This window comes from Pedobacter sp. GW821-FHT01D05, assembly GCF_059422505.1.
This window is the reverse complement of sequence record NZ_JBWKXA010000005.1, coordinates 460,586-518,256: the sequence shown is the minus strand read 5'-3', so window position 1 is coordinate 518,256 and position 57,671 is coordinate 460,586. Positions and strand designations below refer to the sequence as shown.

Below are 57,671 nucleotides of genomic sequence, written 5' to 3'. Positions count from 1 at the left end.
CCCGGTTACCACTTTATTACGTGCTATCGGTTACGATTCTGATAAAGATATCTTAGAACTTTTTGATCTTGCTGACGAAGTAAAAGTTAGTAAATCAGGTTTAAAGAAATACATCGGTCGTAAACTGGCTGCAAGGGTATTAAAAAAATGGGTTGAAGATTTTGTTGATGAAGATACTGGTGAGGTAGTTTCTATCGACCGTAATGAAGTGATTCTTGAAAGAGAAACCGTTTTAGAAGACGAACACATTGATATGGTTATCGAGGCTGGCGTAAAAAGCATCATCTTATCTAAAGAAGATGGCGCAAGTCAGGCAGATTATACCATTATATATAATACATTACAGAAAGATACATCAAACTCAGAAAAAGAAGCTGTAGAAAACATCTATCGTGCTTTGCGTAATGCAGAACCACCTGATGAGGAAACAGCCCGTGGTATCATTGATCGTTTATTCTTTTCAGATAAACGTTACGATTTAGGAGATGTTGGTCGTTACCGCATCAACCGTAAATTAAAAATGAATACCCCTGATGAGGTTAAAGTATTAACAAAAGCAGATATTATTGCAATTGTGAAATACCTGATCAAATTGATCAATTCAAAAGAAGAGGTAGATGATATCGATCACTTGTCTAACCGTCGTGTACGTACGGTAGGTGAGCAATTGTACGCACAATTTGGTGTTGGTTTAGCCCGTATGGCCAGAACAATCCGTGAGCGTATGAATATTCGCGATAATGAGGTGTTTACACCAACTGATTTGATCAACGCCCGTACGTTATCATCAGTGATCAACTCTTTCTTTGGTACTAACCAGTTATCTCAGTTCATGGATCAAACAAATCCATTGGCAGAGATCACGCACAAACGCCGTTTATCGGCTTTAGGTCCAGGTGGTTTATCACGTGAGCGTGCCGGTTTCGAGGTACGTGACGTTCACTATACTCACTATGGTCGTTTATGTACGATTGAAACGCCAGAGGGACCAAACATTGGTTTGATTTCATCACTTTGTGTGCATGCGAAAATCAATAATTTAGGTTTCATTGAAACACCATACAAACGTGTTGAAGATGGTAAAGTAGTTGTAGATTCAGACGTTATTTATTTATCTGCTGAGGATGAAGATGGTAAAACCATCGCTCAGGCCAATGCAGAGTATGATGATAAAGGTAATTTTACCACACCACGTGTTAAAGCGCGTTATGAGGGTGACTTCCCGATTATTGAGCCTGAGAAATTAGACTTAATGGACGTTGCGCCTAACCAGATTACTTCAATCGCTGCTTCGTTAATTCCGTTCTTAGAACATGATGATGCGAACAGGGCTTTGATGGGATCGAACATGCAACGCCAGGCCGTACCATTGTTACGTCCTGAAGCACCAATTGTAGGTACAGGTTTGGAAGGTCGCGTTGCACGTGACTCAAGAACTTTGATCAACGCAGAAGGTGACGGTGTTGTAGAGTATGTTGATGCTAACGAAATCACCATTAAATATGAGCGTAACGAAGATGATCGTTTAGTTTCATTTGAGGGTGATAGCAAAACTTACCGTTTAATTAAATTCAAAAAAACCAACCAGAATACTTGTATCAACTTAAAACCAATCGTTAAGAAAGGTCAGAAGGTTACTAAAGGACAAGTACTTTGCGAAGGTTATGCAACTGAAAATGGTGAATTGGCATTAGGTAGAAACTTGAAAGTGGCATTTATGCCTTGGCAAGGTTTCAACTTTGAGGATGCGATTGTAATTAACGAACGTATTGTTCGTGATGACGTTTTCACTTCATTGCATATTGAAGAGTTTGAATTAGAAGTACGTGATACTAAACGTGGAGAAGAGGAATTAACACCAGATATCCCGAACGTTTCTGAAGAGGCTACTAAAGACCTTGATGAAAACGGTATTATCCGTATTGGTGCTGATGTAAAAGAAGGTGATATTTTAATTGGTAAGATTACGCCAAAAGGAGAATCTGATCCTTCACCGGAAGAGAAATTACTACGTGCAATTTTTGGTGATAAAGCAGGTGATGTTAAAGATGCGTCTTTAAAAACTCCTCCTTCAATCCAGGGTGTGGTAATTGATACCAAATTATTCAGCCGTGCTAAGAAAACGACAAAAGCTGAGGAAAAATCGGCAATTGAGAAATTAGACAAAGGATATAACAATATCACTGAGAAATTAAAAGCAGAATTAGTTGACAAATTATTCACCATCGTAAACGGAAAAACATCTCAGGGTGTATTTAACATTTACAAAGAATTATTGGTTGCTAAAGGCGCTAAATTTACTCAGAAAATTTTAGCTGAGCTTGATTATAATCACATTAGCCCTAACAAATGGACTACTGATGATGATAAAAACGAGATGATTAAAATGTTGCTTCACAACTACGGTATCCGTGTTAACGAAGAACTTGGTGCTTACAAACGCGATAAATTCGCAATCAGTGTAGGTGATGAGCTTCCTTCAGGAATCGTACAGATGGCAAAAGTTTATGTAGCTAAAAAACGTAAATTAAAAGTAGGTGATAAAATGGCGGGTCGCCACGGTAACAAAGGTATTGTTGCACGTATTGTACGTGATGAAGATATGCCTTTCTTAGCTGATGGTAGCCCAGTTGATATCGTGTTGAACCCACTGGGTGTACCTTCACGTATGAACCTTGGTCAGATCTACGAAACCGTATTGGCATGGGCCGGTAAAGAATTGGGTGTTAAATTTGCAACGCCGATTTTTGATGGTGCTACGCACGATGAGGTGGAAGAATGGATCGCTAAAGCGGGAGTTCCTGCTTCAGGAAAAACCTACTTATACAATGGTTTAACAGGTGAGCGTTTCGATCAGACTACAACTGTAGGTATTATCTACATGTTGAAATTAGGTCACATGGTTGATGATAAGATGCACGCCCGTTCAATCGGACCATACTCATTAATTACACAACAACCATTGGGTGGTAAAGCCCAGTTCGGTGGTCAGCGTTTTGGTGAGATGGAGGTTTGGGCATTAGAGGCATTCGGTGCAGCTAATATTCTTCAGGAGATCTTAACCGTTAAATCGGATGATGTAATCGGAAGAGCCAAAACTTACGAAGCCATTGTTAAAGGTGAGAACCTACCAACACCAGGTGTACCAGAATCGTTCAACGTATTGGTACATGAGTTACGTGGATTAGGTTTAGATATTACGTTAGACTAAGTATTGAGTATTAATGTATCGAGTATCAAGATTGGATTATCCGTCTTGATACTCGGTACCAAGTACTTGCTACTAAAAACAAAAAGATATGTCTTACAAAAAGGATAATAAATTAAAAAGCAATTTCACATCAATCACGATTAGCTTATCGTCTCCAGAAATTATTTTGGAACGTTCAAGCGGTGAGGTGTTGAAACCAGAAACCATTAACTACCGTACTTACAAACCTGAGCGTGATGGTTTGTTCTGTGAGCGTATTTTTGGTCCGGTAAAAGATTACGAATGTCACTGCGGTAAATACAAACGTATCCGTTATAAAGGTATAGTTTGCGATCGTTGTGGTGTTGAAGTAACGGAGAAAAAGGTACGTCGTGAGCGTATGGGACACATTGCTTTAGTGGTTCCTGTTGCACACATCTGGTACTTCCGCTCTTTACCAAACAAAATCGGTTATTTATTAGGTTTACCTACTAAAAAATTAGATTTAATTATCTATTACGAGCGTTACGTAGTTATTCAATCAGGCTTAATGGCTGAAGAGGGTATCAACTATATGGACTTCTTAACGGAAGAAGAATATTTAGATATCTTAGATAAATTACCTAAAGAAAACCAATATCTGGATGATAAAGATCCTAATAAATTCATCGCCAAAATGGGTGCTGAAGCATTAGAAGATTTATTAAAACGTATTGATTTAGATACTTTATCTTATGATTTACGTCACCAGGCTGCTAACGAAACTTCTCAACAACGTAAAAATGAGGCTTTAAAACGTCTTCAGGTTGTTGAAGCTTTCCGTGGTGCTAATACACGTATTGAGAATCGCCCTGAGTGGATGATTGTTAAAATCGTTCCGGTTATTCCACCAGAATTACGTCCGTTAGTACCACTAGAAGGTGGCCGTTTCGCTACTTCCGATTTAAATGATTTATACCGTCGTGTAATTATCCGTAACAACCGTTTAAAACGTTTGATCGAGATTAAAGCACCAGAGGTAATTTTACGTAACGAGAAACGTATGTTGCAGGAAGCTGTAGATTCGTTGTTCGATAACTCACGTAAAGTTAACGCGGTAAAAACTGAAGGTAACCGTGCCTTGAAATCACTTTCAGACATCCTGAAAGGTAAACAAGGTCGTTTCCGTCAGAATTTATTAGGTAAACGTGTGGATTATTCAGCGCGTTCGGTAATTGTTGTAGGGCCTAGCCTTAAATTACACGAGTGCGGTATTCCTAAAGATATGGCTGCTGAGCTTTACAAACCGTTCATTATCCGTAAGATGATTGAGCGTGGTGTAGTAAAAACAGTTAAATCTGCCAAGAAAATTGTTGATAGAAAAGATCCATTAGTTTGGGATATCTTAGAAAATGTATTAAAAGGTCACCCGGTATTATTAAACCGTGCACCTACGCTACACAGACTAGGTATCCAGGCTTTCCAGCCAAAATTAATTGAAGGAAAAGCAATCCAGTTACACCCATTAGTTTGTACTGCATTCAACGCCGATTTTGATGGTGACCAGATGGCTGTCCACTTACCTTTAGGTAACGCAGCAATTTTGGAAGCCCAGGTATTAATGTTGGCTGCACACAACATCTTAAACCCTGCAAACGGTACACCAATTACAGTACCTTCTCAGGATATGGTTTTGGGTCTTTATTATATTACTAAAGGCCGTAGAACAGATGAAACCAGAGTTGTAAAAGGACAGGATTCGAATTTCTATTCTCCGGAAGAAGTGATTATTGCTTACAACGAGAAAGAATTAGACTTGCACGCATTTATCAAAGTAAGGGTAAATGTTAAACAAGCCGATGGTTCTATTGTTAATAAATTAACTGAAACTACTGTAGGAAGAGTATTGTTCAACCAAATGGTTCCTGAAGAAGTTGGTTATATCAATGAATTATTAACCAAAAAATCTTTAAGAGATATTATTGGTGAAGTAGTAAAAATGACTGGTATGGCCCGTGCTTCTCAGTTCTTAGATGATATCAAAGAATTAGGTTTCAAAATGGCATTCCAGGGAGGTTTATCATTCAACTTACAAGACGTAAACATTCCGGTAGAAAAACATACTTTATTAGAACAGGCAGCAGCTGAAGTTGAAGAGGTAAGAAACAACTATAACATGGGTTTCATTACCAACAACGAACGTTACAACCAGATTATCGATATCTGGACCCGTATCAACAACAGGTTAACTACTTTCGTTATGACTCAGTTATCTTCAGATAACCAAGGTTTTAACTCGGTTTACATGATGCTTGATTCAGGTGCACGTGGATCTAAAGAGCAGATTCGTCAGCTTTGCGGAATGCGTGGTTTGATGGCGAAACCTCAAAAATCAGGTTCAGGTGGCGATATCATCGAAAACCCGATCTTATCAAACTTTAAAGAAGGTTTATCGGTATTAGAGTACTTTATCTCTACTCACGGTGCGCGTAAAGGTTTGGCAGATACGGCGTTAAAAACGGCGGATGCGGGTTACTTAACCCGTCGTTTACATGATGTAGCGCAGGATATGATTGTTAACGACAACGATTGTGGTACTTTAAGAGGTATGTATACAACCGCTTTAAAAGATCAGGAAGATATCGTTGAGCCATTATACGACAGGATTTTAGGCCGTACTTCACTACATGATGTGTACAATCCATTGGATAACACTTTATTGGTAGGTGCCGGCGAAGATATTAACGAAGATGTTGCTAAATTGATCGAAGAATCTCCACTAGAAGGTATCGAGATCCGTTCAGTACTAACTTGTGAATCAAAACGTGGTGTTTGTGCATTATGTTATGGCCGTAACTTAGCATCTGGTAAACGCGTTCAAAGAGGTGAGGCAGTTGGTGTAATTGCAGCACAGTCAATCGGTGAGCCGGGTACACAGTTAACACTTCGTACTTTCCACGTGGGTGGTACTGCATCAAACATTGCTGCAGAATCTAACATTGTAGCTAAGTTTGATGGTGTGATCGAATTCGAAAATATCCGTACTGTTGATACACAAACAGAAGAAGGAACCGTTCAGGTGGTATTGGGTCGTTCAGGTGAGTTCAAAATTGTTGAGCCAGGAACCGGACGTATCATTGTTACCAACAACATTCCTTATGGTGCATTCTTGTTCGTAAAAGAAGGTGATAAACTTTCTAAAGGTGATAAAATCTGTTCGTGGGATCCGTACAACGCGGTTATTCTATCAGAATTTGCCGGTAAAGCACAATTTGATGCCATTATTGAAGGTGTAACCTTCCGTGAAGAATCAGATGAGCAAACTGGTCACCGTGAAAAAGTAATTATCGATACACGTGATAAAACTAAAAACCCTTCAGTTCAGATCGTTGATAAGAAAGGTGAATTCATCAAAGGTTATAACATTCCGGTAGGTGCCCACGTTTCAGTTGATGAAGGTGAAACCATCCAAACTGGTCAGATTATCGCTAAGATTCCTCGTGCAACTGGTAAAACCCGAGATATTACAGGTGGTTTACCTCGTGTAACGGAATTATTTGAAGCACGTAACCCATCTAACCCAGCTGTAGTAACTGAGATTGATGGTGTGGTAACTTTAGGTGGCGTTAAACGTGGTAACCGTGAAATCACTATCGAATCGAAAGATGGTGAAGTTAAAAAATACCTGGTTCCATTGTCGAAACACATCCTTGTTCAGGATAACGACTTTGTAAAAGCAGGTATGCCTTTATCAGATGGTTCAATTTCTCCTGCCGATATCTTATCAATTAAAGGCCCTGCAGCGGTTCAAGAATACCTGGTAAATGGTATTCAAGAGGTTTACCGTTTACAAGGTGTGAAAATTAACGATAAGCACTTCGAGGTAATTGTTCACCAGATGATGCAGAAAGTTCACATTGAAGATCCAGGAGATACTATTTTCTTAGAAAACAATGCTGTTGACCGTTGGGATTTTGCTGACGAGAATGATGCGATGTACGACAAGAAAGTGGTTGAAGATGCAGGTGATTCTACAGATTTCAAACCAGGTCAGATTGTTTCATTACGTAGATTAAGAGACGAAAATTCTCAATTGAAACGTAAAGATTTAAAACAGATCACGGTTAGAGATGCAAGACCAGCAACTGCAAGTTCTATCTTACAAGGTATTACACGTGCATCATTAGGTACTAAATCGTTCATTTCTGCGGCTTCGTTCCAGGAAACGACGAAAGTATTAAATGAGGCAGCTATTGCAGGTAAACGCGATAATATGTTAGGCTTGAAAGAAAACGTGATCGTTGGTCACTTAATCCCTTCAGGTACTGGTGTACGTGGTTACGAAAGAATCATCGTTGGTTCGCAAGAAGAATACGATAAATTATTAGCTTCGAAACAAGAAGAAGTAGAAGCTTAGGTTTTAATCTAACAATAATTTTAAGCCCCCGATGTAAAATCGGGGGCTTTTTTGTTAATGAAATAATCTATCTATTTTGTTACAGTCTCTCAAACGTTTGCGTAGAGGCACCTTCTTAATCACTTAATCTTATTCTGATAGGTTTGATTAACTTAGGTTTATGAAGTTTTTATCAATGATATTAATCATGGGCTTGGGTTTAACAAGCGCAGCGCAGGATGTTAGTTTGGCCTTACAAAAAGCAAAATTGTCAGATAGCGAAATTCTAAATAAGGAGTGGAATAATGCCGCTGAAGGATTAAATATTAGTTTTGCTAATAGTAACCTCAGGTTTGCAAAAGAGGTACCTCCAGCCGTTTCAATTCAAAATACATGGAATACTGCTGCCTGGAAAGGAGAAAAAGTACATACCCAGCTGTTACTTTGGACAAAAGCTAAGCATACCAACATCAGTATACAGGTTTCTGATCTGAAAGATCAACAAGGCAATAGCATAAAAAAAGAAAACATTACTTCAGGCATAATTAAATATGTAATTACCGACGAGTTTAGAGATGGCTGTGGCTACCGTAAAGCTGCAGATTTTGATTCATCGTATGTAGCAGACCTGATCGATACCAAACTTAATACAATCGGCATTAATGCTAAAAATACACAACCAGTTTGGTTAAGTATAAAAGTTCCTGTTAATGTAAAAGCCGGAAATTACTCAGGAACGGTCAAAATAAAAGGCAAAAAAGAATACGATTTACGCATTAAAATCCAGGTACTCGATAAAACTTTACCACCTCCAAATGAGTGGAAATACGATTTAGATTTATGGCAGCATCCTGCTGCTATTGCCCGGGCGCATAACGTAAAATTATGGAGCGACGAACATTTTGTATTAATGAAACCATATTACACCATGTTGGCCAATGCCGGGCAGAAAACAATTACAGCAAGTATTGTAAACGAACCCTGGGGGCATCAAACCTATGATGATTATCCAAGTTTAATCAAATGGATAAAGAAAAAAGATGGCAGTTGGCTTTACGATTATAGCCTATTTGACAAATACATTGCTTTTGTGATGACCATCGGCATAAATCAACGCATTAACTGCTACAGTATGGTGCCATGGAAAATTGCTTTTACCTATTGGGATGAAAGTACAGAGCAAGAAGCTGTTTTTACCGAGGCCATTGGTACTCCTGGTTACAATGCCTTTTGGAAGAACATGCTTACTGATTTTACCAAACATTTAAAAGTTAAGAACTGGTTCGAGAAGACATATATCGCTATGGATGAACGCCCAATGAAAGCTATGCAGGCTGTAATCAAACTATTAAAAAGTGTTGATCCGAAATGGAAACTCGCTTTAGCTGGCGAATACCATCAGGAAATCGAAAAAGATATCGATAATTATTGCATTGCTTCAAAATGGGAATTTCCTGCTGATGTGTTGCAAAAACGTAATGCGCAAGGTAAAACCAGCACCTGGTATACTTGCTGTACCGAACCTTACCCAAATGCATTCAGTTTCTCTTCGCCCGCAGAACAGGTATGGATGGGTTGGTACACTGCCAATAAAAATATGGACGGTTATTTGCGTTGGGCCTATAACAGCTGGACCAAAAATCCTTTAACCGATACGCGTTTTACAGCTTGGCCTGCTGGCGATACCTACCAGGTTTATCCTGGCCCGTTAACATCGGTGAGGTTTGAGAAATTGATTGAAGGCGGACAGGATTTCGAGAAAATTAAACAGCTACAGGCACTTTATACCAAAAATAAAAATACAGCAGCACTTGAGGAATTGAATAAAGCATTAGAAAATTTCAACTTAAAATCTTTATCAACTGTTACTGCAGATGAAACTTTGAAACGCGTAAAACCGCTACTAAACAAATAATAGATGAAACCATTTTTTAGGGTTGATGATCTGCCCGGTGTATTGGAATTGACTTATGGCTGAGGAGCTTTCAATAGGAATCTTCAATGGTAGCCTAATCGAAGGATAATCTTTTTCATTTACTTAACAAAAGATCCACCGACCAGGCCAAAATATTTAATTAACTGATATTTTATTTATAAAAACACTTAGTTTTGTTATTATGGAAGAACAACAAAACGAGAATCAGTTAAATATAGAGTTATCAGAAGAAATTGCAGAAGGAATTTTTTCTAACTTAGCTATTATTACCCATTCTAATACCGAATTCGTATTAGATTTTATCCGTGTAATGCCGGGAATTCCGAAGGCTAAGGTGAAATCAAGAATTATCTTAACCCCAGAACACGCAAAGCGTTTATTAGCAGCATTAGAAGATAATATTCAGAAATTCGAAGCCGTAAACGGACGCATCAAGACTCAAGAGGAGCCACCTTTTCCTATGGGCTTCGGCGGACCAACCGCTCAAGCATAAGACTATTCAAAATCTTACAAACAAATGTTTGTTTGCTATGTTAGCATAATATATATTTGTTATTTAACCATATATAGATGAGAAAAATTTTATTGAGCGCATTACTTTCTGCCCCACTTTGGGTTTTGGGGCAGGGTTTCCAGGTTAATTTACAAGGACAGAAACAAATTGGTATGGCAGGTGCAGGTTCTGCATTAGCTTTAGATGAGGCTTCCGTATTTTACAATCCAGGTGCAGTAACTTTCTTAGAGAAAAACTCAGTTTCAGCAGGTGTAAACCCATTGTTATTTAAATCAGCTTTCAGGCAAACCGGTTCGAATGTTACAGAAGATGTGAAGAACAAAATTGCTCCACCTTTCGAGTTTTATGCGGTTTGGGGTCCAAAATCAAATAAATGGAAGTTAGGTTTGGGTGTGTATACTCCTTTCGGAGGGTTGGTAGATTGGGGCGATAATTGGTCTGGTAAATATGCTTTAACCTCATTAAATTTAAAAGCAATCTATTTTCAACCAACATTAAGTATAAAAATTACCGATCGTATTGGTATAGGTGCAGGCTTTGTTTATAACCATGGCGATGTAAATCTTCAAAGAGCTATTCCTGTAAATTTTCCTGACGGCCGTTCAGGAAAAGCAACTTTAGACGGTACCGGAACAGGTTATGGATGGAATGCGGGTTTATATATCAAAACATTAAGCAATATCTCTTTTGCACTCGTACACAAATCGAAGGTAATTACAAAACTTGATGGTGGCTCAGCAGAATTTGAAGTTCCAAAGTCGTTAGAAGGATCTTTTCCCGCTGGAAATACCTTTAACGCTGAATTACCTTTGCCAGCTACCACAAGTTTAGGCGTAGGTATTCCATTGTCAAAAAGCACAGTTTTAGCTTTTGATGCAAGTTGGGTACAATGGCATATTTATCAGGATTTATCTTTTGATTATGCGACCAATACACCTGCGCTTGTTGATACAAAATCAGCGCGCAATTATCGTGATGGTTCTTCGTTTAAATTAGGTATTAACCACCAGGCATCAGAGAAATTAGCATTAAGAGCAGGTGTTGGTTATGCCTTTTCTCCAGTGCAGGATGGGTATGTAACTCCTGAGGCTCCTGATGCGGACCGTTATATTTTAAGTGCAGGTTTAGGCTATACGCCAACCCGCCATTTCGAAGTTAATGCATCGTTCTTTTTTGAAGATGTTAAATCGCGTAAACAAAAGAATATCGAAACGGGCCTGGATGGTACCTTTAAAACTTTGGTTTATGCACCAGGTATTTCGTTAACTTATAAATGGTAGGAGAAATTTAAATGAAAAAATATATATTAAATAGTTTCGTTGCTGCTATCATCCTTTTTGCAGCAGCTTGTAAACCCGAAATAGAAACGCCTGCAGGTACAACCGCCGGACAAGCTAATTTTAGTAAATACATTGCAGTAGGTAACTCCTTAACTTCAGGATATGCTGATGGCGGTTTATATTTGGAAGGACAGAAAGTTGCGTATCCAAACTTAATTGCAGCCAAAATGGCTACGGTAGGTGGTGGGGCATTTACCTCTCCTTTTTTTACTGAAGAACATTCAAATGGCTCAGGTTATATTTCTTTAACAGCACTGGTTAATGGTACCCCAACTTTAACTCCTGTAACTGATAAACTGGCTATAAGAGATGCATCGAAGCATTTAGACAAATACACTAGCGAAATCCAAAACTTAGGTATTCCCGGCATGCGTGTTGATCTGGCTTTTGCAACGGCATTTAGTGCTGCAAATCCATTCTTTGAACGTTTATTAACCGATGCCCAAGTGGGTACTACAAGTTATTTTCAATATGTTCAAACCAAGAACCATACTTTCTTTTCATTGTGGCTTGGAAATAATGATGTATTGGGTTATGCTTTAAATGGAGCGGTAACTGTATCTACTGATCCAACTACCACTTTAACTGATAAGGTTACCTTCTCTTCTTTGTATGCTAATTTTTTAAATGCCTTAACTGCCGGAGGCCAAAAAGGTATAGTTGGTACTATTCCTGATGTAACTGCTGTTCCTTATTTTAATACGGTTACCGTAGCCGCTTTATTAAATGCGGCTAAAGCAATTAATCCTGCAGCAGCAGCTATTTATATCCAAACAGGAACAGGTGCGGTAAGGCCTGCAACTGCTGAAGATTTAATCCGTTTGCCGTTTCAATCAGAAGGCATATTTGGAAAACCAAATGGTTCTGGCATTCCTTATGGCTTGCACCCCTTAAATCCGATTGAAAATAAGTGGGTATTGGATAAGGATGAAGTAATTAAAGTGAAAGATTATGTAAATAGCTATAATAGCAGCATTAAATCTTTAGCCACAAGCAAAGGTTTAGCTATTGCAGACACTTACGCTTATTTTAATCAGGTTAAAACTGGTATTAATGTTCAGGGTGTTGGTATCAATGCTTCATTTATTACTGGTGGCGCATTCTCTTTAGATGGTATTCACTTAACGCCGCGTGGAAATGCAGTAATTGCCAATGTATTTATAGATGCCATTAATGCTAAATACGGTTCTACTGTACCAAACATTGATATTACGCAATATAGAGGCGTTAAATTCCCGGATAAATAATTAGACTTTTAATGGTATAAGAAGAGGCTGTATCATAAATATAGATTGTCATCCTGAGCCTGTCGAAGGACCTGTTAAATACGTTTTAAGGTGTTTCGACAAGCTCTCCGTAGGAGTCCTTTGGACAACATGACAGGATCTAAAGTGAAATTGCATTTATGATACAACCTCTTTTTATTTCGCCGTTACTTTATCTTCTATAAAGTTTATAATTTTTGCGCTTTGATTGGGTTCAAACCAATTGATCTCTTCATCTCTTCTAAACCAGGTGAGCTGGCGTTTGGCAAAGCGACGCGTATTTTGTTTAATTGCTGAAACGGCATCCTCAAGCGATAATTTCCCGTCTAGGTAGTCGAAAAGTTCACTGTAGCCTACCGTGTTTAAAGCATTGTATTTTTTAAATGGTATTAGCGATCTTACTTCTTCTATTAAACCATCAGCTATCATTTGATCAACTCTTCTGTTAATCCGGTCGTAAAGGATAGCACGATCGGTATTGAGACCAATTTTGATGATATTAAATGGTCTTTCTTTTTTTGTTGCAGAAAGCATTGACGAAAGTTTTTGACCTGTTGACAAAAATACCTCTAAACCTCTGATCATTCTTTGTGGATTTTGTTGATCTACCTTTGCGAAATATTCAGGGTCTAATATTGCCAGCTGTTTTTGGATACTTGGTAATCCTTCTTCTTCAAACTGTTTATTCAGCCTTTCACGTATGGTTAAATCAATATCTGGCATTTCATCCAAGCCATTAATTAAGGCATTAACATATAAACCCGAGCCTCCAACCATAATGGCAAGATTGTGGTTTTTGAAAATTTGATCGAGGGTATTTAGACCTTCTATTTCAAAATCGCCAGTACTAAATAGTTGTGAAACCGAATGTGAATCAATAAAGTGATGTTTTGCCGCTGCTAACTCTCCAGCATCAGGTTTGGCCGTTCCTATGGCCATTTCCTTAAAAAACTGACGGGAATCGGCAGAAATGATTTCTGTATCAAAATGTTGCGCCAATTGTATCGCCAAAGCCGTCTTTCCTATAGCGGTGGGGCCAACAATAGAAACTAAGGTTTTTGGTTTTTTAATAGTTTGATCTGCAGTAAGCATAACATTTTAAAAGAAAAAGTCAGATGTATACATCTGACTTTGTATGGATAATAATTCGTTCATTTAATGCTGTTCCCGAAGGTTCGGGTCAGCATGACGATATGGTAATTAATAGTCGTCTTTGTGGCTATCATCTTCGAAGTTATCACTATCAGAAAACTCGTCGCCGAATTCGTCTTCTTCGCTTTCTTCATCTTCATCTCGCTCTTCGGCGTTGATACCCATTTCACCCATGGCTTCCAATTCGTCGGTATCTTCTGGCACAAAGTTCATTTCATTTAAGAAATCAAATTCACTTGCGGCCGCCGCTGCACCTCTCGGATCAACAGCCTGTGGACTATTTTGCTCCATTATTTTTGGCGCCTCACCACTGCTTTTAGCTAAAAATGGGTATTCGATATTTGGATCGGCATCTAGGATTATTTTTACCAGCTCTACATGAAAATCATAAGGGCGATCGAAATTGTAGATATAGTAAAACTTTTGATGCGGATCTTCAATAAAGCCACTTAGTTTAGAATTCTCCATTAAAACTACACGGTCTTTTTTACGTTCGCTTGGTAAATAAGCAATTTCATCACCTTTTAACCAATTATCGGTGCTTACGTAAAAAGAGGAAGATTTTTCGGCATTATAACCTGTAGATCTGTGAATAGCCTTATGCAGGTCTTCAAATGTTTGGTTTGATTTAATGTCGATCTCTCTCACAACATCATCAAAATCTTCGAAAGTAATTCTAAATTTATAAATAGCCATTATAGTGTTTTGGAACCGTAAAAATAAAGTTAATTTATAATTACCACAAATATCAGGTGGCATAAAAGACAGCCTAATTGTAGTGTTTTAGCAATTAAATTATTTATTAACAGGATTTAATCCCATTTGTTTTGCCTGATTTAGCATAAAATTAAATGCTTCTTGATAGTCGTTTGTAATCTCGCCCTCTAATATGGCTTCACGGATGGCATTTTTGATTAAGCCAACCTCTTTTCCTGCATCGAGACCGAAAGTTTCCATGATATCGTTTCCTGAAATAGGGGGCTGCCAGTTTCTAATTTTATCGCGTTCTTCTACATCCTTGAGCTTTTGCTTAACCAGCTCAAAGTTGTTTCGGTATTTTGTTTTTTTGTATTCGTTTTTAGTCGTTACATCGGCATTGCAAAGCAGCATTAAACTTTCAATTTCTTCGCCGGCATCAAAAAGTAATCGCCTAACTGCCGAATCTGTAACGGTTTCCTGCGCCAGAACAATCGGGCGTAAATGAAGCTGTACCAATTTTTGCACGTACTTCATCTTTTCGTTTAAAGGCAGTTTTAACTGTGCAAATATTTTCGGAACCATTCTGGCTCCTCTATCTTCATGCCCATGGAATGTCCAGCCGTGCCCTTCTTCAAAACGTTTAGTGGCTGGTTTGGCAATATCGTGTAAAATAGCCGCCCAACGCAACCATAAATCATCCGTGTCTGCACAGATGTTATCCAATACTTCAAGTGTATGGTAAAAATTGTCTTTATGTCCTTTTCCTTTAATAATCTCTACCCCGTAAAGCTGTGCCATTTGAGGGAAAATGAGCTGCAATAAGCCTGTATCAAAAAGATGTTTAAAGCCCACAGAAGGTTTTTTAGAGAGGATGATTTTATTCATCTCATCGGTAATCCGTTCTTTTGATACAATAGTAATACGCTGTTTTTGCGTTTTTATGGCATTTAGGGCAGCTGGATCGATGTTAAAATTAAGCTGCGAAGCGAAGCGGATTGCCCTCATCATGCGCAAAGGATCGTCAGAAAAAGTAATTTCGGGGTCGAGTGGGGTACGGATGAGTTTATTTTCTAAATCTTTAATCCCGTCAAAGGGATCTAACAATTCACCAAAATGATCAGTATTTAAATTAATGGCTAAAGCATTGATGGTAAAATCTCTGCGCAGCTGGTCATCTTCTAAGGTGCCATCTTCAACAATTGGTTTACGTGAGTCAGAACGGTAAGATTCTTTTCTGGCACCTACAAATTCGACCTCTAAATCCTGATATTTAATATTTGCTGTGCCAAAATTTTTAAAAACAGCAACTTTGGTATTCAGTTTTCTACCTACTGCTTCAGCATATTCTATTCCACTGCCCACAACAACCACATCAATATCTTTTGAAGGGCGATCTAAAAATAAATCGCGTACAAAGCCTCCGATTACATATGCTTCGGTATGGTTCTTATCGGCAATTGTGGATAAGGTTTTAAATATTGGGTTTTGTAGGTGAACCCCTAAATCCCCTGAAGGGGACTTGGAGTTCCCTTCATTTAATTCAGACTGCATATATAAGGGTAATTCATTTGTTCAAAATTAAGCAAAACATTTGGTCGGTAAAGACAGTCAGCGATTCAAAGCCCCTTAGGGGTTGGGGTTTACTTCCTAATAAACTCAAATTGTCCGCCGGGAGAAAGTTTCATAATCGTTGAAGGCTTTCTGTTGGTCCGGTTTTCCTGCTCAAAGTCTACCACGTAATCAACAGCATCAATAATTTCAGGAGCGATGTCGTCAAAGAATTTTGGCGAAGGCTGTCCGCTTAAATTTGCAGAGGTAGAAACGATAGGTTTCCTAAAGCGTTGGATTAATGGTGTGCAAAAATCGTGTTTAACAATCCTGATCCCTACACTTCCATCTGCATTGATTACATTTTGGGCTAAGTTTTTTGCCCCAGAGAAAATAATGGTTAATGGATTCTCAGCATATTCAATTAAATCATATGCCACATCAGGTATTTCGGCCACATAACTTTGCAGTTTGCTGTCTACATCCAATAGTACGATTAAACTCTTTTCTGCAGGGCGGTTTTTTATCTTCAGTAATTTATCTACTGCCTCAGGGTTACTTGCATCACAGCCTAAGCCCCAAATGGTATCCGTTGGATATAGAATAACTCCTCCTGATTTTAATACTTCAAAAGCCTTATTAATTTCGTCTCTTAACATGTTGCAAAGTTAATTTATTTAAGAAGTTTATAAGGAATGTGTTGTAGGAAACTTTGTTGATTTTTGGAGTGCAATTTTACTTAAGATTTAAGTCCCTGTGATACATTTTTTAATCGAATTGTAAAATATTTAGTTAGGATATAGCGCGTCAAAACATAATTAATTAAGGGGTGTTTTTAAACATAACAATCTGATTGTAAAAAATATAAATGATTTTCCTTTTTGATTGTCAAAATCGTTATATTTAATTCAGGTTATTTAAAGAACAACGCACAAAATGAGAACAGCACAAAAATTATTAATGCTTTTTACAGTGGTATTGGCATTAGCAGGATGTACATCACTCCGCACCGCATCAGATTATGATAAAAATGTTGATTTAAGCGGTTACAAAACCTACAATTTTTACGATAAAGGCATAGCAAGAGTTAAGCTTAATAATCTGGATAAACGCAGATTAATGGCCGCGGTTGAATCTGAAATGAACGCCAAAGGATTTACCAAATCAGACAGACCTGATTTATTGGTGAATCTGGTAGTGGTAGCCCGTGAAAAAACCGATGTATATGGTCCAGGATACTATGGTGGCTGGGGTTGGGGCTGGCGTGGCGGCTGGGGAAATCCTTTCTGGGGCGGCGGCGGAACCTATGTAAACCAATATATTGAAGGTACAATCATTATCGATTTCTTAGATCCAGCTAAAAAGATTTTATTCTGGCACGGACAGGGATCTGGTTTTAACCTGGATAGCTTTAACAAAAGAGAAGAACGTTTATATACAGGCGTAAAAGAAATATTGGCACAATACCCACCTAATGTTACAGTTGCTAAATAAAATTTAGCTGTTAAGTTAAAAGATCTGAATAGAATTTATTAATAACAAGGGCTGTTGAATTTTTAAATAAATTCCAGCCCTTTTTCTTTTTTTAGAGACATGGGATTTATTGGCTTGTAAAAAAAGAAACTGTCGATTTGCAGAAATTGAGTTTTTTATATTTGAAAAGCAGGGGTAGTGCTACTATTAACCGTTAGTCCTGCCAATGCTGCAAGTCCTCATCCGATAGAAGGATCGGATTGTGGGCTTTTCGCGAATGTCAGGTTTAGATTGAGCTGGATTGTGGTAATAAATTGATAAACTCCTCTTTGGTAGTAAATAAGGGAGAGTATAAATGATTGTCATCCTGAGCGTAGTTGAAGGATAGTTAAAGCGTTAAATAACAATCCATTAATTGCTGCGTAACCACAGGACTATTGAATTTTTGAACAAATTCCAGCCCTTTTTCTTTCATCTCTTTTTGGAGCTGCGGTCTTTCAAGAATTTGATTAATGGCTTTTGTAAGTCCGTTAGCGTCATCAGGCGAAATGTATAAACTATCTGGTCCGCCAGCTTCTTCCAGGCATGACCCTGTTGCCGCAATAACCGGAACGCCAGAGTATAGCGCTTCGATAATCGGAATGCCAAAACCTTCGTAAAATGAAGGATAAACAAAAACACTAGCCATTTGATATATACCAGGCAGATCGGAAAAAGGGATGTTTTTTAAGAATAGAATTCTGTTTTTAAGGCCAAGTTTCTCTATTTCTTGCTCAACCGTTTTAAAATAAGCCGTTTGTTTGCCTATCACCACCAGTTTATAATCTTCGCTGACCGCTTTTAAGGCCTGCACAACCAATTTTAGATTTTTACGTTCTTCAATGGTGCCAACGTTAAGAATATAGTTTTCAGGTAGTTTATAGGTTGCGCTAATCCTGCTTAATGTTTCTTTCGGGAAAGGTGTTTTAAAACTATCATCACAGCTTTGGTAAATTACATCAATCTTCTCTGGACTAATCCCGTAAAGTTCGATGATATCTGCCTTTGTTTTTTCGCTGATGGCGATAATTTTATTGGCCCGTTTACAAGCAGATTTGCTTTTCCACTCGTATAATTTCCGGTCGATAAATTTGTAATATTGAGGGAAACGAAGGAAAATTAAATCATGAATGGTAACAATTGATTTAATCCTCGTATGTTGTATGGCTAATGGAATTTCATGGCTCAAACCATGAAAAATCTGACAGTCATCCTGGGTTAAATCTTTCAGGATATTTAAAGTCCTCCATAAAAATGGCCCGTTTTTAGGAAGTTTAAGCTCAATGTTATCATTTTCGAAAAACGCATCGATCTGTTTGGCCGCTTTTACTTTGGGAGAATAAACCAGGTATTGATGTTGAGGAAACTGATGTGCCAAATGCTCAATTAAAGATCGGCTGTAATTCCCTAATCCTGTTAAGTTATTAGCCGCACGCTTGCCATCGTATCCAATTTTCATAGAGGTGTAAGGTTTAAGGTAAAAGGTTTAAGGCTTTGGGTGTTACCTTACACCTTAAGCCCTATACCTTAAGCCATTTATACTGCTACATTATTTTCTCTCAACGCATCGTTAAGTGAAGTTTTCTTATCTGTACTTTCTTTACGTTTGCCAATAATTAAAGCACAAGGTACCTGAAATTCGCCAGCAGGGAATTTTTTAGTATAACTTCCTGGTATTACAACCGAACGTGCAGGAACAATTCCTTTATATTCTACTGGCGTAGGACCGGTAACATCGATAATCTTAGTTGATGCTGTTAATACTACGTTAGCACCTAAAACAGCTTCTCTCTCAACTTTAACACCTTCAACAACAATCGCTCTAGAGCCTAGAAATGCATCATCTTCGATAATAACCGGAGCAGCTTGTACTGGCTCTAAAACACCACCAATACCCACGCCACCACTTAAGTGAACGCGTTTACCAATTTGTGCACAAGAACCAACAGTAGCCCAGGTATCAACCATCGTACCTTCATCAACATAAGCGCCGATGTTTACGTATGATGGCATCATGATTACACCTTTTGCTAAAAACGCACCGTAACGTGCACTTGCCATAGGCACAACACGTACACCAGTTGTTTTATAATCGGTTTTTAAATCCATTTTATCGTGGTAAACAAAAGGACCGCTTTTAATTTCTTTCATCTCGCGAATCGGGAAATATAAAATTACCGCTTTCTTTACCCACTCATTAATGCCCCAAGAGTTTAAAACTGGCTCAGCAACGCGGATTTCGCCCTTATCAAGCCCCATAATAACGGCTTCAATGGCTTCGCAATAGTTGCTGTATTTTAAAAGGGTTCTATCCTCCCAAGCGGCTTCAATTAATTTCTTTAAATCTGAATACATGATGTTTTTAAATTTTACGCAAAATAAATCAATTTTTGCTTATTAAATGGTTAATTGTTTAAATTGTTTTGTTGGTAGGTTAATTGTTTAAATCGTTTAAACTGGTTAATGGTGGGTAAGCACATGATATAACAGTTAACCAATTAACCAGTTTCTACAATTAACCAACATAGGAATTAACCTAATTATGTATTTTTGAATTTTATGACAGAGACGGAAAAACTTAGGATAGATAAATATTTATGGGCGATCAGGTTGTTTAAAACGCGGAGCCTGGCCACTGATGCCTGTAAAGCAGGAAGAGTGAAACTCAAAGGTCAGAATATTAAGCCTTCGGCCATTGTAAAAGTTGGTGAGGTTTATCAGGTATCAAAAGGGATCGAAAAGAAAATTATTGAAGTGGTAGAACTGTCGTACAATAGAACAGATTCGCCAACAGCCTTAACAAAATACAAAGATTTAACGCCTGTTGAAGAAACGCATGCTTTTAAATCGATGTTTCATGCACCAAACCTAAAACGCGATAGAGGTACCGGCCGCCCGACTAAAAAAGACCGACGGGAGACAGATGACCTCATTGGAGGAATGTTTGAAGAGGAGGATTAGTTAGTTCCCAGTTTCTAGTTTGCGGTTTTCAGTTTGTGTACTGATCACTGCATACTGTAAATTGAAATACCGCATCCGGTAGCTCATCATTGCTGTTTTGCCCAGTTTTTCGATCAGTTTATAATTGGCAACCGCACCAACCGCTGCACCCACAAATGGAAGCATCTGCGCAAGTTTGGCTAAATCAATATAATCGCGGTATTGCTGTTGGAAGGTAAGCCAGTCAAATTCATCAATATTGGTTGGTAATTGATGGGCTTTATCATCCCAATCCTGCATTTTCGTAAATATATTCTGGCTTTCTTCTTTGCTTGAAAAAGCCAGCTGGAAGATGTGTAAAATATATAAACGTTCGCGGTAATCTTTAACATCATATCCGTAAACTGCGGCAATATCAAAAAGCATTTTCATCTTTATACCCAGCAACAGCGGAAAATCTGCCAGGCTCATTAAAAAACCTCCTGCACCTGTAATTCCGCCTTCAGCAGCACCTGTTTTTTTGTAGTTTTCTATCTTTTGCTTAATTAATGCCTCGCGGTGCATTAGGGTTAAATCGGTAATCGGCTTCGATGTGGTAAATGTTGAACCAAAAAGCACAGCCTTAACCATCTGTTTAATCGCAGTAGTTATGGCATTGTGAACCTTATCGGGAATATAGCTGTTTATTTTTTTCTGCACTTTATTCGTCACTTTATTCAAAAGCGAAGGTTTTTGCAAAGTTTTAAACTTCCAGAAACTTAGTTCACCACTTATTTTTTGTTCATAGGTCATGCTTAATTACTACAATAATTATTCCTTAAAATTTAACATAAAATAACTTTGAAGAATAAAGAATAAACTATATATTTAGTTACCTAATAAATAACTTAATCCTTTCATTATGAAAACTTTAAAATTGTTATGCTTGCTCATGTTTGCTGCTGGAGTAGCAAATGCACAAGGCGTGAAATTTTCTGCTGATAAACCTGCAGCAGGAAGTACAGTTAAATTTACATACGACCCAAAGGGAACCAATCTCGAAAATCTGGCAGATGTAAAATGTACTGGTTATACTTTTTTTTCAAAATCCAGTCCCAAAAGCGCTAAAATTGAACTCACTAAAGACGGAACAGTTTATAAGGGAGAAATTTCTACCCCGGATAGTGTTACCGTGATTGGGCTTGCTTTTTCGGTAGGTGATCAAAAAGATGAAGCGCCTGCCGGTTATGTTTTAGCATTCACTAAAGCAGGTAAAGTGCCAGCTGAAGCTTATCTTAACGAAGCTTTCTTGTATGGATTAGCAGGAAATTACTATTTGGGGCTTACTATCGATCCAGAAAAGGCCATTTCACTGTATAAACAAGCTTTTGCTTTAAAACCCGAGTTGAAAAAGAAAAATCTAAATCAATATCTGTCGCTTGAGTACAAAGCAGATAAAGACAATGGTACAAAGTTGATTAATGAAAATATTTCGACCCTATCAAAACTGAAAGAACCAAAAGAAGAGGACTTGGGTACTGTTATTAGCCTTTACACCCTGTTAAAGAAAAAAGCTCAAGCAGATTCTATTAAAGCCATCATCATTAAAAAGTACCCTACAGGAAATTACGCCTGGAATGATGGGATGAATTCACTTTATAGCACAAAAGATTTTGCCGCACAAATACAAAAGGCCGATGAAATGATTAGCAGATTTAACCTTGATCAAACCAAAAAATTAGATGCCGGTAAGTTGAATTCCATTTATAGTATGTTAGCCAATAGTGCTGTAAAAGCTAAAGATCTGGAGAAATTTAAGGATTATGCCAAAAAGGTCACCGATAAAATGACCAGGGCAAGTTTGTATAACAATAGTTTTGCCTGGCCTTCTGCTGAGAAAAAAGAGAATATCGAGCTTGCTGCCCAGCTTTCAAAACAGTCGCTCGAACTGATAGAAGCATCGAGAAATGATGAGGTGCCAAAATATTACAACACTAAAGAAGAATACCTCAAATATTTAGACGGCGCTTATGGTATGTATGCTGATACTTATGGACTGTTGTTATATCATCAGGGAAAATTTAAAGAGGCTTTGGCTATGCAAGAGAAGGCCATTCCTTTATATGCAACAGTTCCGCCCGATGTATTGTCACGTTATGTAACTTATTTAATTAAAGATGGCCAGGATGATAAAGCATATACTGAGGCCGAAAAATTAATTAAAGAGGGTAAAGGCAATGATTCGCTAAAGAACGAATTTAAAATGCTTTATACTAAACTGAAGAAGGATGGGACTTATGAAACTTACCTGGCCAATTTAGAAAAAGCAGCATTGGAAAAAGAGCGGGCAGAATGGACAAAAAAAATGATTAATATTCCAGCCCCTGCGTTCTCGTTAACTAACCTTAAAGGTGAAACCGTAAGCCTGGCCAGTTTGAAAGGAAAGATTGTAATTTTAGATTATTGGGCAACCTGGTGCGGACCATGCGTGTCTTCTTTCCCAGGTATGCAAAAAGCCTTAAACAAATACGCCAGTAATCCAAATGTGGTATTCCTGTTTGTAAATACCTGGCAAACAGAAGAGAATAGAGAAAAATTGGTAACTGATTTTATTACGGCAAAAAAATACAATTTTAATGTGCTGTACGATACCAAAAACGTAAAAGACCCTTCCAAATTTGATGTGGTAAGTGCCTATAAAGTTGATGGAATCCCAACCAAATTTGTGATTGATGGGGATGGTAATATCAGGTTTAAAGCTGTAGGTTTCTCTGGCTCTGACGATGGTGTGGTGAAAGAAATAGATTCGATGATCGGCTTGCTTGCCGGAAAAGAATCGAGCAAATAAACAATGATTTTAATGAGGGAGAAGTTGTATCATAATATAGATTTGTCATCTGAGCTTATCGAAGGACCTGCTTAAATCCGCTTTAAGGTGTTTCGACAGGCTCAACATGACAGCCTGTCGAAACACCTTTATGATACAACCTCTTTTTATTTAGTATTCTATCCTCATTGGTGAGGTTTCCCATAGTTTAAAGGCTGCTAAAGCTTCATCGCGCATCAGTTGAATAACCGGCAGGCTCCTGTTTTCCATCGGCTTGTCTAGTTCTTCATATATAAATTTATCACTAAAACCAATGTGCTCCGCATCAGCCTTGGTATTTGCATAATAAATCGTGCCAATTCTTGCCCAATAAATGGCACCTAAACACATAGGGCAAGGCTCACAGCTGGTGTAAATTACGCAGCCACTTAAATCGAAAGTATTTAATTCGGTACAGGCCAGTCTAATGGCAGAAACTTCCGCATGTGCAGTTGGATCGTTGGTAGAGGTTACTTTATTTGCCGATTTGGCAATCAACTTCCCATCTTTTACCACTACAGCTCCAAAAGGCCCACCAATGCTTTCGCTTACATTTTGAACAGATAACTCGATTGCCATCTGCATATATTCCTGATGTTGATTGTCCATATTAATTTGATCTTTTATAAAAAACAGCACAAAAAAAATGCCCCGATTTATACGAGGCATTTATATTTTAATCGCTATCCGCTTATTTTTTGCTGTATTCTGCGTTTAAGCCTTTAATTACTTCTGAAGTAACATCTAAACTTTCGTCGGCAAATAAAATAGCGCTGTTACCTTTTGAGTAAGTCAAAACCATTTTATAACCTTTTTCTTTAGCATAACCTTTTAGGTAATCTGCCACTTTATCATAAAGTTTTTCATTTTCAGCAGCTTGCTCGTTCTGTAAAGCACCACCAGCATTTTGTTGGTAAGTTTGTAGTTCTTGTTGTTTACGTGCTAAACGCTCTTCGGTGCTTTTGCGTTGATCGGCCGATAAAGTTTGTGCCGATTGCTGGTATTGTGCCACTTCTCTTTGAAAAGCCTGACCTTTAGCCTGCATGTCTGCCTGAGCATTTTTGGTCTTACCTTCAAATTTCACTTTAAGATCTTTAAAGTATTCATATTTTGTGAGTAACGAGTCGGAGTTTACATACACAATTTTCTCAGCTGGAGAAACCGCTGCAGTAGTACCCTCTGTTTTTTTAGTTTCAGTAGTTTTAGTGTCTTTGTTCTGGCATGCAGAGAAAGCAGTTATCAAAGTTGCTGTTGCAAGTAAACCAAAGGTTTTAAAGGTTCTTCTTTCCATTCTTGTTTAATAAATTTTAGCAAACTTATATAAATTAGTTTTTATATCCAATTTAAAGAAAGGCCTATTGCAATACAAGAGTGCTTTTGCGTTTGGCGTAGCGGGTAAAGCGTTTAATTTACTCAAAGCTAAGCCTCTAACGCTAATCGCGAAAATCTGATAGTGGTGATTTGAAAAGCAAAGCCTGTATTTCAAACTGTTGTTCCTCCCGCTGTCCGCTTTATTTCATGCCAGCTTCCATCGGGTTTAGGTGGCACAGCTGGTATTGCTATTTGGGGTTGCAGGGTGGCCATAGTAAATTTCATAACACCAAACGTTCCTACGGAACGAAAAAAATGTTTCATTTTTTTTCTACCCATGAGGCGTTCCTCTGGAACGGTTTGCGATTTGGAAATCTTAATCCTTAACGTCCCCTTAGGGACGTTTCGTGGGTAGCCAATTGAATAATTGGCGTTTTCGTTCCGTCGGAACGTTTGGTGGGTGCGATAATCCTATAATATTTGCAGGTTGTGACCACCTAAACCCGATTGGAATGGAAAGCTCCCGCTTCTTCTGCGGGACTTATAATGGAAAGCGGGAGGAGACATGGATTGGAATGCCGGTTTTGCTTTCTAAAACCTGATTTAAACCTGTTTTAATCGCTTTAACTGTAATCTCTTAACAGCTCAAAATTTATCCACATATTAGTTTAAATGCCAAAATTTCCGTATTTTTGATACTTATTGTTTTTAATTAAAATATGAGCGAAGAACAGGATTTAAAGTCAAATTATTCGGCAGATAATATACAGGTTTTAGAAGGTTTAGAAGCGGTGCGTAAGCGCCCTTCAATGTATATAGGTGATACTGGTGTAAAAGGTTTACACCATTTGGTTTACGAGGTTGTAGATAACTCAATTGATGAGGCTTTAGCCGGTCATGCAGATACAATCGATGTTAGGATTTTAGAAGGTAACTCCATCAGAGTTGAAGATAACGGTCGGGGTATTCCAACCGGAATTAATACAAAAGAGAATAAATCGGCGCTTGAAATCGTAATGACGGTTTTACACGCGGGTGGTAAATTTGATAAAGATACCTACAAAGTATCAGGCGGTTTGCACGGTGTGGGGGTAAGTTGCGTTAACGCCTTATCTACACATTTAAAAGCCGAAGTTCACCGTGAAGGTAAAATATGGATGCAGGAATATAACATCGGTAAACCTTTATACGATGTTAAAGAAGTGGGTGAAACCGATAAACGCGGTACGATTGTAACTTTTAGTCCGGATGCTACGATTTTTACACAAACTACTGAATATAAATACGATACTTTAGCAGGTCGTTTACGTGAGTTGGCTTTCCTGAATAAAGGAATCACACTAACTTTAACAGATGAGCGCGAAGTTTTAGAAGATGGTAAATTCTTATCAGAAGTATTCCATTCAGAAGGCGGCTTGAAAGAATTTGTTGCCTTTTTAGATGGAACAAGAGCATCTTTCTTGCCTGAACCAATTTATATCGAGGGTATCAAAAATGGTATTCCCGTTGAATTGGCTTTTCAGTACAACGATAGTTATTCAGAAAATGTTCACTCTTATGTGAATAATATTAATACACACGAGGGGGGAACGCATATTGCAGGTTTCCGTAGGGGTTTAACCCGTACTTTAAAAGCTTATGCTGATAAATCGGGTTTGTTGAAAAATCTTAAAATGGAAATTACGGGTGATGACTTTAGAGAAGGTTTAACCGCGGTAGTTTCGGTAAAGGTACAGGAACCTCAGTTTGAAGGGCAAACCAAAACCAAACTGGGTAACAGTGAGGTAATGGGAGCAGTAGATGTTGCTGTTGGTGAAGCGTTAGGTTACTATTTGGAAGAAAATCCGAAAGAAGCTAAAATGATCATCAACAAGGTAATTTTAGCGGCTACTGCACGTGCTGCGGCGCGTAAGGCCCGCGAAATGGTGCAGCGTAAGAGTGTGATGGGCGGATCTGGTTTACCAGGTAAATTAGCCGATTGCTCAGATAGTGATCCGGAAAGATGTGAAATTTATCTGGTAGAGGGTGATTCGGCGGGTGGTACCGCTAAACAAGGTCGCGATCGAAACATTCAGGCTATTTTACCATTAAAAGGTAAAATCTTGAACGTAGAAAAAGCGATGGAGCACAAAATCTATGAGAATGATGAGATCAAAAACATGTTTACCGCTATCGGTGTAAGTATTGGTACACCAGAAGATGATAAAGCATTAAACCTAACTAAATTACGTTACCACAAGATCGTAATTATGACGGATGCTGATATTGATGGTTCTCACATTACCACATTGATCTTAACATTCTTCTATCGTTATATGAGGGCCTTAATCGAAGCGGGTTATGTTTACATTGCATCGCCACCGCTTTACCAGGTTAAAAAAGGTAAAGATTTCGAATATTGCTGGAATGATGTACAACGCGATGCAGCTGTACAACGTATTAAAGGGAATGGTAAAGAAGATAGCGTGCACATTCAGCGTTACAAAGGTTTGGGTGAGATGAACGCAGAACAACTCTGGGATACCACGTTGAATCCTGCTACACGTACTTTATTACAGGCTACAATCGAAAGTGCTGCAGAATGTGATCATACTTTCTCTATGTTAATGGGCGATGAAGTTGCTCCACGTAGAGAGTTTATTGAACGTAATGCAAAATACGCGAAAATTGATGCTTAATTGAGCTGAAAGCTCAAAGAAAAAGCTGATAGCGAAATAAATGAAACCTCTCCAAGTTAAATCTTGGAGAGGTTTTTTTTTGATTGTGGTGTAAGATGTTACCATCTTACACCACATTGAATTTTTCTGTTTTGGATGAGTTTAATTGTCATAAGTCAGATGGTAACATCTGACTGCACCTGGATCGTGGTGTAAGATGTTGCCATCTTACACGGCATTAAATTTTTCTTTTTTGTAAATTGAGTTTTTATAAGTCAGATGGTAACATCTGACTACACAAGAAAAACCAAAGCCATTCCGTTTACGAATGGCTTTGGTTCACTATAAACCTTTCAAAATGATTGTGCTATCCAGTACAAATACATTTTGATTAACTAACCATCTCAATGGATGAGATTATTTTACGGCAATTATTATTACAGGATGTAATAAGACCCTACAGGTGCCAATTCGGTTTGAGGTTTATCCTCGTATATTTTATTATCGTCCAGCATCTGGCATAGATCGCGTTCAATCGTTCTGCAGATCGTTGTGGTTGGTGTATCTGTAGGTTTATTTTCAAAAGGATCCTGAAGATGTACCGCCATTTTTTCTACCAGTAAAAAGAATGCAGCAATAGCCACCACTAAAGGAACTTCCATGTAACCAAAGTACTCAATTAAACCAAAAGGCAGTAACACGATGAATAAATGGATAGACATGTTAATGTATTTGCTATAAGTAACCGGAAAAACGGTGTTTTTTATTCTTTCCGATCCGCCCATATGGTTGCATAAAGCTGTAATGGTTTTATCGATTTCTATCTGCTGATATTTATTGATCCAGCCTTCTTGCAATGCCTTTTTTAAGTCCATGGCGTGTAACTCCAATATCGTTGCAGTTACATTTTTACGTTTTTTAATAAAAGCGATTTCCTCTTCACATAGGTATTCTTCCAAACCTTTACGTGGGTTAAAACCTCTTAGCGATTGACTTAAGGCGTAACACCAGGCAATCTGCCTTTTTATAAAACGTTCTTTAAATGCCTCAACCTCATCTAAGCCATAAGGATTTTCTACAAAAGATAATATCTGGCGCGATAGGGTTCTGGAATCGTTAACAATTGCACCCCAAAGAATTCTGGCTTCCCACCATCTATCGTAAGCCTGGTTAGACCGGAATGCTAATAGCAGGGAAATGATTGTTCCCAGTAGCGCTGGCACAGCAACAGGAATGGAAATACGTGTAACATGAAAGTTTTCATACAACACTACAATACCTATAGAGTAGCCAATAACAAACAGAAGTTCCTTTTTGATCTTTCCGAATATATAAGTGAGCGGAATATTATTTCGTAACAGCATAATATAAAGTTTAAAATGTGATAATTAAGCGTTTGCTTCTTGCAACTGTGTTTCGTTTATTTTTGTGTCAATTAAATTTTCACTGGCATGAACAGTTAATGTGTTTAATTGAATCACTTCGCAGCCTGCACGTTCTGTTAATATTTTAGGATCGATGCTATATTTATTGATCGGCGTAAAATTGTATTCTTTTAAGTAGGCAATGCGCTCTACATCAAAAGCTTCGATAAAGTTTTTGAAAGCGGCTACTGTACTTCCGTAAAAATATTCGATGCCAATGGCATTGATCTGACTAGGATATTTTGCCTTAGCTTGATTGATCTGCTGATAAAATTCGTCGCTAACATTTTCGTAATCGCGGCTGCGGCGACTCAACATTAACATATCGGTTATAGAATCTGATAATTTAAAGGCATGTACAAAAATGATGTTTAAGCTTTCATTTTTTTGATGTTGAACAAGTGCATCAATAATTTTAATGCTTTCTAATTTAAAGTCGGTTGGTACTAATACTGTTTTCATCGCTATATCTTGTTTAAATGAATTGAAAAATTATTTATACAAGTTTAGCTTGATGTTATTATAGCGAAATAAGAGTAAGATTAGAATGAGATTAGAGTGTACTCCTTTTTTGAGTGGACAGTTCACCGGTTCATTTGTCATTGGTTCATTTGTTTGGGAGCCAATAACTAAAAATCAGTTAATAGTATGAACTAATGGCCAGTGAACTAATGAACCATTAACTTTTCGTCGGCAATAAAACCTTGATCTCAGTGCCAACTCCTTCCTGCGATTTAATAGCAATACTACCTCGGTGTAAACGGATAATATTCAACGAAAGTGGTAGGCCAACGCCATATCCCTTAAAATCGTTGGTGTTAGATGCACGATAAAAAGGTTCAAATATATGCTGTATATCTGTTTGTGGTATTCCAATTCCTCTATCCGTTACAGCAATAGAAAGCATATTGGCATTGCTTTCAATACTAATACTTACCAGATTCTCATTTGAGTATTTACAGGCATTGTTTACAATGTTGCTGATGGCAAGCTTAATCAGATTTTTGTTTACCCGCAGGGTTAGTAGTTCATCATCATCAGGAAGTTTGGTAAAATCGATTTCTATCTGACTGTTGGGGTGTACCTGATTAACGGATTCTTTAATTTCCCATAACAGTTCGTCCATCCGCACCTCTTCCCAGGGTTGGTTCTTTCCGTTAAATCCAGATTGTGCCAGGCCCAGTAAACTGGTTAAGATATGTTCTAATCTTTCTGCCTCATCCTTAATTTTTGCTAATGCTTTTTCCTGTTTTGCGGTATCCTCGATGGTCTTCATTGCTAGCTCAACTTCACCACTAATAATGGTTAATGGTGTTCTTAACTCGTGCGAAGCATTACTGATAAAGTTATTCTGTGTTTCGAAAGCTGTTTCTAAACGGTTAAGCATGTTATTAAAGGTTTGGGCCAATTGTGACATTTCATCGTTACCTTCTTTTACATCCAGTCTTAAATGCAAATTTTCCGCTTTTATCTTTTTTACACTCTTAATTATATTTCTTAAGGGCATTAACATGTAATTGGAAAATTTCCAGCCAACTACAAAAGATAAAACAACAGAAAGAAAAAAACCGATAATCAATATTCTTTGCAGGTCTTTTAGTTCCCGAAAGCCGAAAGGATCGTTTGCAGAAACAATTACAATATATCTGGTATGGTTGTTTTTAAAGAATTTACCTGCGTAAAAGTGGTTTTCGACCCGGTAACGCGCCATATTGCCTGTCTTTATACGGTTATAAAAACTAGCTGGTAATTCGCGGTCAACTTTACCGGGTGCTTTGCCAGCCTCAAAGATGTATTCTTTCTCAGAGGGTAAGCGCTCCAGGTATTGATTACGCATTTTAGCGTAAACCTTATTGTTGCCATCTTCGTACAGTTTGATTTGGGCAGCAATCTTAACCCTGGCTTCTAAACGTTTATAAAAATCTTCAAAGGCGAAATCGTTAGAAAAATACCAAACAAAACCACTTAATAAAGAGATAATAATTGCCGATAGAATGGCGAAAAGTAAGGTGATCTTCTTGGCTATCTTCATTATTTTTCTTTTAATATATAGCCCAGGCCTACCACAGTGTGAATAAGTTTCTGATCGGAATTTTTATCTATTTTTTTGCGGAGATAATTAACATAAACATCAACCACATTGGTGCCAAGGTTAAAATCGATATCCCAAACGTTTTCTAAAATGTCTATCCGCGATAGAATTTTTGATTTGTTTTTGGCCATATACTCAAGCAGCCGATATTCTGTTGCCGTAAGTATAATTTCCTGTTGGTTTCGTTTTACTGTTTTTGCGCTTAAATTTAGCTGGAGGTCTGCTATGGAGACAATCTGATCTTGCGAAACCACACCATGATATCGCCTCAACAGCATTCTGATCCTTGCAAAAAGTTCAGCAAATTTAAATGGCTTTATTAAATAATCATCCGCACCATTATCCAGTCCGTTTACTACATTTTCTGTAGTACCCAAAGCGGTAAGCATAATAATAGGTGTATTTGGTTTTTGATCTTTAATGATTTTGCAAAGTTCCAAACCATTTATTCCAGGTAGCATAATATCGAGAATAATCAGATCGAACTGATTTTCTATAGCCATCTGTTTCCCGATTAAACCATCAGGAGCTATACTTACGGTAAATCCCTCATCGGTTAAACCCCTCGAAATTACAGATACAACGCTCGGTTCATCTTCTACAAGTAATAAATTCATTTTGCTGGCAAGTAATCTAAAAAATAGGGAATTACAAAATATTAATCGCTGGTTAACTGATTTTTAATGCTTTTTTAACGCAAAGCCGACACAATTGTTTGGATGATTGCAAATTGACGTAAAAAAAAGCCTCTCAAAAGAGAAGCTAGTTATGTTTTAACCACAGAGAGAATAGAGGAAAGGCACAGCGTGCGCAGAGGTTTTTCTTGCGCTTTAGGCTTCCATCATCCATCATTAAAAGGGTCATCGACTCCGCTCAGGATGACTCACCGCCGATATCGCTCAAAAAGACAAGTCGATCAAACTCCCTTTTCCGATTTTTCCTTCAAATATTTTAGCCCATCTTCAAAATCTTTCCCAATCATTTTGTCCATACTCACAAACACACACATCCATTTACTGATTAGGTTATTTTCTCCACTCATTGTCCAGGTTACCTTATTGCTGCTTTCCTCTGGCTGAATGTCGAATTTTGTATCCGCTAAACTTTCAAAAGGCTCAATAAATTTTAATTCGATATCTACCTGTTTGTTAGGTGTTACACTTTTTATTTTCATGTAGCCACTTCCTGTTTCTTTACCTTTCCATTCGTAAATATGGCCCGGTTCGCCCGCAACGCCACCGTAGGTAGTTTTTGCCGAAGGTTCCATTTTTGCCCATGGATTCCATTTGTAGAATTCTTTAAAGTCGGCAATGTTTTTATAAATTACACTGTCTGGAGCATTGATTACTGTAGACCTGCTTACTGTATAACTTTTTGGTAAAAAGAAGCCACCCAGAATAATGATTATTGCCAATACGACAATGATGCCTAGTAAGATTTTGAGAAATTTCATAATTTGATTTAGTTTGGTTAACTAAATTTATAAAGAAAGCAGTTTAAATCAAAGCAGAAAATCTATACAATTTTAATCTTCGATTGAGGCGAATTTATTTTAAAATGCATTAAATCGGCAATAGATTGTGCCTTTTGTTTAATCAGATTGGCATTTTCTCCCTTAAAAAGATCGTCTACAGTTTGGAAGAACAGGTTTTTCCAGGTCTCGAATGCCTCAGTTTGTAACGGCGTTTGTTCGTTTAGCGCAAAATGAGTAAGCATAGGGTTGCCTTTGTAAATTGCTTTTCCGAAAAGGATGCTTTCCCAGAAATCGTACATTTTAGGTAAGTGGTGCGACCAGTCTACTTTGGCAACATCGGTAAATATGGGACCTATCTGTTTATTAAGCGCAACATTTTTGTAAAATGTATCCACTAAAAGGACAATATCTTCTCTATTATGAATATCTTTTTTCATGGTACAGTGATTTTAAACTTAAAAAACCCAGAACAATTAATGACAGAAATTTTAAGGCATCGATAATGATGTATAAAATATGGTGATAACTTTTAATTGGAGCATGGCCTGCCAAAACCAGCTTTGCCCTCTCATCAAGTATTGGCAATAGCCAAAAAGTGTCTACCATTAAAAGGATCGTAACCGAGAAAAGTAAAATACTGCGGCTGTTTTTTAAAGGTGCTGGTAAGGAGGAGCCTAATATGATGATAACCAATACGATCTCTATTTTATTAAGTGCCTGAAAAACCAATTGCCCTATGCCTAAACCAAGTGGGATGGTAATTCCTGGAGCCTGGAATTTTAATGGAGCTTCTAAAAAACTAATTCCACCAATTAAACCTGCCCAAAAAATGACACAAAAGATTGTGATTAACTTTTTCATCAGGTTCAAATATCATTTAAAATGGCTTAATAAAAATGATTAAAGTCATAAAGTAAAATTACATTTATCGATAAAGCTTAAGGATCATCTTCTTGTAATTAATAACTGCTTTATATTGCATTAATATATCTCCACCAATAATACTCATAATAGGCGGGTGGCCAAATTGTTGGTAGGTTTCGCTAACCGATTGCAAATCGAAAGCTACTGTTTCGTAGTTTTTGATCTTTAACGATCCGATTTTTACCTCAGGAATAGTTGCCTGAATGGTAGTGGTGGTGGTAAAAAGAGTGGCTGCATTAATCTCTTCTGATACTTGCAGGCTTTCTGGTAGGTGTTGTTCAATCAACGATTTATCGAACACACTTCGAGAGGCACCGGTATCTAAAACAGCAAAATGTTTTTCCTTAAAAACAACAATTTCCACCAAAAGGTGGAAACCGTCGTCCTGTAAGTTTATCAGTTTTAATGGGATTGAAATTGATTTCATTGTTTATGATGTCTACTGCCCTTCGACTACGCTCAGGGTGACAAATATTTAAGTGTAAAAAAGGCCGCGGATTGAACTACACGGATATAAAAGAACGATCGTCATTCTCGCGCAGGCGGGAATCTTAAAGCCTATTGCATTAAGATTCCCAATCGAGTTGGGAATGACGAACCGAGGAAACCTATTTTAGTAATTTAATGCTTTCGTTAAAAATTAATCTTAAGAATGGCCTTAAACCAACTTCATTTCTGCCAGTACATTATTCATGTTCCTTACCGCATCGGCACTTTTGTTAAATGCAGCCTGCTCATCATCGGTTAATTTAAAATCGATGATTTTTTCCCAGCCATTACGACCAATAATTACGGGTACGCCTAAACAGATATCTTCCTGTCCGTATTCTCCTTCAAGCGAAACGCAGCAGGTAAACAGTTTTTTCTCATCACGTAAAATTGCTTCAACCAATGCAGCGCCTGCAGCACCCGGTGCATACCAGGCAGAAGTGCCGATTAAGCCTGTTAAAGTAGCACCGCCAACCATGGTATCGGCTGCAACTTTATCAAGAGTAGCTTTATCCAATAAATTACTAACCGGTAAACTTTGGTATGTAGCTAGGCGGGTTAAAGGAATCATGGTGGTATCGCCGTGGCCGCCAATTACAAAGCCCTGTAAATCGTTAGGGTTGCAATTTAATGCTTGCGATAAATAAAATTTGAAGCGGGAGCTATCCAACGTTCCGCCCATGCCGATAATACGGTTTTTAGGTAGGCCTAACGATTTTAAGGCTAAATAAGTCATCGTATCCATTGGGTTACTGATTACGATGAAGATAGCTTCAGGAGAGTATTTTAAAATATTTTCGGCAACACCTTTAACAATACCGGCATTAATGCCAATCAGCTCTTCGCGGGTCATCCCTGGTTTGCGGGGCAGGCCCGAGGTAATTACCACCACATCAGAACTAGCCGTTTTGCTGTAATCGCCGGTTACACCGGTAATTTTAGTGTCGAAACCCAAAAGCGTTGCGGTTTGCATCATGTCGATCGCTTTGCCCTCGGCAAAACCCTCTTTAATATCTAACAGGACTAGTTCGTTCGCTAATTCTTTGCGGGCAATATTATCTGCACAAGTGGCACCAACTGCGCCTGCGCCAACAACCGTTACTTTCATATATTTTATTTTAATGGTTTGCGTATCGTTAAATATTTAATCGAAGGTAGAAATAAATATAGGGTTTAAAAATCCTTTTCAAAACTTTATAATTTGATGATGGTTTACTTAATAAGTTCAAAAGCAGAAGCATAAAAGTAAAGGCCAATTATGGAAAACAAACCCATTTCAAATATCGATTATAAAGCCTTTGAAGGTAAATGGTATTCATTATATTCTATCCCAACTTTATTGGATAAACATTGGAAACAAACCACCGAAACCTACACGCTGGCTGACAACGATCATTTTGATGTTTATACTACTTATCACAAAGAAGGAAAACCTGAAGAAAAGTCGATCACTTCCAAACTGTTTTTCGATGAAGAAAAGCATGATGGTGATATGAAGGCACAATTTTTATGGCCTTTTAAAATCGGTTACTGGATTATCGAACTGGCTGAAGATTATAGTTATGTGGTTGTAGGTCATCCCGATGAAAAGTACCTGTTTATTATGGCACGCGAACCCAAGATGGAGGCTGATTTATTGGTGCACATCATCGAAAGGTGCAGGCAGAAGGGGTATGACGTAAGTGAGTTGGTGAGTCAGGAGCATTTTTAAAAATTCTTCTCATTCTGAAGGGTAATTTATGGCGTAAATATCAATACGAATGACAGATTTTTTTGGCAAACGGCAGTCTGCAAGGGATCTTTATTGCGAGAAAGGCTTTTTCAGCCTACAAAGCAATCTTTTTAACAAGCATTGCTAGTAGAATGAGAAACACGATTTTATCATTATTAAACCTCTGGTTGTGCATTTCAAATGCTGATCTCACTAATCCTCTTTACAAACGAGGACTATTTAAGCACAATGTAGCTATCTGTGGTGCCTAAACCCGATAGGAGCGGACATCCCGATTTTTTTATCGGGATAAAGCGTATAGCGGGACTGCAAACGGCGATGAAAAACCGAACCGCACATTTCCAAAAAAAACTTTTGAAATTATTATGCCTTTTTTTCTGATTGAGAAAGCAATCGCAGTACTGATTAAGACGGAATATATTTTCTTATTTTCCACCGTATTTTGTTGATAAAATCTGACAAAAGCACCTGCCAAAATTCCTATTTTTGAAGAACCGTTATTATTCTACAACGGTTAATTCTTTGCCGCACAATATGTACTTAATTTTTGATACCGAAACCACTGGTTTGCCACGTAATTATAACGCCCCCATTACCGATACGGATAATTGGCCGCGTTGTATACAGATTGCATGGCAACTGCACGATGAGATGGGGAGATTGGTTGAACATCAGGATTATCTGGTTAAACCAGAGGGGTTTAATATTCCGTACGATGCAGAACGGATACATGGTATTTCTACCGAACTGGCTGCCGAACAAGGTATCGGTTTCGACGAAATGCTGGCCAAGTTTAACGAAGTTTTAGCTAAAGCCAAGTTTATTGTAGGCCAGAATGTTGGTTTCGACGTAAACATTATGGGCTGTGAATTTCACCGTTTTGGTGTGGCTAACCGTTTGGCCGAGATGCCTGTGTTGGATACCTGTACCGAAGTTACCGCCCAGCTTTTACAATTGCCCGGAGGTAGGGGCGGAAAGTTTAAACTGCCAACCTTAACCGAGTTACATTCTTATTTGTTCGGTGTTCCTTTTAACGAAGCCCACAACGCAACTGCCGATGTGGAAGCCACTACGCGTTGCTTCCTGGAATTGGTAAAAAGAGAGGTTTTTAAAAAAGAAGAACTACAGGTTGACGTAGAATATTTTCCTCGTTTTAGAGAGGTAAACCCAGCTACGATTGAAGGTGTTGGTTTAAAACACATCAATTTAAAAGCTGCTTCTGATGAAATCCGCAAGCGTTTACAAAAAACTGAGGGCGGAGGGATTTCGAAACAGGAACTTGCAGGGAACAAACAGGAACTTGCAGCAGCTACCTTTGTGCATTTGCATAACCATACCCAGTTTTCGGTATTGCAAAGTACCATCAGTATTCCCGATCTGGTAAAAGCTGCGGCAGCACAAAAAATGCCGGCTGTAGCCATGACCGATCATGCGAATATGATGGGGGCTTTTCACTTTGTAAACCATGTTTTAAACCACAATAAAGCTGCTGAAGCAAAAAATGCTGCCGCAATCGAGGCAGGTGAGCGTCCAACAGAAGTAGTAATGACACCGATTGTTGGGGTAGAATTTTTTGTTTGTAATAATCACTTAGACCGGACCGCAAAAGACAATGGTTACCAGATGGTGCTGTTGGCGAAGAATAAAAAAGGCTATCACAATCTAGCTAAAATGTCTTCTATCGCTTATACCAAAGGTTTTTATTACGTTCCACGTATTGATAGGGCGGTAATTGAACAGTATAAAGATGATATTATTGTTTTATCAGGCAACCTATCCGGAGAGATTTCTAACAAAATTTTAAACATGGGCGAAACCCAGGCTGAAGAAGCGCTGATCTGGTGGAAGAACATGTTTGGCGATGATTTCTATGTGGAGGTAATGCGCCACAACCAGGAAGATGAAGACCGTGTAAACGAATCGTTGATTGCACTGGCTAGAAAACATGCTGTTAAATTGGTAGCTACCAATAATACCTATTACATTAACAAGAAAGATGCGAATGCACACGATATTTTGCTTTGTGTAAAAGATGGCGAAAAACAGGCAACACCAATTGGTCGTGGTCGCGGTTACCGTTATGGTTTGCCCAATCAAGAATATTATTTCAAATCTGGTGATGAAATGAAATCGCTTTTTGCCGATTTGCCGGAGGCGATTGTAAATATTAAAGAAATTGTAGATAAGATCGAAATCTACAAACTTGCCCGCGAAGTACTCTTACCTAAATTCGATATTCCAGACGAATTTTTAGTGGCGGAAGATGAAGCCGACGGAGGAAAACGCGGGGAAAATAAATTTTTGCGTCACCTTACTTATGAGGGGGCCAAGAAACGTTATGGCGTATTAACCCCTGAGGTTATCGAACGTTTAGATTTCGAATTACAGACCATTGAAAAAACCGGTTATCCGGGTTATTTCCTAATTGTACAGGATTTTATTGCCGAAGCCCGTCGCAGGGATGTTTCGGTAGGCCCTGGCCGTGGTTCTGCAGCCGGATCGGTGGTGGCTTATTGTTTATGGATCACGAATATCGATCCCATTAAGTATGATCTCCTTTTTGAGCGTTTCTTAAACCCTGATCGTGTATCCATGCCCGATATTGATATCGATTTTGACGATGAGGGCCGTGGCCGTGTAATGGAATATGTAATTGGCAAATACGGTTCCAGCCAGGTGGCGCAGATTATCACTTATGGAACCATGGCCGCCAAATCTTCTATCCGCGATACAGCGAGGGTATTGGATTTGCCACTTTTTGAAGCAGATAAGATTGCCAAGCTGATTCCGAATATGAAGCTCGCAAAAATCTTCACGCTGGATGAGAAAACACTGAAAGAAGCTTTGCGCCCTGATGAATATGAGCGTGTTGTTGAACTGAAAAATCTTGGTGGATTAAAAGATTTGAGTGCCGAAACCATTCAGCAGGCCCAGATTTTAGAAGGCTCTTTACGGAATACCGGTATCCATGCCTGCGGGGTAATTATTACGCCAAGCGATATTACCAATTTTGTTCCCGTTTCTACTGCAAAAGATTCTGATTTATATGTTACCCAATTTGATAACTCGGTTGTAGAAAGCGCGGGTTTATTAAAGATGGACTTTTTGGGTTTAAAAACCCTAACCCTGATAAAGGATACCGTAAAACTGGTTAAAAAACGCTTTGGTATCGATCTTGATCCGGATAATTTCCCTATTGATGATGTATTAACCTATGAGCTTTTCCAGCGGGGTGAAACCATCGGGATTTTCCAGTATGAGAGTCCGGGCATGCAGAAATACATGAAGGAGTTGAAACCAACGGTTTTCGACGATTTAATTGCGATGAACGCATTATATCGCCCGGGCCCAATGGAGTACATTCCAAGTTTTGTTCGCCGTAAAAATGGCGAAGAAGAAATTAAGTACGATTTGGATGCCTGCGAAGAGTATTTGAAAGAAACCTATGGAATTACCGTTTACCAGGAACAGGTAATGCTTTTGTCGCAGAAACTAGCCGGATTTACCAAAGGTGAGGCCGACGTGCTGCGTAAGGCAATGGGTAAGAAACAGAAAGACGTTCTGGATAAAATGAAACCCAAGTTTGTGAAACAAGCGGCGGAAAAAGGTCACGATGCCACAACTTTGGAAAAAATATGGAAAGATTGGGAAGCATTTGCATCCTACGCTTTCAACAAATCGCACTCTACCTGTTATGCATGGATTGCCTATCAAACCGCATACTTAAAAGCGCATTACCCTGCTGAATATATGGCTGCGGTACTGTCCAATAACATGAGTGATATTAAACAGGTAGCTTTCTTTATGGAAGAGTGTCGCCAGATGAGTGTTACGGTATTAGGCCCCGATGTGAACGAATCTGACCTGAAATTCTCTGTAAATGCCAGGGGCGAAGTCCGCTTCGGTATGTCGGCAGTAAAAGGTGTAGGTGAAAAGGCGGTAGAAAGTATTATTGAAGAAAGACTGGCAAATGGGCCTTACAGTAATGTGTACGATTTTGCCAAGCGTTCTAACACCCGCATTGTAAATAAAAAAGCTTACGAGAGTTTTGTATACAGCGGTGCTTTCGATGCGTTTGGAGGTCATAGGGCACAGTATTTTTATATTGGCCCGAACGATAAAATGAATGGTATTGAAAAGATTATCAAATATGCCAACGATTTTCAGAATAATGAAAGTACGTCACAAGCCTCCTTATTCGGTGGTTCTAAAGCCGATCTTATTTTAGAACCAAGTTTACCTGTATCGCCAGAATGGGCATTAATGGACAGGTTAAAATACGAGAAAGATGCTATTGGGATTTTCCTTTCAGGCCACCCTTTAGATAATTATAAACTCGAACTCGATAAATTCTGTACCCATGGTGTTAAGCAGCTGAGTATCATTAATAAGGTACGTATGGGCGATAACAACGAAGATATATTGGCCGAATTCGAAAAACTTAAAAACCGTGAGCTTTGTGTAGGCGGGCTTGTGGTAACTGCATCACAGCGGATTACCAAAACGGGTAAGCCATTTGGTACTTTTGTTTTCGAAGATTATGACGATGCAAGTGAAATGGCTTTATTCGGCGAAGATTTTTTAAAGTTTAAATCGTTTTTAACTGAAGGATATTTCTTGCAGATCAGGGGTAGGGTTGGTGAGCGTTTCGGAAAAGCCGGAGATTGGGAGTTTAAAATCACCTCAATTAACTTAATGTCTGAGCTGAGGGATAAATTAGCTAAAAGTTTAACTATTCAGGTGCCGATTGAGCGGGTTAACGATCAACTGATGCGCGAGATCGAAGCCATATTAGCAGACAATAAGGCAAACTCCGAGCAACAAAACTGCCAACTTAACTTCGCTATTTTTGACCGGGAAAAGGAGATTATGTTGGATATGCCATCCAAAAATCTTAAAATAAACCCAAACAATAAATTTTTGGAACAATTACTCGGGCTTAATGTTGTAAATTACAAGCTGAACTAAGGGTGAAGGCAGAAGGCTTAAAGGCTGAAGGTTTAGGCGCCCAAAACCTTCCACCATCGACCTTTATACCTTCAACCTCAAAATAATGTCAAATTGACATTACCGATGGGTTGGCATTACAATTGAATACATATATTTGAACATAAAAAAAATAATTATGGCATTAGAAATCACAGATGCAAACTTCGAGGAGCTTGTATTAAAATCAGATAAACCCGTATTAGTAGATTTTTGGGCAGAATGGTGTGGCCCTTGTCGCATGGTTGGTCCAGTAGTAGAAGAAATCGCTAAAGAATATGATGGAAAAGCGGTAGTTGGAAAAGTAAACGTTGATAACAACCCTCAAATTTCAATGCAGTTTGGTATCCGCAACATCCCAGCTTTATTATACTTTAAAGATGGTCAGGTTGTAGATAAACAAGTTGGTGCTGTTCCAAAATCAGTATTAGCAGAAAAATTAAACAAACAATTGGCTTAAATAAAGGTTGAAGGTAAAAGGTAGAGGGTTTAAGGTAAACGCAAAATCTTCAAAACTTCACTAATAATATTACAAAAACCCAAGTTCATTTGATGGATTTGGGTTTTTTTCGTTTAGAACTAAATTTATCATATTCTTAAATCATTTTTATTGTTGAGCTCTTCTTTTCTCATCAAAACGGATGTCCTTGTTATTTCCGGAAACCTTTGATCTCCCGAATGAGTAGGTAATACCAAGACTAAAGGTTTTATAATTATAGTCTGTTTTTACGGTTTGTACAAAATCGACAAAGCGAATTTCATATTTATTTACTGTGCCAATAAAAAAAGCTGGGCTGATGATCAAATTGTTGTTAAATAATTTTATCCTAGCCCCGGTTCTCAAACTACGTTGACTGTAGCTGTAAACATTTCTATCAGTTGATGGAAGGTTTTGGCTGTAATTCAAATAAAAACTTAACTGGTTAGTTGCCTTGAAACTATTATTGACACTGAATGAGGCAGCAGTTCCATTTGGAGCGCTGATTGCTTCTATTTTAGATTTTGGTGATGCATATGAAAAAGAAGCAGAAATGCTATTGTCCCACCATTTAAATAATGACCGATTAAAAGATACGTAGGCCCCAAGATTATCTTGAGTCAAAAAATTTCCTCTACTGGTTACCACTATTGGGCCGTTAACCGTTGTGAGGTTCGAAATTATATCACTAATATGTTGTGTAAATAAAGTAAACGAAAACATGCCCTTATATAGGTAGTTAAATTCAATATTATTACTGTATGAAGGTAAGAGCAATGCATTTCCGGTAGAATAATTATAAATATTTGTGTAATAGGCAAATGGGTTTAAGGCGTTCAAACTTGGTCGGTTTATCCTCCTTGAATAGTTTAATGAAAAAGTATGAACCTCGTTAGCTTTGTAAACGATATAAGCTGTAGGAAATAAAGCGCCGTAATTACCTTTGTTACGCTGATCTAAGGTAGGCGAATATCCATCCATCATAGTATACTCATAGCGTAACCCTGCTTTAGCTGTCCACTTTTTTGATAGTTCGGATTCCATACTGAAATAGGCGGCCAGATTATTTTCGGCGTAATTGAATTTGTTACTACGTGTTTCATCTAACAAGAAATCTTCTTGGATATAATTATAGTATTCAACATTAGCATTGTTGTTAAAATTAGCGAGCTTAATACCCGTTTCTATTTTGGCCCATTTATAAGGTAATGTTAAATCTGATTGAAATGACCAGATATTGTATTTTGAAAAGTTATTATTCCGAACACTGGCATATGTATTTTCAGACTCAGAAACAAAATCATTTTTCATTTCAGGTGTGTTTGTGAAAAAATTAACAGAACTACTCAATTTTTTTCCATTCGAATCGAGCTTTAAATCATGGTATAGATTGAAAGTTTGTGTAAATAACGGCCTTGAAAATTTTCCAGTAGTATTTAAAACCGAGTCAAGAGTGTTACCTGTAATAAAGCTATAGTTGTTACTAAAGCTTGTATTCGATTTGTTGTCTGAAATATTATATATAAGCCCAATGTTGTTGTGTTTATTTAGCTCATAATCAATACTTAAACCTGCTTGTAAACCAGGGGAGTTTCCCAAGCGCTGCTCATCGCTTAGAATCTTGCTGGGGCGCCCGGTTATATCTACAGATTCTTTAATAATACTGCGGTAGTTTGATTGGTTAAATGTAAAAGAGCTGTTAACTTTTTTTGATCGAAAAAAAAGTGCTAGATTGTTGTTGTACGATCCATAGGTATTTTGATGGTATGTTGAACTTACTGATCCGCGCCAGCCTAAAGATTCGTTTTTCTTTAAAACAATATTAATCAAACCACCATTCCCCTGGGCCTCATATTTTGCCGGTGGGGTGGTTATGATTTCAATTTTTTCTATATTTTCAGATCGGAAGGTTTTTAGGTAGTTTACCAAGTCAGTTCCCCCTAAATTGATGATTTTTTCATTAACCATAACGCCCATACTCCCTTTGCCAACCATAGATATACTGTTTTCGGAGACTATTAAAAGAGGCGCAACCTGTAAGGCCTCAAAGAGAGAAGCACCGTTAGCCATGATGGTATTGTTTAGATTAAATATTAATCGGTCAACCTTTCGTTCAAGAAGAGGTTTTTTAGCCTCAACAGTTACTTCTTGCAGTTCTTTATCTTTTGTGCCAAGAATGATATCTGTTAATTTAACTGAAGAACCATCAAACTTAATATCTTTTAATAGTTGAGTATGATAACCTAAACACGAAATTTTAATTTTAAATATGCCCTTACTTAAATTATTGAACTCAAAATAACCTTCTTTGTTGCTTACCCCATATTTTACAACAGTCGAATCTGTAATGTTTAAAAGTGCCACAGTTGCATTTTCAATTCCAATACCCTTTGTTTCTTTTACCCTGCCGGAAATTGTTTGTGCTGTACTATGATACATTATGACGAAAAACAAAAGAGAGCTTAGTATACCTCTTTTATAAAATAGCTTCATATAAATAATTTGATTTACAGATAGGACACTATCAATCCGAAAACGTTGCACTTAACAGAATCCATTTAAATGAGTTTAAATCGGGTGTTTACACCCAATTTTTAATATAAGTACTTCATTTAATTGATTTTTAAACAGGCTCGAATTATAAAATGTGATAAATTGAACTTGTTTTTTTAGTTTTAAGAGAAGTTTTTAGACCTTTTAACAGTAATATTACTATCACAGACTTTTTGTTATAAACTTATTTTTGTTTCTTTAATAAAAAACTAACAATCATGTCTATTAACCTATTTAACAATAAAACTCTAGGTATTTTATTGGCAGGTTTAACCCTAAACTGTGCAAATATTGCATGTGTATCGGCGCAAAACCCTGTTGAAACGAACGAACCATCAGCAGATTATAAGCCAGCATTTGCAGGGCAGACCCGAATTGCAGGTGTAAAGACCAAAACCCCTCTGGATATTACGATTATTAATGAAAAGTTAGAAAACCCTTGGGCCATTTCGGTTCTTCCGAACGGTGGTTTTTTAATTACACAAAAGCAGGGTACCATGGTAATTCTTACACCTGATGGGAAATTCAGCAAAAAGATAACCGGTTTACCCAAGGTAGATCCATCTGGTCAGGGTGGCTTATTAGATGTAACTTTAGATCCAAACTTTGCTAAAAATAGAATGATTTATTGGGCTTATTCAGAGCCTCAGGATAAAGGCGTGTTACTGGCTATTGCCAAAGGTAAATTAGCAGCTAATGAAACTACAATAGAGAACCAAACCATTATTTATCGCGCTACACCAGCTTATGGCGGTAAACTTCAATACGGTTCGAGAATTGTCTTCGATAAGAGTGGTAATTTATTTGTAAGTACTGGCGAACGTTCTGGTAGTGATATCCGAATTCAGGCTCAGTATTTAAATTCTTCTTTGGGTAAAATTTTACACCTAACTACCGATGGTAAAGCGGTGGCAAATGGGCCCTTTGCTGGCAAAGCAGATGCAAAACCAGAAATTTATGCCTACGGATTGCGGAATCCTGATGGTTTAGCGATTAATCCTTTAACCGGTGATTTATGGGAAGCCGAATTTGGCCCTAAAGGTGGCGATGAGGTGAATATTATTAAACCAGGCAAAAATTATGGCTGGCCAATTATCACCTACGGAACGGAATACAGTGGAAAAAAGGTAGGTGATGGCATTCAGCAGAAGGACGGCATGGAGCAGCCTGTTTATTATTGGAATCCAAGTATTTCACCAGGCTGCATTGCATTTTACAATAGTAACAGCATTGCCGAATGGAAAGGGAATTTATTTGTAGGCGGCTTGGGTGGTTCGCATATTATAAGATTGGTGATAAAAGATGATAAAATTGTTGGTGAAGAGCGATTGCTGGAAGGTAAAGGAGAACGTTTCCGCGATATGGTAGAAGGAAAGGACGGAGCGCTATATTCGGTAACCGATAATGGCCATTTGTTTAGAATAGCTAGGAAGTAAAATTATTTAAGCTGGAGGATGTATCATAAATATAAATTGTCATCCTGAGCTTGTCGAAGGAGCTAGTTAAATAAACTAGTAGGTGTTTCGACAGGTTCAAAATGACAAAATCTACCAAGAAATTGTTTTATGATACAGTTTTCTTTAATCCCGAGTTCATTTATTGAACTCGGGATTTTTTGTTTTAAGCTTATTGTTCGTTGTTTTTTGGAAATGTGGGGTTCTGCTTTTCATGGCATTTTCAGTCCCGCTGTCCGTTTTAGTCCCGATTTTCAATCGGGAGCTGCCACTACCATCGGGTTTATTCACCACGGACAGCAGCACAGTCGGTGCCATCAAATTGCTCAGGTTTGCCGCCAGGTCTTTAAGGCGGTAGGTTTTTGCGTTAGGGATTGTAAGGGTTCAGTACCGATCCTTCATCGGTACCGAAGCGTAGCGCAGCCCTGCAAAGCCCTACCCTTGCGAAGCTTGGGGAACGCCCTTATCAGTTAGCAGTTTACAGTTAGCTAATTGGCTATTTTTAATCCATAAAGATTTTTTTATAAATCTTTTATTAGCTTTACCCTATGCGGGTTGTAAACTACGAAAACGAAACAAGCTATGGTAATTTAGAATTGCTTGCACAGCAAGTGGTAGAAGGTTTTATAACCGGACTGCACAAAAGCCCGTTCCATGGCTTTTCGGTCGAATTTGCAGAGCACCGCCAGTATAATAATGGCGATAATGTTAAAAATATCGATTGGAAATTATACGCCAAAACCGATAAACTTTACAGTAAACGTTTTGAAGAAGAAACAAATTTGCGTTGCCAGTTTGTGATTGATGTTTCCTCATCAATGTACTTTCCTGAACCGAAAAATAACAAACTGATCTTCTCCATACAGGCTGCTGCATCATTAATGTACCTGTTGAAGAAACAGCGCGATGCTTTTGGTTTAAGCTTATTTACAGATGAAATACTGTTAAATTCGCCGGCAAAGTCTACTACTGTACATCAGAAATATTTGTTTACACAATTAGAAGAGCTGTTACATAAACCTAAGGTAAATGCACAGACTAATTTAAGCGAAGCTTTGCACCAGGTGGCCGAATTGATTCATAAACGTTCACTGGTAATTGTTTTTAGCGATCTTTTTAATACACAAACCAGTACAGATAAAACGGACGAATTTTTTGATGCCTTGCAGCATTTAAAATTCAACAAACATGAAGTGGTAGTTTTTAATGTGGTGGATAAATCAAAAGAAGTTGATTTCAATTTTGAGAACCGCCCATACGAGTTTATCGATATGGAAACCGGCGAAACGATTAAAGTACATAGCAATCAGGTAAAGGAAAATTATACCGCAGCAGTTTCCTCATATCGACAGCAGATTGCGCTAAAATGCGCCCAATATAAAATCGACTTAATTGATGCCGATATGAACGATGGGTTTTACCCAGTGCTTCAGTCTTATTTGATAAAAAGGCAAAAATTAGGCTAAAATTTGTTGCAAACAACGCAGATTCAGCGTTTTTAATAATGATTTAAATTTTAAACTCCCTTATATGTTAGAAAAAGGCGCTACAGCACCAGATTTCGAATTGAATGCTACTCCCGATCAGAAAATAAAACTTAAAGATTTTAAAGGTAAAAATGTTATCCTGGCTTTTTATCCTGCCGATTGGAGCCCGGTATGTAGCGACCAAATGGCACTTTATAATGAAATGCTAAAATATTTTAATCAGTACGATGCACAGATTTTCGGTATTTCTGTTGATAGTGTTTGGTGCCACCTCGCTTTTGAAGAAAATAGGAAATTACATTTTCCACTTTTGGCCGATTTTGAACCAAAAGGAGCGGTATCTAAAGCTTATGGCGTATATGATGAAAAACTTGGCGAAAGCAAAAGGGCGCTTTTTGTTATTGATAAAGAAGGAAAAATTGTCTGGAGTTATTTGTCGCCAATAGCCATTAATCCTGGTGCCGACGGAATTTTAGACGCATTGGAGGAATTAAACAAGAAATAAGCTATGAGTACCTTAAAACCTGAAATAAACAATCAAGATCATATTCAAGGCGATGATTCGGCGAGTGTTACCATTGTCGAATTTGGCGATTATCAATGCCCATATTGTGGTAATGCCTACCCGATTATGAAGGAAATTGAGGAAACATTCGGTCATCAGATCAAATTTATCTTCCGTCATTTTCCTTTGGCAAATGCCCATGAGTTTGCTTTTCCGGCTGCCATTGCTGCAGAAGCGGCAGGTTTACAAGGTAAGTTTTGGGAAATGCACGATGCATTGTACGAAAATCAATACCGCTTAAATGGTGAGCTGTTCGACGAATTGGCTGAAACGATTGGTTTAGACCTGGAGCAGTTCCAGCAAGACAGCACTTCGGAAGAGATTAAACGAAAAATTGAAGATGATTTTGACAGCGGTGTGCGGAGTGGTGTAAACGGAACGCCTTCGTTTTATGTAAACGGAACCAAGTTTGACGGAGGCGCAACAGACCTTTATCAGATGCTTAAAGAAAGTGCTGAGTAATTTGCATAAAAAACCTCATGTATTTTGCAATACATGAGGTATCAGATAAGGGTAACCGGAAAACTAAAAAACTAATTATGAGTTTTTAGAATTTAACAAAATTGAAATCGCTTCGTGTTTTGTTATTTCAAAGGTGCACTTCAATTATGAAGTTTTAGTGAAGAATTAAATTAATAATCTATCGTCATCACTAGTTTCTTTCCTCTGGTTAAATTGTTTTCCATCATGTTATGCGCCTGCTGTACCGTTTTTAAAGAAAAATTACCCAAAACATTTATTGATGGGGCAACTAATTTTTCAGCTTCAATCAAGCCGGTGATTTTCCTCAAGGTGTTTCCATACCAATTGAGGTTGTTATCGAGTGTGAAAGCATAATTTGAAATATTGAGTACTGAAGCTCCCTTATCAAATAAGGTTTCCCGGGTTTTTTGTGTGCCTAGAAATGTTATATCTGCATATACGCCATTTACTTTAAGCGTATCTGCTGCAATTTCTGCTGATTTATCACCAACTATATCCACTGCAAAATCGAAATAATGATTGTGATTTGCATTTAATATGATGCTTTCGAGATCTGGATTACGATAATCTATTATTTGTGATTCTTTTAATCCAATGGCTTTAATCGCATCTATACTTTCTAAGCTTCCTGCAATGGTTATAATTTGATCAAGATGCTTGGGTTTTAATAGCCTGATAAGAAAAGATCCTACAGCACCGCTTCCTCCTGTGATGAAAATACGGTCTTTCTTTTTAATATGAAGTCGGCTAAAGGTTTGCCACGCCGTTAAACCAGCAGAAGGAATCGCTGCAGCTTCCTCAAAAGTTATATTTTTTGGTTTCAGCGCAACTCGTTTTTCTGTCAACGTCATGTATTGCGCATAACTACCATTTGATCCGCCACTGCCTGAGGCAGCGTAAATTTCATCTCCTAACTTAAAGTTTTTAACGTTTTCGCCAATTTTTTCTACTATTCCTGCAAGTTCACGTCCTAAAATAGGAGAATTCATCATGTGGCTTTCCCTTCTTCCTAAACGCATTTGGTAATCAATAGGGTTAAAAGCAGTTGCTTTTAATTTGATTAATACCTCATCATTTTTAGGTTTTGGAACGGGATAGTTATCCAGTTTAAAATTTTCTGTACTACCGAATTCTTTTAATGTTATTGCTTTCATAAATATTGTAATTAACTAAAGGTTATGATTTAGTCATGAAAAAAATCAGTCCTCTTTTTCTTAACTTGGTCAAAATTGAATTTAAAAAACACAGCATGCAATGGCTTGTTTTATTTGGAGTTACTCAAAAAAAAGTGAGTTATGATTAAAGAAAGTTCCTCGAATGCATTAAATAAGGCTTTTTTGCTTAATTCATGCCGAATAAACGGTGCGTTAGATATTATTTCAGGCAGATGGAAAGCATTGATCCTGATTCATATTTTTGAAGGAATGAACCGCTTCAGTTTATTGAAAAATGTACTTCCTACTATATCTGATCAGGCTTTAGGCAAACAATTAAAAGAACTGGAAGCAGATAAATTACTGATCAAAGAAATTATTGCTGAGGTTCCGGTTAGGGTAGATTACCATCTAACGGAAAAGGGACTGGCATTAATGCCTATTTTGACGAACCTTTCGGAGTGGTATGATTTATAAATTGATTGCTGGATTTAAAACGGCAAATAAATAAAAACAAAAGCCAGGAATTAATTCCCAGCTTTTATAATGGTTAAGTTAATTACTTTTTCGAATAAAGATTTTGCAGGTGCATAAGGGCTGCTATCAATTTATCTTCATCACCTGTTAAACAATAATATTTAATTCCATTTTTGTCATTGCCAGGTTCATCTTCACGCTTTTCGAAAACAGGATAAATTGATTTAAGGGTTATACTATTCTGTTCAGGACTAACCTTAAATCCTTTCCAATGCTGTATTTGCGATTTGTTGGTGGTTTCTTCTTTGGCATTGTCTGAACTGGCAAAGGTTTTTCCAACTGTAAAAACCCCGAAATTCATTTCTTCATCAATAGAGAATGAATTTTCTGTAATTTTAAATTTAGTTTCCTTGCCATTATGTAAGATAATATCGGTTCCGCCAATTGCTTTCGCCAGCAATTGATTGATGGTTTTTACAATTTCGGCTTTTGGTTGCGCGAAGCCGCCGAATGATCCAGCCAGTAGTAAAACCAGCATTAGTTGTGTTTTCATAATTCTTAAGGTTTAAATATTTGTGTGTATCTAAATTTAAAGAATTATTTGGTTAAAACTAAAAAAGAGCAAGTTTAAACCTGCTCTTTTTTGCGCTTAAATTTTGGATTGTCATCATGCTGAACTTGTTTCAGTATCGTTTGTCTGGGACCCTGAAATAAATTCAGGGTGACATCTTGAATTAAATACATCACTTTATTCGCCGTGAATGATATTACAAATTACCCCTCAATTCCTGCTCGCGTTCTAACGATTCAAATAAGGCCTTAAAGTTACCAGCGCCAAAACTTTGTGCACCTTTACGCTGAATAATTTCGAAGAAAAGGGTAGGGCGGTCTTCAACTGGTTTAGTGAAAATCTGCAACAAATATCCTTCTTCATCACAATCAACTAAAATACCCAGGCTTTCTAACAATGCTATTTCTTCATCAATTTTGCCTACGCGTTGCGGCATCATGTCGTAATAAGCTTCTGGTGGTGCACTTAAAAACTCCACCCCACGTGCTTTCAGTTCTTTAACCGTTTTAACAATATCTTTAGTGGCAACGGCAATGTGCTGAACACCTTCGCCTTCATAATATTCGAGGTATTCTTCAATCTGCGATTTCTTTTTGCCCTCAGCAGGCTCATTAATCGGGAATTTCGAATAGCCATTACCATTGCTCATCACCTTACTCATCAAAGCAGAATATTCGGTATTGATCTGCTTATCATCAAAAGATAAAATATTTACGAAGCCCATTACGTCTTCGTACCATTGTACGGCTTCATTCATGCGGTTCCAGCCTACATTGCCCACGCAATGATCGATGTATAACAGACCAGCATCTGCAGGTTGATAATCGCTTTCCCATACACGGTAACCTGGCATAAAGGGTCCGTTATAGTTTTTACGCTCAATGAACATGTGTACAGTTTCGCCATAAGTATAAATGCCACTCATCTTAAGCTCTCCGTTCTCATCCGTTAAAGTTTGAGGAGCCATATAGGGTTTGGCACCACGTTTGGTGGTTTCTTCAAAGGCACTATAGGCATCATCTACCCAAAGAGCCAATACTTTTACCCCGTCGCCATGTTTTTTTACATGCTCTGCTATTGGATGATCTGATTTTAATGCTGTGGTTAAGATCAATCTGATTTTACCCTGTTGCAATACATACGATGAACGATCGCGCACGCCAGTTTCTGGTCCGGCATAAGCCAGGCTTTGAAACCCAAATGCAGTTTTGTAGTAGTGGGCCGCTTGTTTAGCATTACCTACATAAAATTCGATATAATCTGTTCCATTAATAGGCAGAAAATCTGGTGCTTTTGATATTTTTTCTGCGAATGTTTGTGTTTCCATTGTTGTTATTATTTTAAATGGTTGACCGCTTAATTGTTTAAATCGGTTAACTGTGTGTGTTACTTTAAAGATCTTAAGTCCTATAATCCCGAAATCTTAATCATCCTAGCTTTATTCTATGTTAATCTGCCAGCTTTTGTGGTAATTTTCATCCTCAATGTCCAGGGCATCCTGCGTAAGCATTAGCGGTTTAAAAGGATCGATCATTACCGCCAGCTCATCGGTTTTTTCTTTTCCGATCGATTTTTCTACAGTACCCGGGTGTGGCCCATGTGGAATACCTCCAGGGTGTAAGGTAATCTGCCCCTTAACTACACTCTTGCGGCTCATAAAATCACCATCTACATAATAAAGCACTTCATCGCTATCTACATTGCTATGGTTGTAGGGCGCTGGAATAGAATCAGGGTGATAATCGTATTTGCGGGGAACAAAAGAACAAACCACAAAATTGTGTCCTTCGAAAGTTTGGTGAACCGGAGGTGGTTGGTGCAAACGGCCTGTTATCGGCTCAAAATCGTGGATAGAGAAAGCGTATGGATAATGATAACCGTCCCAGCCTACATAATCAAAAGGGTGTGTGCCATACGTATATGGATAAATTAATCCCTGTTTTTTGATCAGCACTTTAAAATCGCCGTATTCATCAAAGGTTTGCAGGTTTTCGGGTAACCTTAAATCACGTTCACAGTAAGGTGCGTGTTCCATTAGCTGTCCAAACTGGTTTAAATATCTTTTTGGCGGCCTTAGCGGACTAAAACTTTCTACAATGAATAGCCTATTTTGTTCAGTATCAAACTCCATCTGGTAAATGGTTCCCCTCGGGATGATCAGGTAATCGCCATAAGCAAACTTTATTTCTCCAAATCCTGTTTTCAGCTTTCCAGAACCTTCATGTATGAAAATCATTTCATCGGCCTGGCTGTTTTTGTAGAAATAATCGGTCATCGATTTTCTAGGTGCTGCCAAAACGATGTGTAGATCGCTATTTACTAAGACAGCTTTTCTGCTTTTTAGAAAATCATCTTCGGGTTTAACATTGAAACCGATTAAACTGGTGTGCTTCAGGTGTTTTTCGCGGGCAATTTTTGGCTCAACACTGTAAGCTTCGCCCAAATGTTTTACAATGGTTGGCGGGTGGCAATGATAAACCAATGAATATAAACTTGAAAAACCTTCGGTTGATACCAATTCTTCGGCATAAAGATTTCCGTCAGGTTTACGAAAAACCGTGTGGCGTTTAGCTGGAATCTGCCCCGATTTATGATAAATAGGCATAATAAAATGATGTTATGGTTAGAAAAGAAAAAATCCTAATAAATTAACAATCAAAACGGTAATGCGTTTCAATTAAAAAGAAAGGGTAAGTGAAAATTACAGAGAATATTGAGCCATGATCAGCTTGGATAGCATCTTATAGCGACGGGCTGCAATAGCGTCGTTTACTAAATTAATATGTAATGCTTTTAAGATCATGGTTTTAATGGTACCAAGGTAAGTATTTTATTTAAAAATTGAAATTTTAATTACCTTTAATTACTTACAATATAATCATCCCAATGAAATTTATTTTTACATGCTTATTTTTTTTAGCCTTGAGCTATGCCACTTTTGCGCAACAAAAGGCCAAGTACACCATTAGGGTTATAGACCGAAGTGGAAATGCAACGAGGGGGTCTTTTTACGCTGCGGCAGATGATGGTTTAACAATTATCAGAAACCGGAAGGATACCATTAAATTAAGTGCCGACAGTATCAGTGCATTATATATTCACCGTAAAGGGATAGCCGCACCGCTGGCCATTGCCGGAGGCTTAACATTTTTTGTATTGGCCGCAAAAAGCGATAAATTGGTCGAGTCGGTGGTACTTATTGCTGCAGGCGTGCCAGTTGGGGTATCGGGCGGGTTATTAATTGGTGGTTTACTCTCTAACAAAAAACATTATAAAGCACTTCAGGCAAAAGATTTTCCTTTAATTAAATCAGACCTTCAGAAATATACCGTATTAAAATAATAACGCTTAAGTTTTATTTTGAATGGCCTAATTTCTTAGCTTTACCGCGTATTTAACCAAATCATATATGAAACTAGTATCTTATAAAACCGAAGACAGGGAGCATCTTGGTATATTTATCAACGGACATATTTATAACTTAAATAGTTGCGATAAATTGCTTCCAGATAATATGAGTACGTTTTTGCAAGGTGGTGAAGTGTTAATGGAAAGAGCAAAAAGGATAGACGATCAGATAAAAGATGGTAGTTTAGCCGCTAAAGAAGAAATTTTTTACGAGATTTTGGCGCCTGTTCCGCATCCGACCAGTTGTCGCGATGGATACGCCTTCAGACAGCACGTTGCTGCGGCACGTAGAAATAGAAAGGTTGATATGATCCCTCAATTCGATGAGTATCCAATCTTTTATTTCACCAATCACAACGCTATTCAAGGTACTGGAGAAATTGAATGTATGCCAGATCATTTTGATAAACTGGATTTCGAATTAGAGCTTGCGATTGTTATTGGTAAAAAAGGTAGAAATATTAAAGCTGCCGAGGCTGATGAATATATTGCCGGTTATATGGTAATGAACGATATGAGTGCCCGTACTTTGCAGATGGAAGAGATGTTATTGAACTTAGGCCCGGCCAAAGGAAAAGATTTTTCTACGGTAATTGGCCCATGGTTGGTAACACCTGATGAATTATTGCAATATAAAGTTGCGCCTAAAGAAGGGCATGTTGGTAATGCTTACGATCTTAAGATGACCTGCAGGGTAAATGGCATCGAAGTTTCGAAAGGAAATGCCGCTGATATGGACTGGACTTTTGCCGAAATTATTGAGCGTTGCGCTTATGGCGTAGATATCCTTCCGGGTGACGTAATTGGTTCAGGAACTGTGGGGACGGGTTGTTTCTTAGAATTAAACGGTACTGGTTTGCTTAACGATCCAAATTATAAAGTACAGTGGTTACAGCCGGGCGATGTTGTGGAAATGGAAATTACAGGGCTTGGTGCTTTAACCAATACGATTACTAAAGCAGACACCGATTTTTCGATTTTGGCGTTGAAGAAATAAAAAGGTTCTTTAACGTTTTTGTTTAATCATCCGCGCTTGAATAATGTGGTCCTAATTCTGAATTCATTTCATGATCTTTTTTCTATTACATGTTATCAATGATAAAATGTAATAGAAAAGTCGTCATCTCGACTGAAGCGCAGCGTAATGGAGAGATCTATGATAGATTTCTCGACTACGTTTCTCTCCGCTCGAAATGACGACCGTTTTAAGGTTTTAATCTCCATTTAATCCTTGCAAATAGTAAACTTAACTACCTGTGCTAACTTTAAACACCTCCGATTTAACCCCCGTAGAGCTGCAAAATTATTTGCAATATGCTATCGCCCCGCGGCCGATCTGCTTTGCTTCAACTATCGATGCCGAAGGAAATATTAATTTAAGTCCCTTCAGTTTCTTTAATATGTTTAGTACAAATCCGCCGATCTGTATTTTTTCCCCGTCAAGAAGGGTGCGTGATAATACCACCAAACATAGCCTTGAAAATGTATTACAGGTTAAAGAATGTGTCATCAATATTGTAAATTACGATATGGTGCAGCAAATGAGTTTGGCCAGTACTGAATATGCCAAAGGCGTAAACGAATTCGAGAAAGCGGGATTTACCATGTTGAAATCTGATCTGGTTCGGCCGCCAAGAGTTGCCGAAGCACCCGTGCAGTTTGAATGTGTTGTAAATGAGGTGATTGCATTAGGCGATCATCATGGTGCAGGAAATCTCGTGCTGGCTGAAATAAAAGTAATGCATATCAATGAGGCTATTTTAGATGAAAACGGTCGGATTGATCAGCATAAAATCGATCTTGTGGCGCGTTTAGGTGGCGATTGGTACTGTAGGGTTACTAACGACAATTTATTTAAAGTAGCTAAGCCCCTCGCTAAATTGGGCATCGGTGTAGACCGTTTACCATATTCGGTCCGTTTTTCTAAAGTATTATCCGGAAATGACCTGGGCATGTTGGGAAACGTTGAGCATTTACCCAGCGACGAAGAAATCGACCTGATCAGTACCCATGCAGAAGTAAAAGAAGTACTCGATGCTACCATAGGTGATATAACCAACAGAGAAAGAGAGCTGCACGAACTGGCAAAAAAGTTTCTTCATAATGGAGCGGTAGAGCTTGCTTTAAAGGTTGTTTTACTTTAAATTTATTAAGGTAATTTTTAAGCTATGCATACAATTGTTCAGGTAGACCAGTACATCATTAATTCGGCAGAATTCGCGATCCCCATTTTAGATCATTTAAGGAATCTGGTTCATAAAGCTGATGCACGGATTGAAGAAAAAATGAAGTGGAGCATGCCATTCTTTGATTTTAAAGGTACGGTTTGCCATATGGCATCCTTTAAACACCACTGTGCCTTTGGTTTTTGGAAAGGATCGTTAATGCAAGATGAGTACGGCATTTTTAAAGAACGTTCTGAAGCGATGGGTTTATTAGGGAAAATAACATCTTTGGAAGATTTGCCTTCAGATGAGATCCTGATTGCCTATATACAAGAGGCCATTAAATTAAATGAGGATAATGTAAAATTACCTGCAAAACCGAAATCTACAGCGCAGAAAGAACTGATTATTCCCGAATATTTGATCGAAGCATTAAAAGATGACCCTAGGGCCTTGGCTGTATTTCAGAATTTTAGTTTATCCAATAAAAAGGAGTATGTTATGTGGCTTGAGGAAGCAAAAACAGAAGCAACTAAACAAAAACGTCTTGATACCACACTAGAATGGCTCGCAGAAGGTAAAACAAGAATGTGGAAATATAAAAAGTAAGTTATATAATACTTACAATTTTCATGAAACGGGCCTTGTAATGGCCATCAAGATCCGTAATGGTTACCTGATGCGCTTTACCCGAAGAGGCATGGATGAACTTGATCCCATTTTCATCAATAGAATAAACAATCCCAACATGGCCTATTCTTCTTATTCTTGAATTACTGCCTGTAAAAATCAATACATCGCCTACTTTTGCGTTTTCCAAGCTGGTTTCTTTACCCGCATAGCTAAATTCGCGCGAAGAACGAGGAACCTTAAAACCAAAATTACTGAATACATAACTCACAAAACCAGAGCAATCGAAACCAACTTTAGGATTACTTGTTGCATAACGATAGGGGATACCTAACATGCTTTTAGCAAATTCGATTAAACTTTCGGATTGTTTAGCTGAGGAATTGCCTGATGGCTTATCCTCTTTAGGGAGGCTGGCAACTAGCTTTTTAACTAACTCCTGGTACTGAGCCGGGATGATGGTTTGGGCTTTTCCTGCCGTGGCAGACAAAATGAAAAACGCAATCGGGACTATTATTTTCTTCATATGTAGGAACCAAAGATATAAAAAATATCCAAAGTCGATTAAAATGTTGAAAATGAGTGCAAATAAAAAAGTCCAAACAATTTGCCTGGACTTCTGATTAAAATATTTGTTTTCGGTTAAATACTTGGGAACATGCTTTGTGCTCTTTCACCAATTAATGGAATAGGTTTTTTTTCTCCCTGGATTGCAGCAATTAATCCGATAATCCACAATACGAATAATCCAATTTGAACAATACGGAGTATATAAACTGCATCTAAAAAGCCGGTTGCAAAAATTAAAGGGATTAAAAATAAGCTTAAAGCCCAGCTCAAAACGGTTGATACCAGATGGAACAGAAGCGTTTGTTTTAAATGATATCTACTCAATTCTGTTTGATTATCTTTATACATGGCGAAATAGGCAATTAACCATCCAATAAACCAAAAGTAGCTTACTATTGCGGCATTTTTTCCATTGTCGACTGTTTTAAAAGGTGAGTTTGTTTCCATAGGTTTTTAGTTTTTCGATTTAGCACGTAAATTACTAAATAATATGGATATTACGGCGTGGTAACAGCAACAGGTAAAATCTTTCCATTAAAGAATTTATGTCCGGTTTTGGCAAAATCGGCAACATATTTCCCCATTTCGAAGGCCATAACCGGGCTTTGGTAACCAGGAAAAGCAGCTTCTAGCATTTCGGTCTGTGCCGATCCTAATGCAAGACAATTGATTTTGATTCCTGTTTCAGCCAATTCGAACGCCAAACATTCAGTTAGGGTATGCAGCGCCGCTTTACTTGCCGAGTAGGCCGAAAGCCCTGGAAATTTAACGCTCCCTTGAAAACCACCCATACTACCGATGTTTACAATGTGGCTTCCGCTTTGCATTAAAGGCAAAATATGCTGAATCATCCTGAAATGCGAAATCACGTTGCTCTGTAACATTTCGCCCAGATCAGTTTCTGTAGTTTCTAAAAAGGGTTTATTAATTAAAGCGCCTGCATTATTAATTAGAATATCAACAGACCCTAATCGTTCTTTTAAAAACGGAACTAATGCAGCGTAATCATCATTTACAATGTCAAACTCTACAGGTAAAAGTGTACAGTCTGGATTAATGCCTTTAGCAATTTCTAAGAGTTTGCGCAGTTTATCGGCTGATCGGGCAATGGCTACAATTTTGTTCTCTTTCTGTAAGCTAAATTCTAAAGCAGTTTCGAAACCGATTCCACTACTTGCACCTGTAATTATAATGTTCATTAAAAAAAGTTAAAAATTGTTGGGTATTTAAGAGATAAGTTCGTCATGCTGACCTGAAGCGAAGCGGAAAGC

General features: G+C 38.0%; 48 protein-coding genes (1 of these 48 cut by a window edge). 22 read left to right on the top strand and 26 right to left on the bottom strand.

Annotation, left to right across the window (positions count from 1 at the left end):
• From rpoB to AC07VK_RS19635, 6 genes are all read left to right on the top strand, one after another.
• Positions 1-3,211 carry the 3' portion of a DNA-directed RNA polymerase subunit beta gene (gene rpoB, locus AC07VK_RS19660; RefSeq protein WP_057932471.1) on the top strand. 593 nt of this gene lie to the left of the window's left edge, so only the last 3,211 of its 3,804 coding nucleotides appear in the window; its start codon lies off the left edge, out of view; it ends in the stop codon at positions 3,209-3,211.
• Between the two features lie 88 nt (positions 3,212-3,299).
• Positions 3,300-7,586, top strand: coding sequence for a DNA-directed RNA polymerase subunit beta' (gene rpoC / locus AC07VK_RS19655; RefSeq protein ID WP_131030857.1), 4,287 nt, complete (start codon positions 3,300-3,302; stop codon positions 7,584-7,586).
• Between the two features lie 160 nt (positions 7,587-7,746).
• Complete coding sequence (locus AC07VK_RS19650) at positions 7,747-9,480, top strand: DUF4091 domain-containing protein (protein ID WP_492962664.1); 1,734 nt, start codon at positions 7,747-7,749, stop codon at positions 9,478-9,480.
• Positions 9,481-9,682: 202 nt separating this feature from the next.
• Positions 9,683-9,994, top strand: coding sequence for a DUF3467 domain-containing protein (locus AC07VK_RS19645; RefSeq protein WP_055914859.1), 312 nt, complete (start codon positions 9,683-9,685; stop codon positions 9,992-9,994).
• Positions 9,995-10,071: 77 nt separating this feature from the next.
• A complete protein-coding gene (locus AC07VK_RS19640; protein ID WP_492954554.1) occupies positions 10,072-11,295 on the top strand; it encodes an OmpP1/FadL family transporter in 1,224 nt (407 codons plus the stop codon).
• An 11-nt stretch (positions 11,296-11,306) separates the two neighbouring features.
• Positions 11,307-12,602, top strand: a complete 1,296-nt coding sequence (locus AC07VK_RS19635; protein WP_492962662.1) for an SGNH/GDSL hydrolase family protein — start codon at positions 11,307-11,309, stop codon at positions 12,600-12,602.
• Between the two features lie 174 nt (positions 12,603-12,776).
• Here AC07VK_RS19635 and miaA read toward each other — a convergent pair whose 3' ends face one another.
• The 4 genes from miaA to AC07VK_RS19615 form a co-directional block, all read right to left on the bottom strand.
• A complete protein-coding gene (gene miaA, locus AC07VK_RS19630; protein ID WP_492962660.1) occupies positions 12,777-13,712 on the bottom strand; it encodes a tRNA (adenosine(37)-N6)-dimethylallyltransferase MiaA in 936 nt (311 codons plus the stop codon).
• A gap of 108 nt (positions 13,713-13,820) precedes the next feature.
• The gene (locus tag AC07VK_RS19625; protein WP_057932466.1) at positions 13,821-14,468 is read right to left on the bottom strand and encodes an IS1096 element passenger TnpR family protein; all 648 of its coding nucleotides are present in this window, start codon (positions 14,466-14,468) and stop codon (positions 13,821-13,823) included.
• A gap of 99 nt (positions 14,469-14,567) precedes the next feature.
• Positions 14,568-16,022 (bottom strand): CCA tRNA nucleotidyltransferase, encoded by a 1,455-nt coding sequence (locus AC07VK_RS19620; protein ID WP_492954557.1) that lies wholly within the window; start codon positions 16,020-16,022, stop codon positions 14,568-14,570.
• Positions 16,023-16,111: 89 nt separating this feature from the next.
• Positions 16,112-16,678, bottom strand: a complete 567-nt coding sequence (locus AC07VK_RS19615) for an L-threonylcarbamoyladenylate synthase (protein ID WP_492954558.1) — start codon at positions 16,676-16,678, stop codon at positions 16,112-16,114.
• 277 nt (positions 16,679-16,955) lie between these two features.
• On the opposite strand from AC07VK_RS19615, the gene AC07VK_RS19610 reads away from it, so the two are divergent.
• On the top strand, positions 16,956-17,513 hold the full coding sequence (locus tag AC07VK_RS19610) for a DUF4136 domain-containing protein (protein ID WP_492954559.1): 558 nt from the start codon (positions 16,956-16,958) through the stop codon (positions 17,511-17,513).
• A gap of 367 nt (positions 17,514-17,880) precedes the next feature.
• Here AC07VK_RS19610 and AC07VK_RS19605 read toward each other — a convergent pair whose 3' ends face one another.
• Both AC07VK_RS19605 and AC07VK_RS19600 read right to left on the bottom strand, forming a co-directional pair.
• On the bottom strand, positions 17,881-18,990 hold the full coding sequence (locus tag AC07VK_RS19605) for a glycosyltransferase family 4 protein (RefSeq protein WP_492962658.1): 1,110 nt from the start codon (positions 18,988-18,990) through the stop codon (positions 17,881-17,883).
• A 77-nt stretch (positions 18,991-19,067) separates the two neighbouring features.
• On the bottom strand, positions 19,068-19,886 hold the full coding sequence (locus AC07VK_RS19600; protein ID WP_184469604.1) for a 2,3,4,5-tetrahydropyridine-2,6-dicarboxylate N-succinyltransferase: 819 nt from the start codon (positions 19,884-19,886) through the stop codon (positions 19,068-19,070).
• Between the two features lie 204 nt (positions 19,887-20,090).
• On the opposite strand from AC07VK_RS19600, the gene AC07VK_RS19595 reads away from it, so the two are divergent.
• Positions 20,091-20,492: an RNA-binding S4 domain-containing protein gene (locus AC07VK_RS19595; RefSeq protein ID WP_029279693.1), complete on the top strand. Its 402-nt coding sequence runs from the start codon at positions 20,091-20,093 to the stop codon at positions 20,490-20,492.
• Here the strand turns inward: AC07VK_RS19595 and AC07VK_RS19590 are convergent, their stop codons facing one another.
• Complete coding sequence (locus AC07VK_RS19590; protein WP_492962655.1) at positions 20,493-21,263, bottom strand: EcsC family protein; 771 nt, start codon at positions 21,261-21,263, stop codon at positions 20,493-20,495.
• 109 nt (positions 21,264-21,372) lie between these two features.
• Between AC07VK_RS19590 and AC07VK_RS19585 the strand changes: the two genes are divergently transcribed.
• The gene (locus AC07VK_RS19585) at positions 21,373-23,298 is read left to right on the top strand and encodes a TlpA family protein disulfide reductase (RefSeq protein WP_492962653.1); all 1,926 of its coding nucleotides are present in this window, start codon (positions 21,373-21,375) and stop codon (positions 23,296-23,298) included.
• 150 nt (positions 23,299-23,448) lie between these two features.
• Here the strand turns inward: AC07VK_RS19585 and AC07VK_RS19580 are convergent, their stop codons facing one another.
• Positions 23,449-23,925, bottom strand: a complete 477-nt coding sequence (locus AC07VK_RS19580; RefSeq protein WP_492962651.1) for a nucleoside deaminase — start codon at positions 23,923-23,925, stop codon at positions 23,449-23,451.
• A gap of 82 nt (positions 23,926-24,007) precedes the next feature.
• Positions 24,008-24,607, bottom strand: a complete 600-nt coding sequence (locus AC07VK_RS19575; RefSeq protein ID WP_492954565.1) for an OmpH/Skp family outer membrane protein — start codon at positions 24,605-24,607, stop codon at positions 24,008-24,010.
• A 739-nt stretch (positions 24,608-25,346) separates the two neighbouring features.
• Between AC07VK_RS19575 and gyrB the strand changes: the two genes are divergently transcribed.
• The gene (gene gyrB, locus AC07VK_RS19570) at positions 25,347-27,305 is read left to right on the top strand and encodes a DNA topoisomerase (ATP-hydrolyzing) subunit B (RefSeq protein WP_086545171.1); all 1,959 of its coding nucleotides are present in this window, start codon (positions 25,347-25,349) and stop codon (positions 27,303-27,305) included.
• A 416-nt stretch (positions 27,306-27,721) separates the two neighbouring features.
• On the opposite strand, the gene AC07VK_RS19565 is transcribed toward gyrB, so the two are convergent.
• From AC07VK_RS19565 to mdh, 9 genes are all read right to left on the bottom strand, one after another.
• Positions 27,722-28,648, bottom strand: coding sequence for a bestrophin family protein (locus tag AC07VK_RS19565; protein WP_492954566.1), 927 nt, complete (start codon positions 28,646-28,648; stop codon positions 27,722-27,724).
• Between the two features lie 24 nt (positions 28,649-28,672).
• Positions 28,673-29,170, bottom strand: coding sequence for a hypothetical protein (locus tag AC07VK_RS19560; RefSeq protein ID WP_492954567.1), 498 nt, complete (start codon positions 29,168-29,170; stop codon positions 28,673-28,675).
• Positions 29,171-29,387: 217 nt separating this feature from the next.
• Positions 29,388-30,740 carry a sensor histidine kinase gene (locus tag AC07VK_RS19555; protein ID WP_492962649.1) on the bottom strand — a complete coding sequence of 451 codons (1,353 nt, stop codon included), beginning with the start codon at positions 30,738-30,740 and terminating at the stop codon, positions 29,388-29,390.
• Positions 30,740-31,417 (bottom strand): response regulator transcription factor, encoded by a 678-nt coding sequence (locus AC07VK_RS19550; RefSeq protein ID WP_492954569.1) that lies wholly within the window; start codon positions 31,415-31,417, stop codon positions 30,740-30,742. The genes AC07VK_RS19555 and AC07VK_RS19550 overlap by 1 nt, the downstream gene beginning before the upstream one ends.
• A 299-nt stretch (positions 31,418-31,716) precedes the next feature.
• The gene (locus tag AC07VK_RS19545; protein WP_492962647.1) at positions 31,717-32,253 is read right to left on the bottom strand and encodes an SRPBCC family protein; all 537 of its coding nucleotides are present in this window, start codon (positions 32,251-32,253) and stop codon (positions 31,717-31,719) included.
• Between the two features lie 62 nt (positions 32,254-32,315).
• The gene (locus tag AC07VK_RS19540; RefSeq protein ID WP_492954571.1) at positions 32,316-32,711 is read right to left on the bottom strand and encodes a group III truncated hemoglobin; all 396 of its coding nucleotides are present in this window, start codon (positions 32,709-32,711) and stop codon (positions 32,316-32,318) included.
• Complete coding sequence (locus AC07VK_RS19535; RefSeq protein ID WP_492962645.1) at positions 32,692-33,135, bottom strand: hypothetical protein; 444 nt, start codon at positions 33,133-33,135, stop codon at positions 32,692-32,694. Before AC07VK_RS19535 ends, AC07VK_RS19540 begins: the two co-directional genes overlap by 20 nt.
• 64 nt (positions 33,136-33,199) lie before the next feature.
• Positions 33,200-33,625: an aspartyl protease family protein gene (locus tag AC07VK_RS19530; RefSeq protein ID WP_492962643.1), complete on the bottom strand. Its 426-nt coding sequence runs from the start codon at positions 33,623-33,625 to the stop codon at positions 33,200-33,202.
• 231 nt (positions 33,626-33,856) lie between these two features.
• Positions 33,857-34,795, bottom strand: coding sequence for a malate dehydrogenase (mdh, locus tag AC07VK_RS19525; RefSeq protein ID WP_492962641.1), 939 nt, complete (start codon positions 34,793-34,795; stop codon positions 33,857-33,859).
• Between the two features lie 150 nt (positions 34,796-34,945).
• Here mdh and AC07VK_RS19520 point away from each other — a divergent pair, with 150 nt between their 5' ends.
• The 3 genes from AC07VK_RS19520 (at position 34,946) to trxA (ending at position 40,865) form a co-directional block, all read left to right on the top strand.
• Complete coding sequence (locus AC07VK_RS19520; RefSeq protein WP_492962639.1) at positions 34,946-35,398, top strand: lipocalin family protein; 453 nt, start codon at positions 34,946-34,948, stop codon at positions 35,396-35,398.
• Between the two features lie 555 nt (positions 35,399-35,953).
• Positions 35,954-40,387, top strand: a complete 4,434-nt coding sequence (gene dnaE / locus AC07VK_RS19515; RefSeq protein WP_492962673.1) for a DNA polymerase III subunit alpha — start codon at positions 35,954-35,956, stop codon at positions 40,385-40,387.
• Positions 40,388-40,544: 157 nt separating this feature from the next.
• Complete coding sequence (gene trxA / locus AC07VK_RS19510) at positions 40,545-40,865, top strand: thioredoxin (RefSeq protein ID WP_029275428.1); 321 nt, start codon at positions 40,545-40,547, stop codon at positions 40,863-40,865.
• A 147-nt stretch (positions 40,866-41,012) separates the two neighbouring features.
• Here trxA and AC07VK_RS19505 read toward each other — a convergent pair whose 3' ends face one another.
• The gene (locus AC07VK_RS19505; RefSeq protein WP_492962637.1) at positions 41,013-43,322 is read right to left on the bottom strand and encodes a TonB-dependent receptor domain-containing protein; all 2,310 of its coding nucleotides are present in this window, start codon (positions 43,320-43,322) and stop codon (positions 41,013-41,015) included.
• A 332-nt stretch (positions 43,323-43,654) separates the two neighbouring features.
• Between AC07VK_RS19505 and AC07VK_RS19500 the strand changes: the two genes are divergently transcribed.
• The 4 genes from AC07VK_RS19500 (at position 43,655) to AC07VK_RS19485 (ending at position 47,404) form a co-directional block, all read left to right on the top strand.
• On the top strand, positions 43,655-44,872 hold the full coding sequence (locus AC07VK_RS19500) for a PQQ-dependent sugar dehydrogenase (protein ID WP_492962635.1): 1,218 nt from the start codon (positions 43,655-43,657) through the stop codon (positions 44,870-44,872).
• A gap of 566 nt (positions 44,873-45,438) precedes the next feature.
• Positions 45,439-46,356, top strand: coding sequence for a DUF58 domain-containing protein (locus tag AC07VK_RS19495; RefSeq protein WP_492962633.1), 918 nt, complete (start codon positions 45,439-45,441; stop codon positions 46,354-46,356).
• A 64-nt stretch (positions 46,357-46,420) separates the two neighbouring features.
• The gene (locus AC07VK_RS19490; protein ID WP_492962631.1) at positions 46,421-46,882 is read left to right on the top strand and encodes a redoxin domain-containing protein; all 462 of its coding nucleotides are present in this window, start codon (positions 46,421-46,423) and stop codon (positions 46,880-46,882) included.
• Positions 46,883-46,885: 3 nt separating this feature from the next.
• Positions 46,886-47,404, top strand: a complete 519-nt coding sequence (locus AC07VK_RS19485; protein ID WP_057932439.1) for a DsbA family protein — start codon at positions 46,886-46,888, stop codon at positions 47,402-47,404.
• A 170-nt stretch (positions 47,405-47,574) separates the two neighbouring features.
• Here AC07VK_RS19485 and AC07VK_RS19480 read toward each other — a convergent pair whose 3' ends face one another.
• Positions 47,575-48,579: an NADP-dependent oxidoreductase gene (locus tag AC07VK_RS19480; RefSeq protein ID WP_492962629.1), complete on the bottom strand. Its 1,005-nt coding sequence runs from the start codon at positions 48,577-48,579 to the stop codon at positions 47,575-47,577.
• Between the two features lie 141 nt (positions 48,580-48,720).
• Here AC07VK_RS19480 and AC07VK_RS19475 point away from each other — a divergent pair, with 141 nt between their 5' ends.
• The gene (locus AC07VK_RS19475; RefSeq protein WP_492954581.1) at positions 48,721-49,056 is read left to right on the top strand and encodes a winged helix-turn-helix transcriptional regulator; all 336 of its coding nucleotides are present in this window, start codon (positions 48,721-48,723) and stop codon (positions 49,054-49,056) included.
• Positions 49,057-49,138: 82 nt separating this feature from the next.
• Here AC07VK_RS19475 and AC07VK_RS19470 read toward each other — a convergent pair whose 3' ends face one another.
• From AC07VK_RS19470 to AC07VK_RS19460, 3 genes are all read right to left on the bottom strand, one after another.
• Positions 49,139-49,609: a hypothetical protein gene (locus tag AC07VK_RS19470; protein ID WP_492962627.1), complete on the bottom strand. Its 471-nt coding sequence runs from the start codon at positions 49,607-49,609 to the stop codon at positions 49,139-49,141.
• A gap of 214 nt (positions 49,610-49,823) precedes the next feature.
• A complete protein-coding gene (gene hppD / locus AC07VK_RS19465) occupies positions 49,824-50,954 on the bottom strand; it encodes a 4-hydroxyphenylpyruvate dioxygenase (protein WP_426328252.1) in 1,131 nt (376 codons plus the stop codon).
• Between the two features lie 111 nt (positions 50,955-51,065).
• Positions 51,066-52,232, bottom strand: coding sequence for a homogentisate 1,2-dioxygenase (locus AC07VK_RS19460; protein WP_492962624.1), 1,167 nt, complete (start codon positions 52,230-52,232; stop codon positions 51,066-51,068).
• Between the two features lie 281 nt (positions 52,233-52,513).
• Between AC07VK_RS19460 and AC07VK_RS19455 the strand changes: the two genes are divergently transcribed.
• The 4 genes from AC07VK_RS19455 (at position 52,514) to AC07VK_RS19440 (ending at position 55,809) form a co-directional block, all read left to right on the top strand.
• Positions 52,514-52,969: a hypothetical protein gene (locus AC07VK_RS19455; protein WP_492962622.1), complete on the top strand. Its 456-nt coding sequence runs from the start codon at positions 52,514-52,516 to the stop codon at positions 52,967-52,969.
• Between the two features lie 67 nt (positions 52,970-53,036).
• A complete protein-coding gene (locus tag AC07VK_RS19450; protein ID WP_492962620.1) occupies positions 53,037-54,032 on the top strand; it encodes a fumarylacetoacetate hydrolase family protein in 996 nt (331 codons plus the stop codon).
• A gap of 259 nt (positions 54,033-54,291) precedes the next feature.
• The gene (locus tag AC07VK_RS19445) at positions 54,292-55,179 is read left to right on the top strand and encodes a flavin reductase family protein (RefSeq protein ID WP_492962618.1); all 888 of its coding nucleotides are present in this window, start codon (positions 54,292-54,294) and stop codon (positions 55,177-55,179) included.
• Between the two features lie 24 nt (positions 55,180-55,203).
• Positions 55,204-55,809, top strand: coding sequence for a YdeI/OmpD-associated family protein (locus AC07VK_RS19440; RefSeq protein ID WP_492962617.1), 606 nt, complete (start codon positions 55,204-55,206; stop codon positions 55,807-55,809).
• A gap of 1 nt (position 55,810) precedes the next feature.
• Here the strand turns inward: AC07VK_RS19440 and AC07VK_RS19435 are convergent, their stop codons facing one another.
• The 3 genes from AC07VK_RS19435 to AC07VK_RS19425 all read right to left on the bottom strand — a co-directional run bounded on the left by AC07VK_RS19435 (position 55,811) and on the right by AC07VK_RS19425 (position 57,599).
• Complete coding sequence (locus AC07VK_RS19435) at positions 55,811-56,356, bottom strand: C40 family peptidase (protein WP_492954589.1); 546 nt, start codon at positions 56,354-56,356, stop codon at positions 55,811-55,813.
• A 116-nt stretch (positions 56,357-56,472) separates the two neighbouring features.
• Complete coding sequence (locus AC07VK_RS19430; RefSeq protein WP_492962615.1) at positions 56,473-56,847, bottom strand: DUF4870 domain-containing protein; 375 nt, start codon at positions 56,845-56,847, stop codon at positions 56,473-56,475.
• A gap of 50 nt (positions 56,848-56,897) precedes the next feature.
• Entirely contained in the window at positions 56,898-57,599 is a 702-nt protein-coding gene (locus AC07VK_RS19425) for an SDR family oxidoreductase (RefSeq protein ID WP_492954591.1), read from the bottom strand.
• Positions 57,600-57,671: the final 72 nt, after the last annotated feature.

Excerpts from the sequence above, each read along its gene's own strand:
- AC07VK_RS19605 (WP_492962658.1), bottom strand. The coding sequence starts at position 18,990 with ATGAAAATTGGATACGATGGCAAGCGTGCGGCTAATAACTTAACAGGA.
- AC07VK_RS19645 (WP_055914859.1), top strand. The coding sequence starts at position 9,683 with ATGGAAGAACAACAAAACGAGAATCAGTTAAATATAGAGTTATCAGAA.
- AC07VK_RS19535 (WP_492962645.1), bottom strand. The coding sequence starts at position 33,135 with ATGAAAAAGTTAATCACAATCTTTTGTGTCATTTTTTGGGCAGGTTTA.
- AC07VK_RS19505 (WP_492962637.1), bottom strand. The coding sequence starts at position 43,322 with ATGTATCATAGTACAGCACAAACAATTTCCGGCAGGGTAAAAGAAACA.
- AC07VK_RS19585 (WP_492962653.1), top strand. The coding sequence starts at position 21,373 with ATGAAAACTTTAAAATTGTTATGCTTGCTCATGTTTGCTGCTGGAGTA.
- dnaE (WP_492962673.1), top strand. The coding sequence starts at position 35,954 with ATGTACTTAATTTTTGATACCGAAACCACTGGTTTGCCACGTAATTAT.
- AC07VK_RS19460 (WP_492962624.1), bottom strand. The coding sequence starts at position 52,232 with ATGCCTATTTATCATAAATCGGGGCAGATTCCAGCTAAACGCCACACG.
- AC07VK_RS19650 (WP_492962664.1), top strand. The coding sequence starts at position 7,747 with ATGAAGTTTTTATCAATGATATTAATCATGGGCTTGGGTTTAACAAGC.
- AC07VK_RS19495 (WP_492962633.1), top strand. The coding sequence starts at position 45,439 with ATGCGGGTTGTAAACTACGAAAACGAAACAAGCTATGGTAATTTAGAA.
- AC07VK_RS19575 (WP_492954565.1), bottom strand. The coding sequence starts at position 24,607 with ATGGAAAGAAGAACCTTTAAAACCTTTGGTTTACTTGCAACAGCAACT.
- AC07VK_RS19620 (WP_492954557.1), bottom strand. The coding sequence starts at position 16,022 with ATGCAGTCTGAATTAAATGAAGGGAACTCCAAGTCCCCTTCAGGGGAT.
- AC07VK_RS19550 (WP_492954569.1), bottom strand. The coding sequence starts at position 31,417 with ATGAATTTATTACTTGTAGAAGATGAACCGAGCGTTGTATCTGTAATT.
- AC07VK_RS19640 (WP_492954554.1), top strand. The coding sequence starts at position 10,072 with ATGAGAAAAATTTTATTGAGCGCATTACTTTCTGCCCCACTTTGGGTT.
- AC07VK_RS19450 (WP_492962620.1), top strand. The coding sequence starts at position 53,037 with ATGAAACTAGTATCTTATAAAACCGAAGACAGGGAGCATCTTGGTATA.
- miaA (WP_492962660.1), bottom strand. The coding sequence starts at position 13,712 with ATGCTTACTGCAGATCAAACTATTAAAAAACCAAAAACCTTAGTTTCT.
- AC07VK_RS19555 (WP_492962649.1), bottom strand. The coding sequence starts at position 30,740 with ATGAAGATAGCCAAGAAGATCACCTTACTTTTCGCCATTCTATCGGCA.
- rpoC (WP_131030857.1), top strand. The coding sequence starts at position 3,300 with ATGTCTTACAAAAAGGATAATAAATTAAAAAGCAATTTCACATCAATC.
- gyrB (WP_086545171.1), top strand. The coding sequence starts at position 25,347 with ATGAGCGAAGAACAGGATTTAAAGTCAAATTATTCGGCAGATAATATA.
- AC07VK_RS19595 (WP_029279693.1), top strand. The coding sequence starts at position 20,091 with ATGACAGAGACGGAAAAACTTAGGATAGATAAATATTTATGGGCGATC.
- AC07VK_RS19560 (WP_492954567.1), bottom strand. The coding sequence starts at position 29,170 with ATGAAAACAGTATTAGTACCAACCGACTTTAAATTAGAAAGCATTAAA.
- AC07VK_RS19520 (WP_492962639.1), top strand. The coding sequence starts at position 34,946 with ATGGAAAACAAACCCATTTCAAATATCGATTATAAAGCCTTTGAAGGT.
- AC07VK_RS19500 (WP_492962635.1), top strand. The coding sequence starts at position 43,655 with ATGTCTATTAACCTATTTAACAATAAAACTCTAGGTATTTTATTGGCA.
- AC07VK_RS19425 (WP_492954591.1), bottom strand. The coding sequence starts at position 57,599 with ATGAACATTATAATTACAGGTGCAAGTAGTGGAATCGGTTTCGAAACT.
- AC07VK_RS19635 (WP_492962662.1), top strand. The coding sequence starts at position 11,307 with ATGAAAAAATATATATTAAATAGTTTCGTTGCTGCTATCATCCTTTTT.
- AC07VK_RS19580 (WP_492962651.1), bottom strand. The coding sequence starts at position 23,925 with ATGGACAATCAACATCAGGAATATATGCAGATGGCAATCGAGTTATCT.
- trxA (WP_029275428.1), top strand. The coding sequence starts at position 40,545 with ATGGCATTAGAAATCACAGATGCAAACTTCGAGGAGCTTGTATTAAAA.
- AC07VK_RS19545 (WP_492962647.1), bottom strand. The coding sequence starts at position 32,253 with ATGAAATTTCTCAAAATCTTACTAGGCATCATTGTCGTATTGGCAATA.
- AC07VK_RS19485 (WP_057932439.1), top strand. The coding sequence starts at position 46,886 with ATGAGTACCTTAAAACCTGAAATAAACAATCAAGATCATATTCAAGGC.
- hppD (WP_426328252.1), bottom strand. The coding sequence starts at position 50,954 with ATGGAAACACAAACATTCGCAGAAAAAATATCAAAAGCACCAGATTTT.
- AC07VK_RS19480 (WP_492962629.1), bottom strand. The coding sequence starts at position 48,579 with ATGAAAGCAATAACATTAAAAGAATTCGGTAGTACAGAAAATTTTAAA.
- AC07VK_RS19590 (WP_492962655.1), bottom strand. The coding sequence starts at position 21,263 with ATGACCTATGAACAAAAAATAAGTGGTGAACTAAGTTTCTGGAAGTTT.
- mdh (WP_492962641.1), bottom strand. The coding sequence starts at position 34,795 with ATGAAAGTAACGGTTGTTGGCGCAGGCGCAGTTGGTGCCACTTGTGCA.
- AC07VK_RS19490 (WP_492962631.1), top strand. The coding sequence starts at position 46,421 with ATGTTAGAAAAAGGCGCTACAGCACCAGATTTCGAATTGAATGCTACT.
- AC07VK_RS19540 (WP_492954571.1), bottom strand. The coding sequence starts at position 32,711 with ATGAAAAAAGATATTCATAATAGAGAAGATATTGTCCTTTTAGTGGAT.
- AC07VK_RS19610 (WP_492954559.1), top strand. The coding sequence starts at position 16,956 with ATGAGAACAGCACAAAAATTATTAATGCTTTTTACAGTGGTATTGGCA.
- AC07VK_RS19625 (WP_057932466.1), bottom strand. The coding sequence starts at position 14,468 with ATGGCTATTTATAAATTTAGAATTACTTTCGAAGATTTTGATGATGTT.
- AC07VK_RS19615 (WP_492954558.1), bottom strand. The coding sequence starts at position 16,678 with ATGTTAAGAGACGAAATTAATAAGGCTTTTGAAGTATTAAAATCAGGA.
- AC07VK_RS19475 (WP_492954581.1), top strand. The coding sequence starts at position 48,721 with ATGATTAAAGAAAGTTCCTCGAATGCATTAAATAAGGCTTTTTTGCTT.
- AC07VK_RS19440 (WP_492962617.1), top strand. The coding sequence starts at position 55,204 with ATGCATACAATTGTTCAGGTAGACCAGTACATCATTAATTCGGCAGAA.
- AC07VK_RS19430 (WP_492962615.1), bottom strand. The coding sequence starts at position 56,847 with ATGGAAACAAACTCACCTTTTAAAACAGTCGACAATGGAAAAAATGCC.
- AC07VK_RS19470 (WP_492962627.1), bottom strand. The coding sequence starts at position 49,609 with ATGAAAACACAACTAATGCTGGTTTTACTACTGGCTGGATCATTCGGC.
- AC07VK_RS19600 (WP_184469604.1), bottom strand. The coding sequence starts at position 19,886 with ATGTATTCAGATTTAAAGAAATTAATTGAAGCCGCTTGGGAGGATAGA.
- AC07VK_RS19435 (WP_492954589.1), bottom strand. The coding sequence starts at position 56,356 with ATGAAGAAAATAATAGTCCCGATTGCGTTTTTCATTTTGTCTGCCACG.
- AC07VK_RS19565 (WP_492954566.1), bottom strand. The coding sequence starts at position 28,648 with ATGCTGTTACGAAATAATATTCCGCTCACTTATATATTCGGAAAGATC.
- AC07VK_RS19530 (WP_492962643.1), bottom strand. The coding sequence starts at position 33,625 with ATGAAATCAATTTCAATCCCATTAAAACTGATAAACTTACAGGACGAC.
- AC07VK_RS19455 (WP_492962622.1), top strand. The coding sequence starts at position 52,514 with ATGAAATTTATTTTTACATGCTTATTTTTTTTAGCCTTGAGCTATGCC.